The sequence below is a fragment of the Bradyrhizobium sp. SZCCHNR1015 genome (assembly GCF_032489875.1).
Taxonomy (GTDB): Bacteria; Pseudomonadota; Alphaproteobacteria; order Rhizobiales; family Xanthobacteraceae; genus Bradyrhizobium.
In genome coordinates this window covers 56819-105136 of sequence record NZ_JAUEYW010000023.1, presented here as the reverse complement: position 1 = coordinate 105136, position 48318 = coordinate 56819, and the positions used below count along the sequence as shown (strand labels likewise).

The following is a 48318-nucleotide window of genomic DNA, read 5'->3' as shown; positions in this document are numbered from 1 at the left end:
GGCCACCCCAACTTGCCAAAAACCCACAACAGTTGAGCCTCGCAATATGCGGAAGCTGAACCGGACAGCCGTGGGCTCGTCCCGGCCATCCACGTCGTCCGGCGTGCTAAGAACGGCGTGGATGCCCGGGACAAGCCCGGGCATCACGATGTGGGGACAGGCGAATGACAAACTCGGCACTGACGGGTCTGTCTGGTCGCGCCGTCAAACGTCCAGCGTCACCGTGACCGGCACGTGATCGGACGGCCGCTCCCAGCTGCGGGCGTCGCGCAGGATCCTGAAGTCGCTGACCCGGTCCTTCAAGGCGCGTGACACCCAGATGTGGTCGAGCCTTCGGCCGCGATCACCCACGGTCCAGTCGGCGGCGCGGTAGCTCCACCACGTGTAGACCTTCTCCGACATCGGGATGCGTTCGCGGGCGACGTCGACCCATTCGCCATGGGTCTGCGCCGCCAGCAGCTTCTCGCATTCGATCGGCGTGTGCGACACCACCTTCAGGAGCTGCTTGTGCGACCAGACGTCGTGCTCATGCGGCGCGACGTTGAGGTCGCCGACCAGGATATGCCGGTCGTCGCCGCGCGGATGCAGCGGCTCGCACGCCTTCAGTTCGTCGAGGAATTGCAGCTTGTGCTCGAATTTGGGATTGAGCGCGGGATCGGGAATGTCGCCGCCGGCCGGCACATAGAAATTGTGCAGCACCAGCGGCTGGGTGAGCTGCGCCTTCTCGCCGAACGCCACCGTGATGTGGCGCGAATCCACCTTGTCGCAGAAGGTGCGGACGTTGGTCTCGTCGAACGGCCATTTCGAGATCACGGCGACGCCGTGATAGCCCTTCTGCCCGTTCAGTGCGACGTGCTCATAGCCGAGCCGCTTGAAGCGCTTCAGCGGGAAAGCGTCGTCGATGCACTTGGTCTCCTGCAGGCACAGGACATCGGGCCTGACCTGCTTGATGAGCTTGGCGACGAGGTCGATGCGCAGGCGCACCGAGTTGATGTTCCAGGTGGTCAGGACGAGACGCATGAGAATGGCGTCATAGCATGAATTGCGCCGATGTCAGCGATTCCGCCTTGCCTCTGACGCATCGGACTGATCGCGTTGGTTGGCCTGATCCCCAGCGAAGTGGGACGGCGCTTGATCAGCGCCGTTTGCTCTCGATGACGTCCCATACGCGGGCCGCGATGTCGGGTCCGCCGAGCCGCGAGATCGCCCGGATGCCGGTCGGCGAGGTCACGTTGATCTCGGTGAGGTTGCCGTCGATCACGTCGATGCCGACCAGCAATAGCCCGCGCGCGCGCAACTCCGGACCCAGCGTGTCGCAGATCTCGCGCTCGCGGGCGCTGAGATCGGTGGCCTGCGCGGCGCCGCCGCGCACCATGTTGGAGCGCAGATCGTCCGCCGCCGGCACGCGGTTGACGGCGCCGGCGAACTCGCCGTCGACCAGGATGATGCGCTTGTCGCCATGCTTCACCTCGGGGAGAAAGCGCTGGATCACCCAGGGCTCCTTGAACGTCACCGAGAACATGTCGAACAGCGAGCCGAAATTCATGTCCTGCGGCATGACGCGGAACACCGCCGCGCCGCCATGGCCATGCAGCGGCTTCATCACCACGGCGCCGTGCTGATCGCGGAAGGCGTTGATCTCGTCGAGGTCGCGCGAAATCAAAGTCGGCGGCATCAGTTGCGGGAAGTTCATCACGAACAGCTTTTCCGGCGCGTTGCGCACGCTCGCGGGATCATTGACCACCAGCGTCTTCGGATGGATGCGCTCGAGGAAATGCGTCGAGGTGATGTAGGCGAGATCGAACGGCGGATCCTGGCGCAGGAGCACGACGTCGAACGAGGTCAGCGCGGTCGGCTTCGGTTCGCCGAGCGTGAAGTGGTCGTCGACCTGGTCGCGCACCGTCAGCGCCTGCACCGGCGCATACAGCTCCTCGCCGCGCAGCGACAGCTTGTCCGGCGTGTAATAGCACAGGCCATGGCCGCGCCTCTGCGCTTCGAGGAGCATCGCGAAGGTGGAGTCGCCGCGGATGTTGATGCGCGCGATGGGGTCCATCTGGACGGCGACGTTCAGTTTCATGGGCAGGTCCCTGCTCTCTGCAATCAGTTCATGTCAGGTGCTGGCGTCGAACGCCGCTACCAGATGGCGCGGCAGGCTGCGCGGCGCAACCAGAATCGCGTCGAAGCGCAGCTCCAATTCGGCATGGTCGGGATGCGCCATCAGCCACGCCTGCGCGGCATTGATGATGCGCTGCTGCTGGCGCGGCGTCACCGCATAGGCGGCATCGTCGAGCGAGGCGCGCGCCTTGACCTCGACGAACGCCACGAGGCCGCGCTTGCGCGCGATGATGTCGATCTCGCCATGCGGCGTGCGGAAGCGCTTGGCGAGGATGCGATAGCCCTTGGCGATCAGCAGCGCTGCCGCGCGGGTCTCCGCCGATAGTCCGGTGCGAAAGGCGGCGACGCGCTCCGGCGCCGCCGTCTTGGCCGGCTTGTCGGCGGACGCGCGCTCAGTCTTCGCCATCGGCCGACCCTGACCGCGCGTCCTTCGCCAGCTCGAGCGCGCGCGCATAGACTTCGCGGCGCGGCCGGCCGGAGAGCTCGACCGCATGCATGACGGCATCCTTGACGCTCGATCGCTGCAGCAGATCCTTCAGTACGGCATCGAGCGCATCCGGCGTCAGCACCCCGGCGCCGCGCGGCGGCGGACCGATCACCAGCACGAATTCGCCGCGGGTTTCGAGATCGCCAGCCGCTGCAGCGAGATCGCCGATGGCGCCGCGCAGCACCTCCTCATGCAGCTTGGTCAGCTCGCGGCAGATCGCGGCCTGGCGTCCCGCCATGGCCTCGGCGAGATCGGCCAGCGTCTCCTGAACCCGGCTGCCGGCCTCGAACAGCACCAGCGTCGCGTCGATGCGCGCGAGCTCGGCCAGCCGCGCGCGTCGCGCCTGCTGCCTGGCCAGCAGGAATCCCTCGAAGAAGAAGCGGTCGGTCGGCAGCGCCGCGACGCTGAGCGCCGCGAGCACGGCGGACGGGCCCGGCAGCGCGGTGACGTCATGCCCGGCCGCGCACGCCTCGCGCACCAGCTTGTAGCCGGGGTCCGAGATCAGCGGCGTGCCGGCGTCGGACACCAGCGCGATGGCCGCGCCTTCGGCGAGGCTCTGCAGAATCCTGGGCCTGACGGCTTCGGCATTGTGCTCGTGATAGGCTGCGAGTTCCGCGGCCAGGCCATAACGCTCGGTCAGGCGTCGCGTGATTCGGGTGTCCTCGCACAAGATGAGATCGGCGCCGGCCAGGGTTTCCAGCGCGCGCAGCGTGATGTCGCCGAGATTGCCGATCGGCGTCGCCACCAGATGCAATCCAGGCCGGGCCTTGGGCGCCGCAACGATCTGCCCCGCCACCAGATAGGTCGACGTGGTGGAAGATTTGCCGTCGTCCGGCGACGTCTTGGGGATTGCCTTCGCGCCCATCGAGGTAATTTAAAGGGCCTGCCGCGGGATTGCCACAGGGGAACAGCCGCGCGGCGATTTGAAGTTCCGGGATCGGCATCGCCGCGTCGCCATTCATCGCCGATTCAAGTCCGAAACGGCACATCGATAGGGGTGTGGACGAGCAGGGGATAGGCCGTGCAAAACGTCGAATTGATCGGCGGTGTGGCGCTGACAGCCTTTTGTTTTGCTTAACTATTCGTCGACAATATGAGTGAATCGGCACGGCCTTGCGGACGTGCGTTTGGGGAACTTCTGGCCGGTCTCGGCCGAACGAAGAGATGCCATGGTGGGCCCGCGTCATCCCAACTCTCTCGGTCCGGGACCCCATGGGGTCGCCCGGCGAACGGCGCTGGGCCTGATCGTCGGCGCGCCGCTGCTGTCGGCGTGCTCCAACGTGCAGCAGGGCTTCAATCCGTTCGAGCAGCCGACGGCGCCGGCGGGACCGCCGCAGCAGCCGGCGGTGGCCGGTAACGGCCAGGTCAAGGTCGGGCTGATTCTGCCGCTGTCGGCGTCGGGCAATGCCGGCGTCGCCGCGCAATCGATGAAGAACGCGGCCGAGATGGCATTGGCCGAGTTTCAGAACCCCAACATCCAGCTCCTGATCAAGGATGACGCCGGCAGCCCGCAAGGCGCGCAGCAGGGCGCGCAACAGGCCTGCGACGAAGGCGCCGAGATCATCCTCGGGCCTCTGTTCGCGGGCTCGGTGCCGGCGACGGCCCAGGTGGCGCGCACGCGCAACATCTCGGTCATCGCCTTCTCGACGGATTCGAGCGTGGCGGGGCGCGGCGTCTATCTGCTCAGCTTCCTGCCGGAGTCCGATGCGAGCCGCATCGTCGAATATTCCGCCAGCGTCGGCAAACGCTCGTTCGCGGCGCTGCTGCCCGACAATGCCTATGGCACCGTCGTCGAGGGGGCGTTCAAGACTGCGGTCAGCCGCCGCGGCGGACGCATCGTGGCATTCGAGAAATATTCCGGCGACCGCACCGGGCCGGCGCGCACGGTGGCGCAGGCGCTCGGCGGCGCCGATGCGCTGCTGCTGGCCGACGACGGCGAATCGGTCGCGGCGACGGCCGATGCGCTGACCGCTGCCGGCGCCAATCTGCGCAACATCCAGCTGCTCGGCACCGGGCTGTGGGACAATCCGCGCGTCTATGCCAGCGCCAGCCTGCAGGGCGGCCTCTATGCCGCGCCGGATCCGTCCGGCTTCCGCGCTTTCGCCGGACGCTACCGGACGCGATTCGGCGGCGATCCCGTACGCACCGCGACCCTCGCCTATGATGCGGTGGCGCTCGTGGCCGCGCTGGCGCGCACCCAGGGCAACCAGCGTTTCGCGCCCGACGTCCTGACCAATGCGTCCGGCTTCGCGGGCATAGATGGCCTGTTCCGGTTCCGCAGCGACGGCACCAATGAGCGCGGGCTTGCGGTGATGCGCGTCGGTTCGGGGGGCGGACAGACCGTCGCCGGCGCGCCGAAAAGCTTCAGCGCGACGTGAGTCGCAGCACGTCTCAGGCGGCGAGGTCAGCGACGACCGCGTCGAGCACCGGAAAGCCGTCCTGGGTCACGCGCAGCCGCCCGTCCGGATCGACCGCGATGGCGCCCTCCTCGCGCAGCAGCGCGATGCGGCGCGGATCGAGCGTGCGGCCGGAGATCCTCGCGTAGCGCTGCGGGTCGATGCCCTCGGCCAGTCGCAGCCCCATCAGCAGGAATTCGTCGGCGCGCTCCTCGCGATTGAGCTCGTCGTCGGTCATCACACCGTGACCGTTGGACTCGACCCGCATCAGCCAGGCCTCGGGCCGCTTGTCGGTTGCGGTCGCGTGTCTGATGCCGCCGATGTCGAGCCGGCCATGGGCGCCGGGACCGATGCCGGCATATTCCTGGCCACGCCAATAGATCAGGTTGTGCCGGCACTCCGCGCCTGGGCGGGCATGGTTGGAGATCTCGTAGGCCGGCAGCCCGTGACGGCCGCAGACCTCCTGCGTGACGTCGTACAAGGTGCGCGCCAGGCCTTCATCCGGCGTCTTCAGCTTGCCCGCGGCATGCAGGCCGAAGAATGGCGTGCCTTCCTCGATGGTCAGTTGATACAGCGACAAATGCTCGGCTGCCTCGCTGATCGCGCGCGTCAGCTCCTCGGTCCACATCGCCGGCGTCTGGTCGGGCCGGGCATAGATCAGATCGAACGAATAGCGCTCGAAGGCATTGCGCGCGATCGCCACCGCCTTCATCGCCTCCTCGGCCGTGTGCAGTCGGCCCAGCATCTTGAGCGACGCATCGTCCATCGCCTGGACGCCGAGCGAGACGCGGTTGACGCCGGCAGCGCGGTAGCCGGCAAAGCGCGTCGCCTCGACGCTGGTCGGATTGGCTTCCAGCGACACCTCGACGTCAGCGGCGACATGCCAGTGCCGGCCGATCGCGTCGAGAATCGCGCCGACGGTCTGCGGCTGCATCAGCGACGGCGTGCCGCCGCCGAGAAAGATCGAGCTGACGGTGCGCGGCCCAATGCGGGCGGCGGTGGTCGCGATCTCCTGGGCGAAGGCGCGGGCGTAGCGCTCCTGGTCGATGGCCGCATGCCGGACATGGCTGTTGAAGTCGCAATACGGACATTTCGACAGGCAGAACGGCCAGTGCACATAGACGCCGAACGCTTCGCTGTCAGCGCTGGTCAAGGCAGATCTCCGCGAGCTTCACGAAGGCGCGCGCCCGGTGCGACAGGCCGAGGCCGAGCGGCGGCAGGCCGTGCTTCTCGATGCTGGTCATCTCGCCGAACGTGCGATCGTGCCCTTCTGGCAGGAACATCGGGTCGTAGCCGAAGCCGGCCGTGCCGCGCGGCGGCCAGACCAGCGTGCCGTCGACCCTCGCCTCGACCTCCTCGACATGGCCGTCCGGCCATGCCACGCACAGCGCCGAGACGAAATGAGCGCCGCGCTGGTCGGCACCCGCGGCGCCGCGCTCCTGCAGCAGGCGCTCGATCCGCGTCATCGCGCCGGTGAAATCCTTGTCCGGTCCGGCCCAGCGCGCCGAATAGATCCCCGGCGCACCGTCGAGGGCGTGAACCACGATGCCGGAATCGTCGGCAAAGGCCGGAAGCTGCGCGGCCTTGGCCGCGGCGACCGCCTTGATGCGGGCGTTGGCCTGGAAGGTCTCGCCGGTCTCGTCCGGCTCGCCCAGGCCGAGATCGCCGGCCGACACCGCCTCGACGCCATGGGGGGCGAGCAGCTCGCGCATCTCGGCAAGCTTGCCGGGATTGTGGGTCGCGATGACGATGCGACCGGTGAGCCTGCGGCGCGGACCGTTCACGCGACCGCCATCTTCTGCAGGTCGACCAGCCGCGCGACGCCCTTGCGGGCGAGCGCCATCAGCGCCAGGAACTCGGCCTCGGTGAACGGCGTCTTCTCCGCCGTGCCCTGCACCTCGATGATGCGGCCGTCGCCGGTCATGACGAAATTGGCATCGGTCTCCGCCTCGGAATCCTCAGCGTAGTCGAGATCGAGCACCGGCGTGCCGTTGTAGATACCGCAGGAGATCGCGGCGACGTTGGCGCGCAGCACCTCGGTCTTGATCATGTTGCGCGACTTCATCCACTTGATGCAGTCGGCCAGCGCGACCCAGGCGCCGGTGATCGACGCCGTGCGCGTGCCGCCATCGGCCTGCAGCACGTCGCAGTCCACCGTGATCTGGCGCTCGCCGAGCGCTTCCAGGTCGATCGCGGTGCGCAGCGAGCGGCCGATCAGGCGCTGGATCTCGACGGTGCGGCCGGTCTGCTTGCCGGCGGAGGCCTCGCGCCGGGTTCGCTCCAGCGTGGCGCGTGGCAGCATGCCGTATTCGGCGGTGATCCAGCCGCGTCCCTGGCCCTTGAGCCAGGGCGGCAGCCGGTCCTCGAGCGTGGCGGTGACCAGCACATGGGTGTCGCCGAACTTCACCAGGCAGGAGCCCTCGGCGTATTTGACGACGCCGCGTTCCAGGCTCACGGCCCGCAGTTCATCCGGTGCACGGCGGCTCGGCCGCATGATTCTCTCCGTGAAAGAGGCGAAAGAGGGTGTTTGACGGCCTTGTAGGAGCCGCGACCGGCAGCGGCAAGGGTTTATCAAGGGCCCGTCGCTCCCGGAGCCCCCTCCTCATGACCGGCTTGCCACCGAGCCGCCGCATGGACACATTATAGGCAGCTGGGAGGAGTGCATCTGGTGGCCCACCACGATCCGATCAACCTGATGACACCGCCGGCCGGTCTGGCGCAGCTGAACGAGCGCTCGCGCGAGATCTTCCGGCAGATCGTCGAAAGCTATCTGGCGACCGGCGAGCCGGTCGGCTCGCGCAACATTTCGCGGCTGATCGCGGTTCCGCTGTCGCCGGCCTCGGTGCGCAACGTCATGGCCGATCTCGAGCAGCTCGGCCTGATCTACGCGCCGCACACCTCGGCCGGCCGGCTGCCCACCGAAGCCGGCCTGCGCTTCTTCGTCGACGCCCTGATGCAGGTTGGCGACATGACGGAGGCCGAGCGGCAGTCGATCCAGAGCCAGCTCGCGGCCGTCGGCCGGGCGCAATCGGTCGAGGCGGCGCTGGATGAAGCGCTGACCCGGCTGTCGGGTCTGACCCGTGCCGCCGCCGTGGTTCTGACCGCCAAATCCAACACCCGGCTGAAGCACATCGAGTTCGTCAGGCTCGAGCCCGAGCGCGCGCTCGTCGTTCTGGTCGGCGAGGAAGGACAGGTCGAGAACCGGGTCCTGACCCTGCCGCCGGGCGTGCCGTCCTCGGCATTGACCGAGGCGTCCAATTTCCTCAACGCCCGGATCAGAGGGCGGACGCTGGCGGAAGCGCGGCTCGAGCTCGAGACCGCGCTGGCGCACGACCGTGCCGAGCTCGACCAGCTGACGCAGAAGGTGATCGCCGCCGGCGTCGCGAGCTGGTCCGGCGGCGACAGCGACGAGCGGCAGCTCATCGTGCGCGGCCACGCCAACCTGCTCGAGGACCTGCATGCGCTCGAAGATCTCGAGCGTGTCCGGCGGCTGTTCGACGATCTCGAAACCAAGCGCGGCGTCGTCGATCTGCTCGGGCGCGCGGAGAGCGCGGAAGGTGTCCGCATCTTCATCGGCTCGGAGAACAAGCTGTTCTCGCTGTCGGGCTCGTCGACGATCGTGTCGCCCTATTCCGACGCCACGGGTCGCATCGTCGGCGTGCTCGGCGTCATCGGTCCGACCCGGCTCAACTATGCCCGGGTGATTCCGACGGTCGATTATGCCGCGCGCCTGGTCAGCCGGCTGCTGGGTGGCTGATGCGTGAGATGGTTAATCCGCGGACGGCGTCTCCGGCGGGCCGGTCAGGCTGCGCTTGATTTTCGACGCTCAAAGCACGATATCCCGCCCCATATCCCCAAACCCGTCAGCCGAACTTGCGAGTCTGTCCATGACCGATCCCGACCTGCATAAGAATGATCCGGAAAACCCGGCGCAGGCCAGCGAACCCGTCGTCTCCAAGCCCTACATCATGCCCGATGATCCCGAGGCCGGCTCGGCAGAGGCCCTGGCCAAGGAGGCGGCCGACGCGCGCGACAAGATGCTGCGCACGCTGGCGGAGATGGAGAATCTGCGCAAGCGGACCGCCCGCGAGGTCGCCGATGCGCGCATGTACGGCATCACCGGCTTCGCCCGTGACGTGCTCGACATCGCCGACAATCTGCAGCGCGCGCTCGATGCCGTGCCGGCGGAGACGCGCGACAATGCCGATGCGGGCCTGAAGTCGCTGATCGAGGGCGTCGAGCTCACCGAGCGTTCGCTGCTCAACACGCTGGAGAAAAACGGCGTCAAGAAGTTCGATCCGACCGGGCAAAAGTTCGACCCCAATTTCCAGCAGGCGATGTACGAGGTGCCGGATCCGTCGGTGCCGTCCGGCACGGTGGTGCAGGTCGTGCAGGCCGGCTTTATGATCGGCGAGCGCGTGCTGCGCCCCGCCCTGGTCGGCGTGTCCAAGGGCGGCGCCAAGGCGGCGCCCGCGGCGAGCAACGATCAGTCGAACAGCGCCGCCTGACGGCGAGCACGGGCACGCATTCTGCGGCCGTCCTGTTGTCGAACGAAGAAGCCACGGGCAGCGATGCCCGTGGCTTCTTGTTTGTCGGCGCGACCTTGTAGTTCGTCTCGCGGCGAGCAGCCGGCGTGATCACGCCGTCCGATGCCGGGCTGGTCTCAGCCTCTTGGCTGGATGCCGTCGCGGACGGCACGGAACCGCGGGAAGGCCGCCGACCACTGGTCGCGCGGCGCACTGCCGATGATCCGCAACGTGTTTGGCCCGCCGAAGCGCAGCCACTGCACCACCGTCACCGGCGTATTGTCCTTGCCGCTGGTGGCGTCGATCCGGGTCTCATAGGCCGGCTGGCCGTCGATGCGGATCGGCTCGGACATCGTGATGCGCGCTTCGCGGACGCCCGGAATGGTGGTGGCCGCCTGTTGCGCCACGCGCGCGCGGTCGCCCGCCTCCGGGGCCACGCCGGCCACCAGCCCGATCACCACGAAGGGCGCGGCCTCGAATCCCTTGTCCTCCTCGCCGTCGGCGAGGATCAGGGCGCCCGGCCCGAGCGTGCGGATGGTCTTGAACCCGGAGAGGTCGGTGACCTTGAACGGCATCATCGCGAGCTGCTCGTCGACCGGAACGTCCTTGCGGACGACGGCGGAGGCGAACATCTGGCGCACGGCATCGTCGGTGTAGATCCGGCTCGCGGTCTCCGGGATCTGCACGGCCACGTAGCCGGAGAAGCCGTTGCCGGGCAGGATCATCGAGTAGCGCCGCACCGGCGTGTTGCCATCGCGGCCGTTCTCGACGGTATAGTAGGCGGTGCCGGCGGCGGTCTCGATGCTCTCCGGCTTGACGCTGCCGGTCCCGGCGGGATTGGCGGTAAACGCGTTCTTCACCTCGCCATAGGCGGCGGCGGGCAGTTCGGTCAGCAGCACCTTCACGCTCTGGTCCTCGGTTTCGAAGCCGGAGAACGTCTTGGCCTTGGCGAGCCCGACCAGCGGCGCGAGCCCGATGCGGACGCCGGGCGGAAATACGGCGTCAGTGGCCCATGCGGGGTGCAGCAGCGAGATCAGCAGGGTGGCCGCGGTGAAGAGTCGAACGATCATCATCAAACATTGCCTCGTTGACCGGGGCCGCGCGCCGAGGCGGTCGGGGGTCCTCGCCAGCGTGGTCTTCGGCGGGCACGCTTTTAGCGGCTTTGCGCCCCCCGCAACAGGCCGGGCGCGCGGTTTTGATCGCCTGCGGCGATCGGCGCGCTCCGGCGGGGCGCATTTCGCGGCTCATTTCGCCTCGAAAGGCGGATTCAGGATGGTCCAGCGCTAGCCGCGCTTCAGGATTTCGACGCCGTCGACGGTCTGTACCAGCACATAGGGCGCGAGCAGGGCCCTGAGCTCGGGGTCGGAACGCGCCCAATCGCCCCAGTCGCTGTTCTGATTGTCGATCAGGACGACGTCGGGCGGCTGCTTCCGGAAGTCGGCGATGATCCCGGCGCGTTCGCGTTCCACATAGGGCGCGAGCCGCTGCGCCGTCTGTGAATCGATGGTTCCGTCCTGTTGCGATCGGCGGACGATTTCCCGGACCCAGAACGCCTCCTGGCGCGAGATCCAGGTGCCACCGAGGGTCCGCACCATCGGGTGGCCGATGACCGCGGCCGCGCTCAGCACCAGCATGCTCGGTCGCGGCCCGAGTCGCGCCACCTGGGCTTCAATCTGCCGGACGTCGACGCTGCCATTGAACCAGAAGCAGGTCTGCACGAACAGCACGGCGCCGGCGAGAGCGGTGGCGACCTGCGGCCAGCGCCGCATGTCGCGGCGGGTGTCGATCGCCGACGCGGCGAGGCCGGCGGCGAGCAACGCCAGCGCGACCATGGGATAGGCGTGATAGCCCCAGCCCTTCTGCTGCGCGACGAACGACACCAGGAATCCGAGCGATCCGGCCAGCGTGGTGAAAGACGCCGCGTCGCGCGCGTGCTGCCGGCGTTGGAGGAGGAGAATGGTGATCGCTGCGGCAAGCCACAGGCCCATCGGCAGGGTCACGAGGATGGTCGGCACCGGCGCCTTCAGGAGCAGATAGACGTCGCGGACCAGCGGATAGATGAGCGTGAAATATTCGGGAAAGAACAGGTAGATACAGGCCGCGTTGAGCAGCACCAGCGCCGCGGCGATCCAGTTCTCCAGCGCGAACAGCACGCGCCAGTCGCGCGCCTGAGCGGCGGCGGCGAGAATGCAGAAGCCGGCGCTGAAGGCGAAATAGGGCTTGAAGCTCATCGTGAGGCCGGCGCTGAGCCCGGCGATGAGCACGGCGGCCGGGCCCACCCGCTCGCCCCTGGCGCGCAGGATGTACACCGCGATCGCCGGCAGGATCGTGATCAGGGCCAGGTGTTCCCGCTGGCCGAAATCATACATCGGCGCGATCAGGAGCAGGGCGGCCGTCCACGCCGCCAGCCAACCGTCGGCGAGGCGATGGCGCAGCGCCGATGTCCGCAGCACCAGCCACACCAGCGTCAGGGATGCCGCGGCCAGCGCGAAGATCAGGATGTTCGTCGCCAATTCGGGCCTGAGATGGATCGCACGCGCCAGCGCGACGGCCAGCAGATAGACCGATCCGGCCATCGGCGGATTGGTCTCGAGGATGTCGACGTAGAGCCGCTGGCCATCGAGCATGCGCTCGCTGACGAGGAGCCACCAGCTGACATCGACATTGAGGGGAAGGGTGTATCGCAGCCACGCCGCTGCAACCACGATGGCGCAGATCAGCAGTCCGGGGAACGTGGCCTGGCCGGCTTCGCGCGCACGCTGCGGAAAGCCCCAATCGGTGTCGATGACCATGCCTCATTCCCGTCCCAGGAGTGCGGCAGGCTAGGGCCCGTGGGTTAACAACGCATTTCGGTCATCGGGGCAGATCCGGAGTACCGGATTCGTTGCTCCCTGCCCGCGATCGCACCCTCCCGTTTAGGGCGCTGCCAAGGTCGATTGGCCCTTCTTGATGACTCCGCGAGGTCGTTCGGCGAGGGCCGTGATTTTCGTGGGGTCGAACCCCTGGTCCGGTCCTTGCGGGCCACTCCCCCCCTCCTATATGACGCTCATCGTCGCAATATCGCGAGCATTTGATCTGAGGGGGTTTTGGATGGGGGCGCCGTCAGGGCCCCACCCAACCTGCCGCAAAAAGAAGGATATGAGACCATGGGAAAGGTCATCGGGATCGATCTCGGCACCACGAATTCGTGCGTGGCCGTTATGGACGGCAAAACGTCGAAGGTCATCGAGAACGCCGAGGGCATGCGCACCACGCCGTCGATCGTCGCCTTCAGTGACGACGGCGAACGTCTGGTCGGCCAGCCGGCCAAGCGTCAGGCCGTGACCAACCCCGAGCGCACCTTCTTTGCGGTCAAGCGCCTCATCGGCCGCCGCTATGATGACCCGATGGTCGAGAAGGACAAGAAGCTCGTCCCCTACAAGATCGTCAAGGCCGGCAACGGCGACGCCTGGGTCGAGGCCGACGGCAAGACCTATTCGCCCTCGCAGGTCTCCGCCTTCATCCTGCAGAAGATGAAGGAGACCGCGGAAGCCCATCTCGGCCAGAAGGTCGACCAGGCCGTCATCACCGTCCCCGCTTATTTCAACGACGCCCAGCGTCAGGCCACCAAGGACGCCGGCAAGATCGCGGGCCTCGAGGTTCTGCGCATCATCAACGAGCCGACCGCGGCGGCGCTCGCCTACGGCCTCGACAAGACCAAGGCCGGCACGATCGCCGTGTACGACCTCGGCGGCGGCACCTTCGACGTCTCCATTCTTGAAATCGGCGACGGCGTGTTCGAGGTGAAGTCGACCAACGGCGACACCTTCCTCGGCGGTGAAGACTTCGACATGCGTCTGGTCAGCTACCTCGCCGACGAATTCCAGAAGGAGCAGGGCATCAACCTGCGCAACGACAAGCTCGCTCTGCAGCGCCTCAAGGAAGCGGCCGAGAAGGCCAAGATCGAGCTGTCGTCGACCACGCAGACCGAGATCAACCTGCCCTTCATCACCGCGGACCAGTCCGGTCCGAAGCATCTGACGATGAAGCTGACCCGCGCCAAGTTCGAGGCGCTGGTGGCCGACCTCGTCGAGAAGACCATCGAGCCGTGCCGCAAGGCGCTGAAGGATGCCGGCCTGACCGCCGGCGAGATCGGCGAAGTGGTGCTGGTCGGCGGCATGACCCGCATGCCGAAGATCCAGGAGATGGTGAAGCAGTTCTTCGGCAAGGAGCCGCACAAGGGCGTCAACCCCGACGAGGTGGTGGCGATCGGTGCCGCGATCCAGGCCGGCGTGCTGCAGGGCGACGTCAAGGACGTGCTGCTGCTCGACGTGACCCCGCTCTCGCTGGGCATCGAGACCCTGGGCGGCGTGTTCACCCGCATCATCGACCGCAACACCACGATCCCGACCAAGAAGAGCCAGGTGTTCTCGACCGCCGAGGACAATCAGAACGCGGTCACCATCCGGGTCTTCCAGGGTGAGCGCGAGATGGCGGCCGACAACAAGATGCTCGGCCAGTTCGACCTGATGGGCATTCCGCCGGCCCCGCGCGGCATGCCGCAGATCGAGGTGACGTTCGACATCGACGCCAACGGCATCGTCAACGTCTCGGCCAAGGACAAGGCCACCGGCAAGGAGCAGCAGATCCGCATCCAGGCCTCGGGTGGCCTGTCGGAAGCCGACATCGACAAGATGGTCAAGGACGCCGAGGCGAATGCCGCGGCGGACAAGAAGCGCCGCGAGGCGGTCGACGCCAAGAACCATGCCGACGCGCTGGTGCACTCCACCGAGAAGGCGCTGGCCGAGCATGGCTCGAAGGTCGCCGACACCGAGCGCCGCGCCATCGAGGATGCCGTCAGCGACCTCAAGGAAGCGCTGAAGGGCGACGATGCCGAGGCGATCAAGGCCAAGACCAACACGCTGGCCCAGGCGTCGATGAAGCTCGGCGAGGCGATGTACAAGCAGCAGGCCGAGAGCGATGCGGCCCGCGACGCCGCCAAGGATGACGTGGTCGACGCGGAGTTCACCGAGGTCGACGACGACAAGAAGAAATCTGCTTAACTGAGGCAGAGGTAGTGACCATGGCCCCCATGCCAAAGAGCGCTTTCAGCGGCTCGTTGGATGGGGGTCATTTTCATTGACCCGGAACGCGCGCGGCGATCGCGCCAGCCGTTCCTGTTGGGCGAAGTTCGGGCGGGTTTGATTGATGTCCACCAAGCGCTGCTACTACGAGACCCTGGAAGTCGAACGCGACGCCGACGAGGGCAAGCTCAAGGCCGCCTTCCGCAAGCTGGCCATGAAGTGGCATCCGGACAAGAATCCGGGCGATGCCTCCAGCGAAGTGAAATTCAAGGAAATCAACGAGGCCTATGAGGTGCTGCGCGACGCCGACAAGCGCGCCGCCTACGACCGCTATGGCCACGCCGCGTTCGAGCAGGGCGGCATGGGCGGAGCGCACGGCTTCGGCGCCGGCTTTGCTTCGTCGTTCTCCGACATCTTCGAAGACCTGTTCGGCATGGCCGGCCAGCGGCGCGGCGGGACCGGGCGCGAGCGCGGCGCCGACCTGCGCTACAACATGGAAATCACCCTGGAAGAGGCGTTCCAGGGCAAGACCGCACAGATCGAGATTCCGGTCTCGGTGACCTGCGAGTCCTGCTCCGGCACCGGTGCCAAGGCCGGCACCAAGCCGAAGACCTGCGCGATGTGCGGCGGCGCCGGCCGCGTCCGGCAGGCCCAAGGCTTCTTCACCCTGGAGCGCACCTGCCCCGGCTGTCATGGCCGCGGCCAGATGATCGAGGACCCCTGTCCGTCCTGCTCCGGCTCCGGCCGCGTCACCCGTGACCGCACGCTGTCCGTCAACATTCCCCAGGGCGTCGAGGACGGCACCCGCATCCGTCTCGCCGGCGAGGGCGAAGCCGGCCTGCGCGGCGGACCGCCCGGCGATCTCTACATCTTCCTGTCGCTGACGGCTCACGAGTTCTTCCAGCGCGACGGCGCCGACCTGCACTGCCGCGTGCCGATCTCGATGGTGACGGCGGCGCTCGGTGGCGAGTTCGAGGTGCCGACGATCGACAAGGGCAAGACCAAGGTCAAGATTCCCGCCGGAGCGCAGTCCGGCCGCCGCTTCCGGATCGCGTCCAAGGGCATGCCGGTGCTGCGCTCGCGCCAGACCGGCGACATGTATGTCCAGATCGTGGTCGAGACGCCGCAGAACCTGACCAAGAAGCAGCAGGAGCTGCTGGCCGAGTTCGATAAGTTGTCGTCCGGAGCGACCCAGCCCGAGGCGGCCGGCTTCTTCACCAAGGTCAAGGACTTCTTCGGCAAGGCGGCGAGCTGAGCCGTGAGTTCAAGCAAGCACGGCCTCGTGGTTTCGCCGAATGATTTCGGGATTCAGATTCAGAGGTCGAGCGAATTTGCTGCTCTGCACATGCAAAAAATTATCGAATGCAACTGTAAGAGCGCGGACCCGCCAGCCTTAATCGTACGTTACGGTTCGGCTTGACCGTCCCGCCTGCGCCCTATACGTCTTTGTGACTCTTTTCTGACATCGCCGTGAAAGCGGTCCCGTCTGGTACCGAGATGCCCCTGCAAACGTCCGTGCGTGCGTCGAAAAAGCCTCTCCGTCTGGACGACGAAGTGCGCTTCCTCCGCTCATGGATCGAAAAGCCGCTGCATATGGGCGCCGTCATGCCGTCGGGCCGGCTGCTGGCGCGGACCATGGCGCAGTACGTCGATCCGCACGGCACAGGCCCCGTCATCGAGCTTGGACCGGGCACCGGCGCGATCACCAATGCGCTGGTCGAGCGCGGCGTCGATCAGAAGCGGCTGGTGCTGGTCGAGTACAATCCGGGCTTCTGCGCGTTGCTGCGCGACCGCTACCCGCAGGCCAAGGTGGTCCAGGGCGACGCCTATCGCCTCCGCGACACACTCTGGAACGTGCTCAGCGCCCCTGCCGCCGCCGTCGTCTCCGGCCTGCCGCTCGTGACCAAGCCGATGCTGACGCGCATGAAGCTGATCCGCGATGCGTTCGCGGCGATGTCGCCGAATGCGCCGTTCGTGCAGTTCACCTATTCCGTCGTGCCGCCGATTCCGAAGTCGCTGCCCGGCGTCACCACGCAGGCCTCCGAGCGCATCTGGATGAACCTTCCGCCGGCGCGCGTCTGGGTGTATCGCAAGCCCTGACCGGCGGCCGCGATCCTTCGTGGCGGGTCGCTGACCGACCTCACGATGTCCGCGCTGAAGATCCTCATCATTCCCGGCTCGACCCGGGCCGGCTCGCACAACGCGAAGCTCGCCGCGGCCGCCGCCTATCAGTTCGTGCAGGCTGGCGCCGACATCACCCGCATCTCGCTCGCCGACTTCCCGCTGCCGATCTACGACGCCGATCTCGAGGCGCAATCGGGCATTCCGCATCACGCCGTGAATCTGACGCGCATGATCGGGGTGCATCATGCCGTGCTGCTGGTGACGCCGGAATACAACGCCTCGGTGCCGCCGCTGCTGACCAACGCCATCACCTGGATCTCGCGCGTCGACAAGCCGCCCGGCAGCCGCGGCGCGGTGTTACGCAGCCGGCCGTTCGCGATCGCCGCCGCCTCCGAGAACCGCTTCGGCGGCATCCGCGCGCTCGCCGCGTTGCGGCTGATGCTGACCGCCTGCGACGCCACCGTGATCCCGAGCCAGCTTGCGCTGGCCTTCGCCGACAAGGCGTACAACGACATGGACCGGCTCAAACTGCCCGCTGACGTCACCGCGCTCGACGCGCTGGTGCGGGAGCTGATCGCAACAGCGCAACATACGATGTGAGGTGACATGCCGACCGAGATTGCTCCGCGCGACCGCCTGATCGTGGCGCTCGACCTGCCCGGCGTGGCCGAGGCCGAGGCGATGATCGCCAGGCTGGGCGAAGCCGTGACGTTCTACAAGATCGGCATGGAGCTGACCTATGCCGGCGGCCTCGGCCTCGCCGAGCGCCTCGCGGCCGAGGGTAAGCACGTCTTCATGGACCTCAAGCTGCACGACATCCCGACCACGGTCGAGCGCGCCACGAGGCAGATCGCCCGGCTCGGCGCCCGTTTCCTTACCGTGCATGGCTTCTCGCAGAGCATGCGAGCGGCGCTCGCCGGCGCCGCCGGCTCCAGCCTCGAGCTGCTCGCCGTCACCGTGATGACGTCCTACGATGATGCCGACCTCGCCGCCGCCGGCTACGCCATGGGCGTCAAGGAGCTCGTCACCAGGCGCGCCGTGCAGGCCAAGGAGATCGGCATCCACGGCCTGATCCTGTCGCCCGAGGAAACGGCGCTGGTGCGTCCGCTGGTCGGGCCTGACATGCAGCTCGTGACCCCCGGGATCCGTCCGGCGGGATCCGACGTTGGCGACCAGAAGCGCATCATGACCCCGGCCCTGGCGATCGCCGGCGGCGCCGACCGCCTCGTCGTCGGGCGTCCCGTCACCGGCGCTGCCGATCCGGCTGCGGTCGCCGAAAGCATCGTCGCCGACATCGCCGGCGCCGTGGCGCTGGCCGGCAAGACCAATCGCACGTAAGCAACAGCGACCGAGAACAGGGAGACGACAGGGATGCCCAAGGCCTATTGGATCGCGCGGATCGACGTGCACAACATGGACGGCTACAAGGACTACGTCGCGCAGAACGGCGCGGTGTTCCACCAGTACGGCGCCAAGTTCCTGGTCCGCGGCGGCCAGTACGAGACCAGGGAGGGCACCTCGCGCTCGCGCAACGTCGTGATCGAGTTCAAGGACTACGCGACCGCGCTGGCGTGTTACAATTCTCCCGAGTACCAGCGCCTGGTCGCGATGCGCGCGCCGCATTCGCAGGGCGATCTGGTGATCATCGAGGGCTATGACGGCCCGCAGCCGTGATCGCCGCCCGTCCGACCACCCGCGATCTGGCCTCGCTCGGTTGCCGCCGCCATCGGCCCCGGCTATAGCCCTTGAAGGAGCGGAGGAGCTGAGATGTCCAAGATGCGCTTGATCGTTGCCGGAGCTGGCGGCCGCATGGGCCGCGCCCTGGTGCGTGCAATCGCCGAGACCGACGGCGCCGTGCTGGCGGGTGCGCTCGAAGCCCCCGGCTCGGAGCTGATCGGCAAGGACTCCGGCGCCCTCGCCGGCCTGCCTGCCAACGGCATCAAGCTGTCGGGCGACCTCTGGACCATGTCCGCCGAGGCCGACGGCATCCTCGATTTCACCGTCCCGGCCGCGACCATCGCCAACGTCGCCATCGCCGCCGAGCGCGGCATCGTCCACGTCGTCGGCACCACCGGCCTGTCGTCGTCGGACGACGCCGTCATCAAGAGCGTCACCAAGCGCGCCATCGTCGTGCAGTCCGGCAATATGAGCCTCGGCGTCAACCTGCTGGCGGCGCTGGTCAGGCAGGTGGCGAAGTCGCTCGACGCCGGCTTCGACATCGAGATCCTCGAGATGCATCACAAGCACAAGGTCGACGCGCCCTCCGGCACCGCGCTGATGCTGGGACGTGCCGCTGCCGACGGCCGCGGCATCCCGCTCGACCAGCACTCCGCGCGCGGCCGCGACGGCATCACCGGCGAGCGCCGCGCTGGCGACATCGGCTTCGCCTCGCTGCGCGGCGGCACCGCCGCCGGCGATCACAGCGTCATCTTCGCCGGTCCCTCGGAGCGGCTGGTGCTGTCGCACCAGGCCGAGGACCGCATGATCTTCGCCCATGGCGCGCTGAAGGCGGCGCTGTGGGCGCATGGCAAGCCGCCGGGCTACTACACGATGGACGACGTGCTCGGCCTCAAGGATCTGTTCTAGTTCAACGTCGATGGAAGCGAACTGATGAGCGAACGTCTCCTGGTGCTGGTGCGCCACGGCCAGAGCGAGTGGAACCTGAAGAACCTGTTCACCGGCTGGAAGGATCCGGACCTGACCGAGCAGGGCGTGGCCGAGGCCAGGGAGGCCGGGCGCAAGCTGAAGGCGCAGGGGCTCGTCTTCGACGTCGCCTTCACCTCGGTGCTGACGCGTGCCCAGCACACGCTCGACCTGATCCTGACCGAACTCGGCCAGACCGGCCTGCCGACACAGAAGAACCTCGCGCTCAACGAGCGCGACTATGGCGACCTCTCGGGCCTCAACAAGGACGACGCCCGCGCCAGATGGGGCGAGGACCAGGTCCACATCTGGCGCCGCTCCTACGACGTCCCGCCGCCCGGCGGCGAAAGCCTCAAGGACACGCTCGCCCGCGCGCTGCCCTACTACGTCCAGGAGATCCTCCCCGGCGTCCTCCGCGGCCAGCGCACCCTCGTCGCCGCCCACGGCAACTCGCTCCGCGCCCTGATCATGGTGCTGGAGAAGCTCTCGCCCGAAGGCATTTTGAAACGCGAGCTGGCGACGGGCGTGCCGATCATCTACCGGCTGAACGCGGACTCGACGGTGGAGTCCAAGCTGGATCTGGCGGGCTGACTGATCGCTGCAAGCGTTCCGTCCCCGCGCCTCGTGGCGCTTCTTATGAGTTGAGGCCCCACTACCGGCCGCAGCGACGCTGCGCCCCCTCGCCCCGTTCTTACGGGGAGAGGGCTGGGGTGAGGGGCAGCCACACGGGCAGTGCCTGATCTGCGACCTAACCACAAGCCTTCTACTAATGAGTTGCTCGTCATGCCCGGGCTCGTCCCGGGCATCCACGTCCATCATCGTATGCCGGACGACGTGGATGGCCGGGACAAGCCCGGCCATGACGACGCGGAGGCGGCGGACCAGATAGCGGCATGCGATGATGGATGTGGATGCCCTGTGAACGCGAAGCTCGCGCCGTTCGGCAGCAAACGCGCCGCCCTCCTGTCCCGATTCACATCTCAAACAGCCTTGGACACAGCTCCGCGATCTCGCGGCGTCATCGCCCGAGTCCTGCATCGAACCGTGTCCCTCCGAAAATCGAGAGGGCGCAGGGAATGCCGGGTGAAGGCCTCACCCATGGCCCGCCTGCGTAAAAAAATGCAGGCGGCAGGTACCACAGGTGCTGCCGATCATCCGGCATTCCCTGCGCGACGGTCTTAACGCTTATACGCAGTCTCCCTGGTGCGCCGGGCTTGTTGGCCACCATTGTCCACGCAGCGCCTCAAGCGCCGTCGCGAACGTGACACCAGCGTCGGGGTGTCAGGACCCTGCGACTTCACGTCCACGATCCAGCCGTTCGTCGGCGCGCCCGAAGACACGCTGCGGCAGACCGCGGCCATCGCCTCCCCACCTCGCGTGTCGTGACGATCGCGCGCAACGCCCCTCTCGTTGAGGCGGGATGGGGGATAGAAACATGATTTCCGAAAATACGCAAGTAAATTATATTTTTTAGAAGTTGCTCCACCACATAGCAAATGCGATTTTCGGTAGCAAGCCGGCTCCCAAATCCGCCGCCCCACACCTACATCAGTGGAATGTCAGACACCGCCAAACTCCCTTCTGCACCGCCCGCCGTCGCCCGGACCAACACGCCGCCGCCCGGCTGGGCTAACGATGATCTCACGAAATTCCTGCAGGAGACCCATCAGCAACAGAATGCGACCTTCCACAACAAGAAGGCCGCGACCGCTCGGCTCGTGGCAATCGACGAACTGTTCGTCAGGATTTCGAAGCACTGGGTAAACCCACCAAGCGAGGTTGAGGCGATGCTTCTGCTCCGCTGCCATGCCGCCATGCGTGCTGCCGCAGGGGAAGCGATGGCCGGGCAGGCCGTTGAGTGTTACCGCCAGTGCCGGGGTATGCTTGAAAACGCGGCCTATGCCGTTCACATTCGTCGCGACCCGTCACTGGCGACTGTTTGGCTTAACCGGCATCAGGACGAGGCGGGCATGAAGGCGTCGAAGAAGGCGTTCCAGCATGTTGCCGTCGCAGCGTCCGTGACCGCAGCGAATCGGCACGCCGGGCAGCGCTTCGAGGACCTGTACCAACGCTGCATCGACTGGGGCGGCCATCCGAATGAGCGCTCCGTCACTGGCAACATGAAGATCATCGATGAGCCCGACCGCCGGTTGATGCTCGCGATCATGCTGCACGGCGACGGCATTGAACTGGACACGGCATTGCGGACTACCGCCCAGTGCGGAATGGTGTCACTGGAGCTGTTGCAGGTCCTCTACAACGCGAAGTTCGAGTTGCTCGGTATCAACGCCGCAATGCTCGAACTGCGGAAGGGTCTTTAATATCGAACGGACCGCGTCACCGGGCGAAAAAATACTGCGCCAATCGATCGAGTGTGTCCGCTTGAAGCTTCCCCCAACCTTCTAGGGTTGGGTCCGCATGGGTACCGAACTCGACCACGAGTCGACATGGCTTCATACAGGTCGGCGACTGTGACGCTACGCCGAAAAGGGGCCACGCCGAGCTAATCGGAAGGCCCGTCCAATGCAGCCTTACGCTGATCCAGATGGGGCATCATAAATCGTTCTACCCCATCTCCACCTGCCCGGCTTCCCACCCGATCATCGCCTGCTTGCGCGTGAGCCCCCAGTGATAGCCCGTCAACGCGCCGGTCTTGCCGAGCGCGCGATGGCACGGCACGACGAACGAGATCGGGTTCTTCCCCACCGCCGCGCCCACCGCGCGCGAGGCCTTCGGCGACTCCAGCCGTGTCGCGATATCGGAGTAGCAGACCGCCCGCCCCATGGGGATCTTGAGCAGGGTCTCCCAGACGCGGACCTCGAAGTCGGTGCCGATCAGGACGACGCGCAGCGGCTGGTCGGGGCGCCACAGGGTCTTGTCGAAGATGCGTTGGGCGAGGCCGGCGGTGCCGGGGACGTCCTCGACGTATTCGGCGCGGGGCCAGCGGCTCTTCATGTCGGCAAGCGCGGACGCCTCCTCGCCGGGGTCGGCGAAGGCGAGGCCGGCGAGGCCGCGCGGGGTGGCCATGACGAGCGCCATGCCGAACGGGCAGGGGTGGAAGCCGTAGCGCAAGGTGGTGCCGGCGCCGCCGGTCTTCCATTCGCCGGGCGACATCGCCTCGTGGGTGACGAACAGGTCGTGCAGGCGGCCGGGGCCTGATAGCCCCGAGTCGAGCGCGGCGTCGAGCACGCTCGCCGAGCCCTTCAACAGGCCCTTGGCATGGTCGAGCGTCAGCGCCTGCATGAACGCCTTCGGCGTCAGCCCGGCCCAGCGCCGGAACAGATGGTGCAGCTCGTCCGGCGTCAGGCTGGCGGCGTCGGCCATGTCCTCGATGGTCGGCTGCCGGCGCCAGTGCTCGGAGATGAACGCGATCGCGCGGCGCACCGCGTCGTAGTCGCGTAGCGCGGCCGATTGTTGCGGGCCCGGCTTGGCCAGGGCGGAATCGTGAATGGCGAGGGTCATCATGATCCGGATGTAGGGCGGCCGGGGCGGGGACTCCACCCGATTTCTGATTGGAGGGCTAGGGGCGGATTGAGTGGCCTGCGCCTCGACGCGTGCCCTTATTTGGTTTGCGCCGTCATTCCGGGGCATTCGCGCGCAAGCGCGAATGAGCCCGGAATCCATATCCACGGGACGACGTGTGAGGCGAGATGCCCATGACCGGCGTGCCCCACACGACGTCCTGGGGGTATGGGTTCCGGGCTCGCGCTGCGCGCGCCCCGGAACGACAGCGGAGACGCTGGCACCTCTGCCGCCCAAGGCGGCGGTTTACCTCTTCCCGCGCGCGAGAAGAGATCGGATTGCTTCGGCAGATGCGATCCGGGGAAGGGGCTGTCCGCACGGTCGGTGGGTGGGGCTGCTCCTCACCCCAACCCTCGCTCCGTAAGAACGGGGGGAGGGAGCGCGCTGCCGTTCGCGGGCAGCTCGGCTGCGCTGGGGTCTTCGATGACTACAGCGGATTATACACCGGCCCGCGTTTCGCGGCCTGCAGCCCGGCCGTCAGGGCTTTCGCAAAGCTCGCCTTTTCCTCCGGCCCGAGAAAGCTCGCGATAGCCACGCGCTGGCCGCGTGCCACCAGATACAGGCGCTCGATGCCGAACTCCTCGTGGGTCTCCTGGTCGAGCCGCACCCACAGCGGGTTGAAGCGCCATTCCATGACATGGCCCTTGTGGCTGACGCGGCGCAGGCGCAGCTCGGTCAGGGTGATCGTCACGTCCTCATAGGCGTTGGCGCGGCGGAAATTGACCTTGAAGGCCCAGTAGATCGCCAGCGCATCAAGGCCGAAGAAGCCGAGCACCGGCCACGCGCCCATCAGCAGCGAGGCAAGGCCGCCGATGAAGCTGATGGCGCAGACCACGACCATCAGCACCAGGAAGCCGGTGCGGTTGAGCGAGCGATGCGGCGTCAGCCGGGCCGAGAAGAGCTCGGGATCAGCGGCGTCGGTGCCGGTCTCCTGATACGCAAAAGCATTGCCTGGCGTCATGGGGCCTCAGTATACCCGGATCATGGCCAAAATCACCCGCCCCCAACGCGCCAAGCCGGCGCCGGTTCGCAAGCTCGCCAACAAGCCGGCCAAAAAGGCCGCTAAAGCCGCGCCCAAGACGGCTTCCAGGCCAGCACCGAAAAAGGCCGCCAAGGCGAGCCCGGCGGGCAAGCCGAAGGCCGGCCCGGGCAAGTCAGTCAAGACGACGCTGAAGGCGACCAAGCCGTGGACTCCGGCGGAGATCCGCGAGGCCTTCAGCCGGTTTGCGGCCTCCAACCCGGAGCCGAAGGGCGAGCTCGAGCACCTCAACCCCTACACCCTGCTGGTCGCCGTGGTGCTGTCGGCGCAGGCGACGGATGCCGGGGTCAACAAGGCGACGCGACCACTGTTTCAGGTCGCCGACACGCCGCAGAAGATGATCGCGCTCGGCGAGGAGACCTTGCGCGACACCATCAAGACCGTCGGCCTCTATCGCACCAAGGCCAAGAACGTGATCGCGCTGTCGCACAAGCTGATCAACGAGTTCGGCGGCGAGGTGCCGCGCACGCGCGCGGAATTGGAGTCGCTGCCCGGCGCCGGCCGCAAGACCGCGAACGTCGTGCTCAACATGGCGTTCGGCGAGCATACGATGGCAGTCGACACCCATGTGTTTCGCGTCGGCAACCGCACCGGCCTGGCCCCCGGCAAGACCCCGCTCGAGGTCGAGCTCGGGTTGGAGAAGGTCATTCCCGCCGAGTTCATGCTGCATGCCCATCACTGGCTGATCCTGCACGGCCGCTACACCTGCTTGGCGCGCAAGCCGCGCTGCGAGCTGTGCCTGATCAAGGACCTCTGCCGCTGGCCGGAGAAGACCGCCTGATACGTTGTCCGTGACGAACGGTTTCGCCGGAGAACGCATTTGACAGTCACTATTGTGTCACGCGGCGACGCCGTCTCACCATGGCCGGGCCACATCGGCGCCCGCATTGGACATAAGATGACACCCGTAATCCGGGGCGATGTGAGTGGCGCGTGTTAGTTCCCGCGTTCTCGGACCCTTCTGCGCCGGGACGTTGAAGGATCAGCCGCATGGACAACACTGCCGCACTCGTGTCGCTCGCGACCTCGGTGCCACCGCATCAGTTTCGCCAGAACGAGGTGATGGAGGCGGCGCGCGTGGTGCTGTCGCCGCGCTTTCCGCAGTTCGACACGATGGCGAGCCTGTTCGCCAACACCGGCATCCGCCAGCGCTACGGCGTCAAGCCGATCGAATGGTACATGGAGCGGCGCGGCTGGCCGGAGCGCACGCAAGCCTATCTCGAAGGCGCCGAGGCACTGTTCGTCGACGCGACGAACAAGGCGCTGGCGCAGGCCGATCTCACGGCTGCCGAGATCGACACCATCGTCAGCGTGAGCTCGACCGGCATCGCGACGCCGACCTTGGAGGCGCGCGTCGCCGGCCGCATGGGCTTCCGCTCCGACGTCTCGCGCGTGCCGGTGTTCGGCCTCGGCTGCGCCGGCGGCGTTTCCGGCCTGTCGATCGCCGCGCGGCTGGCGCAGGCGCGGCCCGGCACCAATGTGCTGTTCGTGACCTTCGAATTGTGCACGCTCGCGGTGCGCCACGACGAGCTGAGCAAGGCCAACATCGTCGCGCTCAGCCTGTTCGGCGACGGCGCGGCGGCCGCGATCCTGCGCGCCGGCGACGGCGGGCAGACGCGCGTCGAGGCGACCGGCGAGAAGCTGTGGCCGGATACGCTTGATATCATGGGCTGGAGCGTCGATCCCGAAGGCTTTGGCGTGATCTTCCAGCGCACCATTCCGGACTTCGTCACCGAGAACATGGGCCCCGCGGTCAACGAGATCCTCGGCAACATGAAGCTCCTGCCCGGCGACGTCGATCGCTTCGTCTGCCATCCCGGCGGCGCCAAGGTGATCACGGCGCTGGAGCGCGCGCTGTCGATCGGCCAGGGCACGCTCGACCATGAGCGCGAGATCATCGCCGACTACGGCAACATGTCGGCGCCGACGGTGCTGTTCGTGCTGGAGCGCGCGCGCGCCCGCGGACTGCCGCCGCGCTCGGTGCTGACGGCGCTCGGACCCGGTTTCACCGCAAGCTGCGTTTCATTGAGGCACGCCGCATGACCTTCGCCGCCTTCGTCCTCGCCCTCGTCACCATGCAACGGCTCGGCGAGCTCGTGCTCGCCCGCCACAACACCCGTCGCCTGCGCGCCATGGGCGCGGTCGAGGTCGGCGCGGACCATTATCCGCTGATGATCTCGATGCACGCGGCCTGGCTGGTGTCGCTGTGGCTGCTCGGCGCCGACCAGGAGGTCGATCCGTGGCTGCTGTCGGGCTTCGTGCTGCTGCAGGGGCTGCGCTGGTGGGTGCTCGCGACGCTCGGTCCGCGCTGGACGACGCGCATCATCATCCTGCCCGGTGCGCCGCTGGTGACCGATGGTCCCTATCGCTACATCTCGCATCCGAACTATCTGGTGGTCGCCGCCGAGATCGCGCTGCTGCCGCTGGCGCTGCATCTGCCGCTGATCGCGCTGATCTTCTCAGGCCTGAATGCGGCGGTGCTGTTCATCCGCATCCGCGCCGAATCGGAAGCACTCACCGGCATCGGCGGCGGCCAGACGGCATGAGCGGGTCGGCCGCGCCGCAGGATCGTCCGAGCCTCACCACCTGGCTCGGCTTCATCCTGATGTGCGTCGGCATGTTCATGGCGATCCTGGACATCCAGGTGGTGGCGACGTCGCTGCCGACCATCCAGGAGGCGCTCGGCATCACGCCCGAGGCGATGAGCTGGATCCAGACGGCGTATCTGATCGCCGAGATCATCGCCATTCCGCTCACCGGCCTGCTCACGCGCGTGTTCACCTTGCGCTGGCTGTTCACAGGCGCCGTCGGCATCTTCACCGCCGCCTCGCTCGGCTGCGCGTTCAGCGGCGATTTTCACACGCTGCTGGCGTTCCGCGTGCTGCAGGGCTTCTTCGGCGGTCTGTTGATCCCCGTGGTGTTCTCCGCCGTCTTCCTGCTGTTTCCGCCGCGCCTGCACGCGGTCGCGACCACCATCGGCGGCGTCGTCGCGGTGCTCGCGCCGACCATCGGGCCCGTGGTCGGCGGCTTCATCACCAACACCTGGTCGTGGCCTTGGCTGTTCCTCATCAACATCGTGCCGGGTGTCATTGCCGCGCTGGTGACGCCTGGCCTGCTGCCGAAGCAGCGCATGGATCTCGCGGAGCTCGACAAGCTCGACCTGTTTGCGCTGCTACTGCTCGCGGTGTCCCTGGCCAGCCTCGAGCTCGGGCTGAAGGAGGCGCCGAAGGGCGGCTGGCTGTCGTCGAACTGCATCGCGTTCCTGGTGCTGAGCGCGTCATGCTTCACCTTGCTCGTTCAGCGCCTGCTGGCCTCGCCGCATCCGATCCTGCGGCTCGGCAGCTTTCAGCGGCGGTCGTTCACGCTCGGCTGCCTGTCGAGCTTCTGTCTGGGCATCGGGCTGTTCGGCTCGGTGTATCTGATGCCGGTGTTCCTCGCCTTCGTGCGTGGCCACGATGCGTTCGAGATCGGCAAGATCATGCTGGTCACGGGCGTGGCGCAATTGATCGCAGCCCCGCTGGTGACGGCGCTGGACGGCAAGGTCGATGCGCGTCTGCTGACGGCGTTCGGCTTCGTGGTGTTCGGCACGGGGCTTGCGGCCAGCGCGTTCCAGCCGCCGACGGCGGACTATCAGGAGATGTTCTGGCCGCAGGTGGTGCGCGGCGTCGGCATCATGTTCTGCCTGCTGCCGCCGACGCGGATCGCGCTCGGCGACCTGCCGCAGGCGGAAGTCGCCGATGCCAGCGGGCTGTTCAACCTGATGCGCAATCTCGGCGGCGCCATCGGCATCGCGCTGATCGACACCATCATCTACGGGCGCGTCACCTTGCATGCGCAGGCGTTCCGCGACCGCCTGATGGCCGGCGACACCGCCGCCGCCAAGGCGATCGGGCTGGCGCCGGAGCTGCTGCGCAACCGGCCGCGCGGCGTCTCGGAGGAGCAGGCGATCGCCTATGTCCGGCCGCTGGTGGAGAAGGCCTCGCTGGCGCTGTGCGTCAACGAGGCCTGGTCGCTGCTCGCAGGCATAGCCCTGCTCGGCTTCCTGCTGATCCCGTTTGCGCGCAACAAGGCCGTGAGCCTGTCGCCGCGGATGATGGCGCTAGAGGCTGCGCAGCCGGCGCTCCGGCGACGGCTCGATCAGCTCGGGCCGCGGTCCGGATAGGCGCTTGTGCAGGTGGACCATGAAGGCCATGCCGAACAGCGGCGTCGCCAGGTTCACGATCGGGATGGTGACGAAGGCCGCGATGATCAGGCCCGCGGTGAACACAGTCACCGCATTGTCGCGCCGCATCGCCTTCGCTTCCGCCGGCGGCCGGAAGCGCATCGCGGCGAGCTCGAAATATTCGCGGCCGAGCAGCCAGGCGGTGGCGAGGAAGAAGATCACGAAGCCGGCGCCGGCCAGGAATACGAAGGGCAGGGCGATCAGATAGACCAGGATGGTGAGGCCGGCGGCCTTGAGGCCTTCCGCGATCGCGACGCCGAAAGGCAGGGCGACGCCGGGGCGTTCGGCCGGATAGTGCTCGCGCTCGACGAGGTCGGCGACGTCGTCGACGAACAGGCTCGCGATCAGCGACGTGATCGCCGGCATCAGCATGATGCCGCCGAACACCACGCCGAAGCCGGCGGCGATCGAGATGATCCAGGTCAGCACCTCGAGCGTGCCGTGCGAGTTCGGCCCGAGCATGGCTTCCGCCCAGCCCTCGCCGGCGGTCGCGAGCCAGGTCAAGAGCCGCTGCAGCCCAATCGCGAGCACCGTGACCAGCACCAGCGCCAGCCCGATCGAGCGCCACAGGATCGAGCGCATCGGCGGCGACAGAATTTGCGAAATCGCCTTGATGGCGGCGTCGATCATGGCGGGGTCCCTCGCTGCAAAGCCCGCGGCAGAGGTAGACATGCCGGCGGGCTTCGGCAAGTCCGCCGGCATCGTCTCAAAGATCGGTCGCCCGCAGCCGCAGCGCGTTGCCGACCACGCTGACCGACGACAGCGACATCGCGGCAGCGGCGATGATCGGCGACAGCAGGATGCCGAACACGGGGTAGAGGATGCCGGCGGCGATCGGGATGCCCGCGGCGTTGTAGATGAACGCGAAGAACAGGTTCTGGCGGATGTTGCGCATCGTCGCCGCCGACAGTTTTCGCGCCCGCGCGATGCCGCCGAGATCGCCCTGCAGCAGCGTGACGCCGGCGCTCTCCATCGCCACGTCGGTGCCGGTGCCCATGGCGATGCCGACGTCGGCCGCGGCGAGCGCCGGCGCATCGTTGACGCCGTCGCCGGCCATCGCGACGATCTTGCCGCTGGCGCGCAGCCGCGCGACCACGGCGCTCTTCTGGTCCGGCAGCACCTCGGCCTCGACCTCGGTGATGCCGATTTTTCGCGCGACCGCGGTGGCCGTGGTGCGGTTGTCGCCGGTCAGCATGATCACCTTGATGCCGTCGGCCGCGAGTGCCTTCAGCGCCTCCGGCGTCGAGGCCTTGACCGGATCGGCAATCGCGAACAACGCGGCCGGTTTGCCGTCAACGGCCATCGTGATCACGGTCGCGCCCTCTTCGCGCAGCCGCTTGCTCTCGACCCCCAGCGTATCGGTGATGATACCGAGCGAGGCGAGATAGGTGGCATTGCCGAGCACGACCGACTTGCCGTCGATCTCGCCGCGCGCGCCCTTGCCGGTCGGTGCGTCGAAGTTCTTGACGTCGGCGAGCTTGAGGTTGCGCTCGCTGGCGTGCCGGACGATGGCCTCGGCGAGCGGATGCTCGCTGGCGCGCTCGACGCTGGCGGCCAGCCGCAGCGCCTCGGCCTCGTCGAAGCCCTGAGCGGTGACGATGCTGGTCACCTTCGGCTTGCCCTCGGTCAGTGTGCCGGTCTTGTCGACGACCAGCGTGTCGACCTTCTCCATCCGCTCCAGCGCCTCGGCGCTCTTGATCAGCACGCCGGCCTGGGCGCCGCGACCGACCCCGACCATGATCGACATCGGCGTTGCCAGGCCGAGCGCGCAGGGACAGGCGATGATCAGCACGCTCACGGCGGCGACGAGGCCGAAGGCGAAGCGCGGCTCGGGGCCGAAGACGTACCACGCGACGAAGGCGGCAATGGCAGCCGCGATCACCGTCGGCACGAACCAGCCCGCGACCTGGTCGGCGAGGCGCTGGATCGGCGCGCGCGAGCGCTGCGCATCGGCGACCATCTGCACGATCTGCGACAGCAGCGTCTCGCGACCGACCTTGTCGGCGCGCATCACGAAGCTGCCGGTCTGGTTCAACGTGCCGGCGATGACGCGCTCGCCCTCGTCCTTGGTGACAGGCATCGATTCGCCGGTGACCAGCGATTCGTCGAGCGACGAGCGGCCTTCGAGGATGACGCCGTCGACCGGCACCTTCTCACCGGGACGCACGCGCAGCCGGTCGCCGACCGCGAGCTCGACGATCTCCACCTCATGATCGGTGCCGTCGGCATCGAGCCGCCGCGCCGTCTTCGGCGCCAGCTGCAGCAGCGCCTTGATCGCGCCCGACGTCGCCTCGCGTGCGCGCAGCTCGAGCACCTGGCCGAGCAGGACGAGAATGGTGATGACCGAGGCCGCCTCGAAATACACCGCCACCGCGCCGCCATGGCCGCGGAACGCCGGCGGAAACGCCTGCGGCGCCAGGGTCGCGATCACGCTGTAGACATAGGCGACGCCCGTACCCATCGCGATCAAGGTGAACATGTTGAGATTGCGGGTCTGGACCGATTGCCAGCCGCGTACGAAGAACGGCCAGCCGGCCCACAGCACCACCGGCGTCGCCAGCGCGAACTGGATCCAGTTCGACAGCACGGGATCGATCAGGCCGTGGCCGCCGACGAGGTGCCCGCCCATCTCCAGCACGACCACGGGAGCTGCCAGCACCGCGCCGATCCAGAATCGTCTGGTCATGTCGGCGAGCTCGGGATTGGGCGCATCGTCGAGGCTGATGACGTCGGGCTCCAGCGCCATGCCGCAGATCGGGCAGGTGCCTGGGCCTTCCTGCCGGATCTCGGGATGCATCGGGCAGGTGTAGATCGTGCCCGCCGGCATCTCCGGCGGCGGCTCGCGCTCGCCGAGATATTTGTCGGGCTCGGCCGCGAATTTGGTGCGGCAGCCGGCCGAGCAGAAATGGAAAGCGTGACCCGCGTGCTCGAAGCGATGTTTCGAGGTCGCGGGATCGACGCTCATGCCGCAGACGGGATCGATCACCTTCGCATCGTCATGCTGATGCGCGTGATGGTCATGACCGCCACAGCACGACGCCGCGGCTGCAGGCGCGGCCGTCACGAGATACTTGGCGGGATCGGCGGCGAACTTGGTGCGGCAGCTCGCGGAGCAGAAATGGTACGTCTGCCCCTGATGTTCGAAGCGGTGCTTGGAGGTCGCGGGATCGACGGACATGCCGCAGACGGGATCCTTCACCTTCGCGATCGGCGGCGGCGCCTCGTCACGGCCGCCGCAGCAGCCGCCATGGTTGTGCGCTGGTGTCGCATCGGCACGATCACTGCAACATCCCTCTGCAGCCGCGGTCTCTTGTCCGGTTTCCACCGCGCTCGCCTGTGGTCCACAGCCGCATCCGCTGGCCTTGACCGCTGCGGCGCCATGTCCGTGTTCGGTTCCCGACATTGCCCAGCCTCGCCTCTTGAAACCTATACCCTGTAGGGGTATATAGGCCGCATGCGCGAGGACATCAAGACATCCTGTCAGAAACGTTTGAGCCGGATCGAAGGGCAGGTCAGGGGCCTGTCGAAAATGGTCGAGGACAACCGCTACTGCATCGACATCGTGACCCAGATCTCCGCTGTCAGGGCGGCGCTGCGACGAGTCGAGGAGGAGATTCTACGCGACCACGTCGCCCATTGCGTCGAGCACGCCATCGCATCGGGCGACAAGGCCGATCAACGGCAGAAGATCGCGGAGTTGATGGATGTGATCAGCCGGTCGGATCGCTGAGGCCAGCCCGGGTCAGACTGCCACTTTTTTGCGGCGTCGTGCGGTCGGACGTGGCGCGACGTTTCGTACCGGCTCGGCGACGAGAAAATGCTCGCTGACCACGAGCCGCTCGCCGAGCTTCGCAACTACTTCCTCAGCCGCAGCCTGCTGCGTCGCTTCTTCGTCAGCCGTCTCAGGAACGAGCGGCGGCGCTGTGATGGCTCCTGGAAACACGGCGAACTCGCCCGCTACCTCCGCGAGCGGCTTCTGCTTGTCGGCCCAATGCAGCGTCGTGTAGTCGAATCCATTGACGATGGTCGGCTTGACGATCTCGAAATAGGGCGAGATGTCGAAGTCGCGCGGCATGTAGAGCGACGAATCGCGGATGTGCAGGATCTCGCGCTTGGCGCGCCGCGATGGCGCCCGCGTGATCTTCGGCAGGATCGGATAGCGCACCGCGTCGAACGCCTGCGCGATCAGCGCCGAGCAGATCATCTTGGTCGGATCGCCCGAGCCCAGCGCGATCATGCGCCGCCGCCAGCGTTGCGGAATCGGCATCGGGATCAGATAGCGCATCAGGTCGATGATGTTCTTGGTGTCGTAGCCGAAGCCGATGCGATTGATGGCGTAGCGGCACACCGTGTGCCGGTCCTCATACGTTAGTCCGACCGGACGGCACACACGGGTGTGGTAGGCGAAATATTTCGACAGCGGCGCCGAGATCACGCCATCGCCGACATAGGCCTCGACCAGCACGTGCGGCTCCCCATCGGGCTCGACGGCGCCGTCGATCGGTCCGACATAGAGCGCGGCATGCGACCAGGTCGACTGCGTGAGGTATTTGATGATGCCGGAAATACGGCTGTTGCCCTCGACGAGCAGCACGTCGCCGGGCTGGACATCCTTGCGCAGATAGTCCGGATCGCTCGGCGTGAACGGCTCATAGCCCGGGATCTCCTTCTGGAGATAGGCGGCAATCAGCTTGCCGATGTGATCGAGCACGATACCCATAACGCTCCCCGGGCGACCTTGGCCGGTCGCCGGCTTTTTCCCTTCTTCCATGATGGTCGATTGCGGTTGCAATTTGGTTCATAGTCGATGCGTTCTGCACGGCATCACGTTTACCATCCCGGTTGCCGCAGCGCGGCAGATGCGGCAAATTCGGCGGGTATTCGTTTGATTCAAAAGCTTTCGGAAACCATGTCATGAATGTCACGCGCCGCGGCTTCCTCTCCGCTTCCGCGGCGCTGGCCGCGCTGCCTATTGCCGGCCGCGCCGCGCAGTCGGCTGTTCCACGCGAGGCTGACATTGTCGTGATCGGGGCGGGAGCGGCGGGAATCGCCGCGGCCCGTCGGATCGTCGCGGCCAACCGCAAGGTCGTGGTGCTGGAGGCCGCGCCGCAGCCCGGCGGCCGTTGCAGCACGGATACTGCCACCTTCGGCGTGCCGTTCGATCGCGGCGCCCGCTGGCTGCTCAATGCCGACGGCAATCCCATCAGCAGGCTCGCGCGGGGTCTCGGGCTCGATCTCGTCGCGGCCCCCGTCGGGCAGAAGATCCGGGTCGGTCGGCGCAATGCGCGGCCCGGTGAGACCGAGCAGTTCCTGGCGGGGCTGGTGCGCGCCAATCGCGCCATCGACGAGGCGGCGCGCGGCAAGCTCGACACCTCCTGCGCCGCGGCGCTGCCGAAAGATCTGGGCGACTGGACCAGCACCACCGCGTTCGTGCTCGGCGCCAGCGCGACCGGGAAGGATCTCGCCGATCTCTCCGCGATGGACAAGGCGCGTGCGCAGGATCGCAGCGCGCCGCTGGCCTGCCGCCAGGGGCTGGGCACCTTCATCGCCAGGCTCGGCGAAGCGTTGCCGTTGTCGCTGTCGACGCCGGCAACGCGCGTCGTGTGGGCCAACCGCGACGTCGCGGTGGAAACGCCGGCGGGGCGAATCGCGACGCGCGCCGTCATCCTCACGGTGTCGACCAACGTGCTGACATCAGGCGCCATCAAGTTTGCGCCCGAGCTGCCCAAGCGGCAGCTCGACGCCGCCGCCAAGCTCAGCCTCGGCAGCTACGATCACATTGCGCTGATGCTGGCGGGCAATCCGCTCGGCCTGTCGCGGGACGAGGTCATCATCGAGCAGAGCAATTCCAACCGCACGGGTCTGTTGCTGGCCAATATCGGCGGATCGTCGCTCTGCGCCGTCGATGTTGCCGGCGCCTTCGGCCGCGAACTCTCAGCGCAGGGCGAGGCGGCGATGGTCGACTTCGCCAGGGAGTGGATCGGCAAGCTGTTTGGAAGTGAGGCCGCCGCAGCGGTGAAGTCGTCCGCAGCCACGCGCTGGAACCAGGCGCCGGGCGTGCTCGGCGCGATGTCGGCGGCCACGCCCGGCAGCCAGGGGGCGCGCAAGATCCTCGGCGAACCCCTCGGTCCGCTGTTCCTGGCGGGCGAGGCGACGCACGAAACGCTGTGGGGCACGGTCGACGGCGCCTGGGACTCCGGCGAACGTGCCGCCGAAGCCGCGCTGCGGCGGATCGGCGCGCTGAAGGATCCCGAGCCGGAGCCGAGCAGTGAGCGGCAACGGCCGCGCCGCCGCGGCAAGGTACGCTCGGCCTCGCCGGAGGATTGAAGTAGGACCGTAGGGTGGGCAAAGGCGCAGCCGTGCTATCACCACATTCGAAAATCGTCGTGGCGCCGTGCCCGCCATTTTGCTGATGAGTTCGCGGGTGGATGGTGGGCACGCTGCCGCCTTGCGGCGGCCGCTTTGCCCACCCTACGCGGGCTACACCGGCAGCTTCAGCTCCATCAAATCCTTCGCCACGATGATCCGGCCCGTGTAGTTCTTCTTCACGTCGCGCGTCCAGTCGTCGTCGGTGACCTCCGGATCATCACCGGGCACGAAGTGGCTGAGCGCCAGCACCTTCACGCCTGCCGCCGCAGCGATACGCCCGACGTCCTCGGTCGTCGTGTGGCTGTCGAGCAGGTGCTTCTTCAGCGTCGAGCCGTTCTTCGTTTTCGCGACCAAGCGATCGACCGCCGGCACATACAGGCATTCGTGCACCAGCACGTCGGCGCCCCTGGCGAACTCGGCGAGCTTCGGATTGTAGGCGGTGTCGCTCGAGAACACGATCATGCCGTCCGGGGTCTCGAACTTGTAGGCGAAATTGTCGGTGATCGGCGGATGCGGCGTGCGGAACGCGGTCACCGTCACATCCGCCGTCTTCAGCACGACGCCGTCCGCGTCGATGTCCTTCGCGACCAGGAGCGGCCGAGGATCGGGCCTGCCTTCATCTGCGATGCGTGTGTCGACGTCGAACTTGTTGGTTTCCCAGAAACTCCTGGTCATCGCCTCCAGGCCCTTCGGTCCGAACGACTGGATTGGCGTCGACAATCCTGCGGCCCAGGCGTTGTAGAACAGGTTGCCGTATTCGAGATTGTGATCGGAATGGTGATGGCTGATCAGGATGTACTTGACCGACGGGATCGGAACGCCCGCATTGACGAGCTGACGGCTGACGCCCATGCCGCAATCGATCACGAACGGCGTGCCGTTGACGACGACGAGATTGGCCGGATTCGAAGCGCCCACGCCGACGCGTGGGCCGCCCTTGGTGCCGAGGAAGACGATCCGCGTGCCGGTCTTGGCGCCTTGCGCGAACACCGAGCGCGCTGCGACAGCTCCGGCTGTGCCCAGCGCGAGCGACAACATCGTGCGGCGATTGATCATGGTGTCCTCCCGGTCGGTCTCGTTGCGGGGAGGCTAGCCTCGCCCGAGCACGCCGTCGAGGGCCGGCAGGCCGGCGATGACGGCAATTGCGATCAGCACATAGCAGATGGCGCGGAACACCTGCTCGCTGGCGCGGCCGAACAGCGAAGCGCCGAACGCAACGCCAAGCGCGTAGACCGGCCCGATCAGCAGCGAGAGCTTCAGCGAATCCCAGGAGATCAGCCCGCTCATTGCGTAGCTCACCATCGCGAAGAAGTCCGATGCGCCGAAGAACAGCACGATGTTCGCTCGCGCGATCTTCGGCGGGATCGGGCGTCCCAGCCAGTAGCCGACGATCGGCGGGCCCCCGGTCTGCGCCAGTCCGCTGCAAAATCCGGAGATACAGCCGACAGCGACCGACAGTGCGGTGTACTCCCTGCCGCGATAGCGCCAGCCGGACAGCAGCAGCGCAAGCAGCGCGAGCACGAAACCGGTGATGATCCAGCGGACGGTGACCGGGTCCAGCCGGCTGAGGAAATAGGTGCCCACGGGCACGCCGACCAACGCGCCCGCAACGATCACCGCGGTGGCCCTGCGGTCGGCCTCGCGCCAGGCTGGCGCCACCATCGGGGCCATCGAGACGAAATCGATCACCAGCAGCAGCGGCGCGACCAGACGGGGCGTCGCAAAGCTGCTCGCGAGCGGCATGAAGATCAGCGCCGAGCCGAAGCCGGAGAACCCGCGCGCGGTCGCAGCAATAAAAGCCGTGATCGCCAGTGCGACCGTCGCGAACAGGCTGAGGTCGGCAGGGATGAGCCCGGACAGGCTCATCCGCGCAACGTGCCGCCGGTCTTCTTGGCGACGTCAGCGGTGATCTTCGCCGCGACGGCGTCGATCTCCTCGTCGGTCATGGTCTTGTCGCGTGGCTGCAGGGTCACGGCGATCGCGACCGACTTCTTGCCGTCCTCGATGCCCTTGCCCTCGTAGACGTCGAACACGGTAACATCGGTGATCAGCTTCTTGTCGACGCCCTGCGCGGCGCGCACGATGTCGCCGGCCTTGACCTTGCGATCGACGATGAAGGCGAAGTCGCGCGACACCGGCTGGAATGCCGAGAGCTCGAGCACCGGCTTGGCGCGGGTCGGCTTCGCCTTGGCGGCCGGAATGCGATCGAGGATGACCTCGAAAGCGACGAGCGGGCCGTCGACCTTCAGGGCCTCCAGCGTGCGCGGATGCAGCTCGCCGAAATGTCCGAGCACGTTCTGCGGTCCCATCTGGATGGTGCCGGAGCGACCCGGATGCATCCAGGCCGGACCGCCGGCAACGATCTGCAGCGACGCCATCGGCGCGCCGGCCGCCGCCAGCACGGCCAGCGCATCGGCCTTGGCGTCGTAGGCACTGGCCGGCTGCGATCCCGTCCAATGCCGGCCGAGTCCCTTCGCCGAGGCGATGCCACGGCGGATGCCGCTCGCGGCCACGAACTGATCCGTGGGGCCGTCGCCCTTGAAGACCTGCCCGACCTCGAAGATCGCCGCATCGCCGAAGCCGCGATCGGCGTTGGCCTGCACAGTCGCGATCAGGCCCGGCAACAGGCTCGGGCGCATGTCCGATAGATCGGCTGCGATCGGATTGGCGAGTGCGAGTTCGGCCTTGCCGCCGCCGAACAATTCGGCGGCCGGCTTCGAGATGAATGACCACGTCACGGCTTCGACCATGCCGCGTGCCGCCAACGCGCGCTTGGCGCGCCGCGTGCGCAATTGCAGCGGCGTCAGAACCGGCTTGCGCGGCGCATCGCCGCGCTCGAACGGCGTCATCGGCACCTTGTCGACGCCGACGATGCGCACGATTTCCTCGACGATGTCAGCCTTGCCGTGGACGTCGCTGCGCCAGGAGGGCACCGCGACCTTCACGACCGGGCCATTGCCTGCGACCACGAAGCCGAGATGCGTCAGGATCCGCCGCATCTCGGTCAGTGGCACCTCGATGCCCGCCAGCCGCTTCACCTCGGTGAGCGGGAAGTCGACGATGCGGTCATCGCCGAAGGGATTGCCGACGACGAGGATTTCCGATGGCGTGCCGCCGCACAGGTCGAGCACCAGCCTGGTCGCCATCTCCAGGCCCGGCACCATGAAGGCCGGATCGACGCCACGCTCGAAGCGGTAGCGCGCATCGGAGTTGATGCCGAGCTTGCGGCCGGTCTGGGCGATGTTGATCTCGTTCCACAGCGCCGATTCGATCAGCACGTCGGTGGTGTCTTCATCGCAGCCCGACGCCTCGCCGCCCATGATGCCGGCGAGCGATTCGACAGCGGCGTCATCGGCGATGACGCACATCGAATCGTCGAGCGTGTAGGTGCGGCCGTCCAGCGCCAGCAGCGTCTCACCGTCGCGCGCGCGGCGGACGACCAGGTTGCCCTTGACCTTCTTGGCATCGAACACGTGCAGCGGACGCGCGCGGTCGAATGTCATGTAGTTGGTGATGTCGACGAGCGCGTTGATCGGGCGCAGGCCGATCGAGGTCAGGCGCTGCTGCAGCCATGTCGGCGACGGGCCGTTCTTGACGCTGCGCACCAGCCGCAGCGCGAAGCCGGGACACAGCTTCTCGTCTTCGAGCACGACTTTCACGGGACAGGGGAATCCGCCCTTCATCGGCTTGATGCCGGGGTCTTTCAGCTTACCCATGTCGGCGGCAGCGAGGTCGCGTGCGATGCCGTGCACGCCGGTGCAGTCCTGGCGGTTCGGCGTCAGATTGATCTCGAACTGGGGATCGCCGAGCCCGGCCCATTCGGCATAGGGGGTGCCGATCGGCGCATCCGCCGGCAGCTCCATGATGCCGTCGTGATCGTCGGAGATCTCAAGCTCGGCCGCCGAGCACAGCATGCCGCGGCTCTCGACACCTCTGATCGTGCCGACCGAGAGCGTGATGTTCTTGCCGGGGATGTAGGTGCCGGGCGGCGAGAACACCGACACCAGCCCCGCGCGCGCATTCGGCGCGCCGCAGACCACCTGCACCGGCGCGCCACCGTCACCGGTGTCGACCATGCAGACGCGCAGCCGGTCGGCGTTCGGGTGCTGCTCGGCGGAGACGACGCGCGCAATCCTATACGGCGCGAGCAGCTTCGCCTTGTCCTCGAGATGCTCGACCTCGAGGCCGATCATCGTGAGCTTGTCGGCGATTGTCTCGACCGACTCATCGGTGTCGAGATGGTCCTTCAGCCAGGACAGCGTGAATTTCATGGCTGCATGCCTCGGATCTTGCTGGTGTTTGTATCGTGAGTGTGGTCGTGTTCGCTGTCTTGGTCGCTTGCGACGCTCTCTCCGCTCCCTCCCCCCTTGTGGGGGAGGGGTGGGGAGGGGGGTAAGCCGCGGGCGCGGTCGGCAATGGCTTGGCGGATTGCCGCAACAACACCTTCCAGATTCGAGGTCACCTGCTCATTAGTGAAGCGGAGGACCTCGAAGCCTTCGGCTGCGAAGAAGGCGTCACGCTCGGCGTCTCTTGCCTGCCGTTCGGTGAAATCGTGCGACTCGCCATCGAGCTCGATCACGAGCTTGGCCGAGAAGCAGGCGAAGTCTGCGATGTAGTTGCGAAATGGCACCTGGCGGCGAAAGCTGGCGCCGTCAATTCGGTCGGCCTTGATGTAGCACCACAGCAGCGTCTCGGCGCGCGTCATCGCCTGGCGAAGTTGCTTCGCTCGGTTGCGCTGGCGGTTGCTGACAACGGCGTGCGGCATCCTGGGCTACCCCCCTCCCTGACCCTCCCCCACAAGGGGGGAGGGAACGGAGAGACCGATGGTTGTCGAAGTAAGAGCGCGCAGATCCCAGCCCTCCCCCGCAAGCGGGAGAGGGAGTCCTAGCGTTTGCTGGGAAACATTGGGGCCGACAATCGTCACGTGCTCAATCCCCCGGCCAGCGTCGGCACCTCCAGCGGCTTGAAGCCGTAATGCGACAGCCAGCGGACGTCGCCTTCGAACAGCTGGCGCAAATCGCTCATGCCGTATTTCAGCATCGCGATGCGGTCGATGCCCATGCCCCAGGCGAAACCCTGGTACTCGTCGGGATCGATGCCGCAGGCGTGCAGCACGTTCGGATGCACCATGCCGCAGCCGAGAATCTCCAGCCAGTCCTCGCCCTCGCCGAAGCGGATCTCGCCCTTGTCGCGGCGGCACTGGATGTCGACCTCGAGCGACGGCTCGGTGAACGGGAAGAACGACGGCCGGAACTTCATGTTGATGTGGTCGACCTCGAAGAACGCCTTGCAGAATTCGTGCAGGATCCATTTGAGGTGGCCGAGATGCGAGCCCTTGTCGATGACGAGGCCCTCGACCTGGTGGAATTGCGGCGTGTGCGTCGCGTCCGAATCGATGCGGTAGGTGCGGCCCGGACAGATCACGCGGATCGGCGGTTTCTGGCTCAGCATCGTGCGCACCTGCACCGGCGAGGTGTGGGTCCGCAGCAGCATGCGCGAGCCGTCAGGCTTAGGGTTGAAGAAGAAGGTGTCGTGCATCTCCCGCGCCGGATGGCCTTCCGGGAAATTCAGCTTGGTGAAGTTGTAGTCGTCGGTCTCGACGTCGGGACCTTCGGCGATCGAGAAGCCCATGTCGGCGAAGATCGTGGTCAGCTCGTCCATCACCTGGCTGAGCGGATGGATGCGACCGGTGTCGGCCGGCGTGTCCTGCAAGGGCAGGGTGACGTCGATGGTCTCGGCGGCGAGGCGGGCGTCGAGCGCGGCGGCCTTGAGCACGTCGCGGCGCGCGGTCAGCGCCTGCGTGACCTTGTCCTTGGCGAGGTTGATCGCCGCGCCTTGCGTCTTGCGCTCGTCCGGCGACATCTTGCCGAGCGTGGCCAGCAGCGCCGAGATCGAGCCCTTCTTGCCGAGGGCGGCGACGCGCACCGCTTCCAGCGCGGCTTCGTCGCCCGCAGCGGCGATCTGGTCGAGGATCGAGGTTTCGAGCGAGGCGAGGTCGGACACGGGCAAAATCTCCGCGGGACAAAAGGCGGCTGGGTTGTCGCCGCGCCGGCGACAGGGGTCAAGCGAAAGCAGGCAAGCAAACCGGCATGTCGCCGGATAGCAAAAAGCGGCCGAGAGCATCGGCCGCTTTTGAAACCCTCACGATGCGCTGGGCGATCAGGCGGCGAGCGCCGCCTTGGCCTTCTCAACGATCGCCTGGAACGCGGCGGGCTCGTTGATCGCGAGATCGGACAGCACCTTGCGGTCGACGGTGATGCCGGACTTCGAGAGGCCGTCGATAAATCGGCTGTAGGTCAGCTCGAACGGGCGCACGGCGGCATTCAGGCGCTGGATCCAGAGCGCGCGGAAGGTGCGCTTCTTGCGCTTGCGATCACGGAACGCATACTGGCCGGCCTTCTCGACGGCCTGCTTGGCGGTGCGGATCGTGTTCTTGCGGCGGCCGTAATAGCCCTTGGCGGCCTTGAAGACTTTCTTGTGCTTGGCGTGGGCGGTCACACCGCGTTTGACGCGAGACATGCCGGAAATCCTTGGATTCAGAGATGACGATCAGCCGCGGCTTTGAGGCGGCCAGGGGTTCGGAAGCGAGAGGCCGGTCAGGCGTTCGGCAAGAAGTACTTCTTGACGTTGTCGCCGTCGGTCTTGAACAGCACGCGGGTGCCGCGCAGCTGCCGGATCTGCTTCTTCGTCCGCTTGATCATGCCGTGGCGCTTGCCGCGCTGGGCGTGCATCACTTTGCCGGTGGCAGTCACCTTGAAGCGCTTTTTGGCGCCGGATTTGGTCTTCAGCTTGGGCATTTGGCTCTCCTTGATGCCAACGGCAAGCCGCCCGCAAAAGCGGCGCCATCCGGCGAAAATGCTCGTTAGAGCGTTGGTTGTGCTCAGGTTTCGGGTCCAAACGAGGATCCACCCGCACAGAAACATCGCCACGGCAGCCCTTGATCAGCCGGGCGACGAAGGCCGCGCTTATGCCAGAGACAAAGCCAGTTGGCAACGTCGAACCACGGAATCGGCTATTCCGACCCATGATCAGCCGACCATGACAGTCGAGGATCGACCATGACCCCCCTCATTCGCCGCGCCATCTCCGCCGCCTTCACGACCGCGCTGCTGACGGGCCTCGCAGGCCTGCCGGCGAGGCCTGCGCACGCTGCCGGCTTCGATGGCGCCTGGACCGTGCTGATCATCACCGAGACCGGCAGTTGCGACCAGGGCTACAGCTTCCCGATCCGGATCAGCGGCGGCCGGGTCCTCTCGAACAGCACCGCCAACATCACCGGCTCGGTAGGCCGCGGCGGCGCCGTCACCGTGCGGGTATCCCAGGGTGGCGCCTCGGCCAGTGGCACCGGCCGGCTCGGCGCCACGTCAGGTTTCGGTCGCTGGAGCGGCAAAGGCTCGTCCGGGACCTGCCGCGGGCGGTGGCAGGCGACGCGGTCCTGACCCAGGCCCGAAAGACCCAGGCCCGCAAGAGCGGTCCTGGCGGGCGCTCTCAAGAGAAAAGCCCGCCAAACGCGTGGCGGGCCCGGCTTCGGGTGTCGGTGTGCTGGACCTAGCGCGGCGCCAGAACCATGACCACCTGACGGCCCTCGAACCTGGCGTCCTGCTCGACCTTGGCGAACGCTGCGACGTCGGATTTCACCTTGTCGAGCAGCTTGGTGCCGATCTCCTGGTGCGCCATTTCGCGGCCGCGATAGCGCAGCGTGATCTTGACCTTGTCGCCCTCTTCGAAGAACCGCTGCATCGCGCGCATCTTCACGTCGTAGTCGTGGTCGTCGATCATCGGGCGGAGCTTGATCTCCTTGATCTCAACGACCTTCTGCTTCTTGCGGGCCTCGGCGGCCTTCTTCTGCGCCGAATATTTGTACTTCCCGTAGTCCATGATCTTACAGACGGGAGGCGTGTTGTTCGGCGAAATCTCGACCAGATCCATGCCGGCGTCAGCGGCCATCTTGATCGCGACAACGGTCTCGACGACACCACGGTTGGTGCCTTCGGCATCGATCAGCTGGATCTGCGCATTGCGAATCTCATCATTGGTGCGCGGCCCGTCTTTGACGGCAGCGGGCGGGGCTCGATTGGGGCGGCGAATGGGTAGTTCTCCAAGGTTGTGGAAGAAGGCGGCTAGTTTGAAGGAAGATGCTTTCGCGGGCAAGGTCGCAACTGTCCGGTGCGTCGAAATTCCGCCCGGCCGTCGCGGCTCCTGCGACGCATGCGCGAGACTCGTGCGTCGATGCATTCCCCCAAGGAAGCCACACGGCCGAGAATTGCGATCAAACTCGCGCTTTTTCGGGCCCTCGTGGTTCCGCCGGGGGACATAGAGTGCGCCGCGCGCTTTCGCAAGCGGCAGCGTCAAGCTTGGCCGATTGACGGAAACGGCCGGTTCGCCCACACAACACCCGACAGCGAGTAACGATCCATGAACCCTGCTGCAGAGAATGCCGATCCGCCTGTCTTCATCACCGTCGGCGCGGGCGAATCGTCGCGCCGGATCGCGGTGCGGGCGCGGCCAGGCCATCCGCCCGGGCTGTTCTGGCTCGGTGGCTTCAATTCCGACATGAAAGGCACCAAGGCACTGGCCCTCGACGCCTGGGCCGCCGGGCGCGGGCGCGCCTGCGTCCGCTTCGACTATTCCGGGCACGGCGAATCCGGCGGACGCTTCGTCGACGGCACGATCAGCCGCTGGCTCGAGGAGAGCGTTGCCGTGTTCCGGCAATTCTGCCGCGGACCGCAGGTCGTGGTCGGCTCCTCGATGGGCGGCTGGATGGCGCTGCTGCTGGCGCGCGCGCTGCTCGATGAGCCGGCCGAAGCGACGCTGGCGGGCCTGGTCCTGATCGCTCCGGCGCCCGATTTCACCGAGGAGCTGATGTGGAAGGGCTTCTCGCCGGCGGTCCGGACCGAGATCGAGACCAACGGCGTCTGGATGCGCCCGTCGGAGTACGGCGAGCCCTATCCCATCACCAGGGCGCTGATCGAGGACGGGCGTCATCATCTCCTGCTCGGCGGTGCCATCAAGATCGGCTGCCCGGTGCGCATCCTGCAGGGCGCGCAGGACCCGGACGTCCCCTGGCAGCATGCGTTCGCGCTGACCCACCGCCTGCCCGCCGAAGACGTGGTGCTGACCATGATCCAGGACGGCGACCACCGGCTGTCGCGTCCGCAGGACATCGCGCGCATGCTGGCCGCCGTTGGCGAGATGGGCTGAGGCGGCCTGCTTCAGCATCGGACTTGCCATTCCGCGCGGACGCTCTCGGCGGCCTCGGTCGCCAGCGCAATCGTCGCACGTTGGGCAAAAGCCCCCGGGTCGAGCAGTTGCGCCAAGGCCCAGGCGGCGGCACCGCGCACCAGCGGACTCGGATCGGAGGCCAGCCGCTCGGCGGACGGCGTCAGCGCCACATCGCCGGAGTTGCCGATCGCGATCAGCACGTTGCGCAGGAAGCGGTCGCGGCCGATGCGCTTGATCGGCGATTTCGCGAACAGCGCGCGGAACGCGGCATCGTCGAGCGCGGCCAGCTCCGCCAGTGAAGGCGCGCGCAACGCGTCGCGCGCCGCCAGCTTCGCCTCGCGTCCAGCCTGCGCGAACTTGTTCCACGGACAGGCGGCGAGGCAGTCATCGCAGCCGTAGATGCGATTGCCCATGGCCTTGCGGAACTCGCGCGGGATCGGCCCCTTGTTCTCGATCGTCAGATAGGAGATGCAGCGCCGTGCATCGAGGCTGTAGGGGGCCGGGAAGGCCGCGGTCGGGCAACTGTCGAGGCAGGCCCGGCAGGAGCCGCAATGATCGAGCTCCGGCGCATCCGGCGGCAGGTCCAGCGTGGTGTAGATGGCGCCGAGGAACAGCCAGGAGCCGAAGCCTGATGACACCAGGTTGGTGTGCTTGCCCTGCCAGCCGAGCCCGGCCGCTTCGGCCAGCGGCTTCTCCATGACGGCCGCGGTGTCGACGAACACCTTCACGTCACAGCCGGCCTGCGCGACCAGCCAGCGCGCGAGCGTCTTGAGGTTCTTCTTGATGATGTCGTGATAGTCGTCGCCGCGGGCATAGACCGAGATCGCAGCATTGCTGCGCTGGGACAGCACCGCGCGCGGGTCCTCGTCGGGGCCGTAATTGACGCCCAGCATGATGATGCTGCGGACCTCGCTCCACAGCGTTGTGGGATCGGTGCGGCGGGACGGCTCGCGCGCCAGCCAGTCCATGTCGCCGTGCTGGCCGGCGGCGAGGAAGCGTTCGAACGCGGCGGCCCGCTCGGCGCTCACGACCGGGGCGGTGAGACCGATGACATCGAAGCCCAGCCGCTGCGCCTCGGCGGCCAGCGCCGCCTTCAACGTCTCCGGCGTGGGCCTATCGGCGCTCAGAAGTCCAGATCCACATAGGTGCGCGACGCCGGCACGCCGGCCAGCCAGTCGCTCAGCAGCGGCCGGAACGACGGCCGCGACTTGACCCGCGCGTACCACGCCTTCGCGGCGTCGTCCTCGATCCATGGCACGTCGCCCAGATAGTCGATCGCCGACAGATGCGCGGCGGCGGCCAGATCAGCATAGGTCAGGCGGTCGCCGGCCAGGAAATTGCGCCGCTGCGCGAGCCAGCCGATATAGGCGAGATGATAGCGCACATTGGTCTTGGCGGCGCGAATCACGTCGGTCGACGGCGGCCCGCCGCCATCCTCCTCGCTCATGAAGCGCTTGTAGATGCGCTCGGTGACCAAGAGGTTCGAGGCCTCCTCGAAGAACTTGGTGTTGAACCAGTCCATCAGCCGGCGCACCTCGATGCGCTCGGCCGCCGTGCCCGGCATCAGCCGGCGATCGCCCATCTCAAGCCCGCAGGTCTCATCGATGAATTCGGCGATCACGCCGACACCGGGCACCGGCGGCAGGCCTTCGACCGACAGCACCGGCGTGGTGGCCGCGGGATTGAGCACGAGAAACGCCTCGCGGCGCTCCCAGGCGCGTTCCTCCACCAGGCGCAGATCGAGCCCGTATTCGCCGAGCACCAGCCGGACGAAGCGTGAATGCGGGCAGAAGGGATGGTGGAAGAGCGTGTACATGGAGCCTTTCGACGATTCCGCGGCTGCGGCGCTTAACGAACAATCAACCATCGGTTCGCACCGATGCCTCGTCCCGATACCGGCGCGCGGTTGCGCTCGCGAATCGGACCATTAGCGCATGGTCGGCGAAAGTGTAAGCAGTAGGGCGACGGGTCAGCATGCGGGAAACGACGTTCGGGGAACACGCGTCGGTGAGCTGGATCGGCCCTCCGGACCCGTCGCGTTCTGATTCGGAAGCTGCGCTCACGCGCCGGTTCATTCATCCGATAGGACCGCCCATGCCGCTTTTTGCAATTGCGGGCGGGGGCCGAATAGGCGAGAAGGGCGGCGTTTTGCCGGCAATCCAGGATCCGATCCATGATGTCAGATACGCTGCGGGCGGTGCTTCTCGGCATCGTCGAGGGCGTCACCGAGTTTCTTCCCGTATCCTCGACCGGCCATCTGCTGCTGGCGGAGCGCTTTTTCGGGCTCGGCGACGAGGGGTTCTGGAAGAGCTTTGCGATCCTGATCCAGCTCGGCGCCATCCTCGCCATCGTCGCGCTGTACTTCTTCAAGCTCACCCGCGTCGCGATCGGCGCGCTGACGAACCCTGACGATCGTCGCTTCATCATCGGCGTGCTGATCGCGTTCCTGCCCGCGGTCGTCGTCGGCCTCATCGCCGGCAAGTACATCAAGGCGCTCCTGTTCGATCCCTGGGTCGTGTGCTTCTCGCTGATCGTCGGCGGCGCCATGCTGCTGTGGGTCGATCAGATCGATCTCAAGCCGCGGGAGCACGACGCCACGCGCTATCCGCTCATGATGTATCTGTGGATCGGCGTCGCGCAGTGCGTCGCCATGATCCCCGGCGTGTCGCGCTCCGGCGCCACCATCGTGGCGGCGATGCTGCTCGGCGGCGACAAGCGCTCGGCCGCGGAGTTCTCCTTCTTCCTGGCGATCCCGACCATGGTCGGCGCCTTCGTCTACGACTTCTACAAGAGCCGCGCCGAGATGACGTCCGATCACCTCGGCCTGATCGCGATCGGCTTCGTCGTGTCCTTCATCACCGCGATGATCGTGGTGAAGGCGTTCCTCGGCTACGTCACCCGCCATGGCTTCGTGCTGTTCGCCTGGTGGCGCGTCGTCGTCGGCACCCTCGGCCTGATCGCGCTGGCGCTGGGGAAGTAAGTCGGCCCGTCTCTCTCCGCTCGTCATTGCGAGCGCAAGCGCAGCAATCCAGTGTGGTGGGCGGGACTCTGGATTGCTTCGTCGCTTCGCTCCTCGCAATGACGGCGTTTAGCAGGGGGGCCCTTCTTACGCGTTCTTGCGCTGGAACTGCCCGGCGGGACGGAAGCGCCAGAGATATTGCGGGGCGACCGCCTCGAGTGAATCCGGCGTGATGCCCAGGCCCTGAAAAGTCAGGCCGGCCGCCTTCGCCGCCTCCGACACGACGTTGTCGTGGCGCAGCAGCTCGACCTGGTCGGGCGTCAGCTTCAGCGGCCCCGGCGCGAACTGCAGGAAGGTTGCCTTCATCTTCGCCAGTCCGAACGGCACCGGCAGCAGCGCGCGGTCGCGGTCGGTGATCTCGAGGATGATCTTCAGGATCTCCCGGAAGCTCAGCACCTCCGGCCCGCCGAGCTCGTAGATGGCGCCCGGCTGCGCCTTGCCGTCGACCGCATCGGCGACCGCTGACGCGACGTCGCCGACATAGACCGGCTGCATCTTGGTCTCGCCGCCGCCGATCAGCGGCAGGAACGGCGAGATCCGCGCCAGCCCCGCAAAGCGGTTGGTGAACTGGTCCTCGGGGCCGAACACGACCGAGGGGCGCATGATCACGGCCTCGGGGACCGCCGCCAGCACGGCCGCCTCGCCGGCCGCCTTGGCGCGGGCGTAAGCAGACGCCGACTCCGCATCGGCGCCGATGGCCGAGACATGCACCATGCGGGCGCCGGCAGCGGCGGCCGCCTTGGCGACGGTGGCGGCACCCTCGGCCTGCACGGCCTCGAAGGTCTGCGCGCCGCTCTCGGTCAGGATGCCGACGAGGTTGATCGCGACATGGCTGTCGCGCAGCGCTGATGCCACCGAGTCGGGATAGCGCAGATTGGCCTGGACGGCGTGGATCTGGCCGACCCGGCCGAGCGGCTGCAGGTGGCCGGCGAGCTCCGGCCGCCGCACCGCGACGCGGATGCGGTAGTCGCGCTTGGCCAGCGCCCGGACCACGTTGCGCCCGACGAAGCCGGAGCCGCCGAAGACGGTAACCAATGTGTCCAGATTCGATGCCATGGAATGCTTCCTGGGATTGCATCGGGCGGTTGGGCCGCCTCGACGAGAGGGCTCTGAGCGGCGATTCGCACCCCGCGGGCCGCCATCCTGGCCCGCTGTATAGCCCATCGTCCGCACCGCGGAAAAGTGGCCGTGTTTTTGCGCATGGCGTGAGAAAAATTGTCATCTTGGGCCTTCGGCGGTTTGACAAGCCGCCGTTCGATCCGTACACACCGCCTCCACATGCCCAGGTGGCGGAATTGGTAGACGCGCTGGCTTCAGGTGCCAGTGGCTTAACGGCCGTGAAGGTTCGAGTCCTTTCCTGGGCACCACGCTACGCCTTTCAGGCTACGCGTGGCGCCGCCGAGCCAAGGCTCGGTTTCGATTTTTCCCCGATATCGCCGTAGCTCCGAAGTCGCCGGACCACGCATCCCGTCGGTCGCAGACACGCTTCGCCGCGCATCGGCGGCTTTCGCCGTGAGCTCCGTTTCGGCCATGCCAACACCTCGTGTCATTCTCGATCTCGCCGCAGCGAC

At 67.0% G+C, this 48318-nt stretch carries 46 protein-coding genes and 1 tRNA gene; 22 read left to right on the top strand and 25 right to left on the bottom strand.

The window, feature by feature from the left end; genetic code table 11:
* Positions 1–204: 204 nt before the first annotated feature.
* The 4 genes from QX128_RS30825 to rsmI all read right to left on the bottom strand — a co-directional run bounded on the left by QX128_RS30825 (position 205) and on the right by rsmI (position 3467).
* Entirely contained in the window at positions 205–1020 is an 816-nt protein-coding gene (locus tag QX128_RS30825) for an exodeoxyribonuclease III (protein ID WP_316239402.1), read from the bottom strand.
* 115 nt (positions 1021–1135) lie between these two features.
* Complete coding sequence (gene gshB, locus QX128_RS30820; protein ID WP_316239401.1) at positions 1136–2077, bottom strand: glutathione synthase; 942 nt, start codon at positions 2075–2077, stop codon at positions 1136–1138.
* Positions 2078–2110: 33 nt separating this feature from the next.
* Positions 2111–2521 carry a YraN family protein gene (locus tag QX128_RS30815; RefSeq protein ID WP_316215417.1) on the bottom strand — a complete coding sequence of 137 codons (411 nt, stop codon included), beginning with the start codon at positions 2519–2521 and terminating at the stop codon, positions 2111–2113.
* Entirely contained in the window at positions 2508–3467 is a 960-nt protein-coding gene (rsmI, locus tag QX128_RS30810; RefSeq protein WP_316239400.1) for a 16S rRNA (cytidine(1402)-2'-O)-methyltransferase, read from the bottom strand. The genes QX128_RS30815 and rsmI overlap by 14 nt, the downstream gene beginning before the upstream one ends.
* Positions 3468–3771: 304 nt before the next feature.
* Here rsmI and QX128_RS30805 point away from each other — a divergent pair, with 304 nt between their 5' ends.
* The gene (locus QX128_RS30805) at positions 3772–4980 is read left to right on the top strand and encodes a penicillin-binding protein activator (protein WP_316239399.1); all 1209 of its coding nucleotides are present in this window, start codon (positions 3772–3774) and stop codon (positions 4978–4980) included.
* 13 nt (positions 4981–4993) lie between these two features.
* Here QX128_RS30805 and hemW read toward each other — a convergent pair whose 3' ends face one another.
* Genes hemW through rph form a run of 3 tightly spaced genes read right to left on the bottom strand, consistent with a single transcriptional unit; the run spans position 4994 to position 7492 of the window.
* Entirely contained in the window at positions 4994–6151 is a 1158-nt protein-coding gene (hemW, locus tag QX128_RS30800; RefSeq protein WP_316239398.1) for a radical SAM family heme chaperone HemW, read from the bottom strand.
* Positions 6138–6782 carry an RdgB/HAM1 family non-canonical purine NTP pyrophosphatase gene (gene rdgB / locus QX128_RS30795; RefSeq protein WP_316239397.1) on the bottom strand — a complete coding sequence of 215 codons (645 nt, stop codon included), beginning with the start codon at positions 6780–6782 and terminating at the stop codon, positions 6138–6140. Before rdgB ends, hemW begins: the two co-directional genes overlap by 14 nt.
* Positions 6779–7492, bottom strand: a complete 714-nt coding sequence (gene rph, locus QX128_RS30790; protein WP_315716822.1) for a ribonuclease PH — start codon at positions 7490–7492, stop codon at positions 6779–6781. Before rph ends, rdgB begins: the two co-directional genes overlap by 4 nt.
* 174 nt (positions 7493–7666) lie before the next feature.
* Here rph and hrcA point away from each other — a divergent pair, with 174 nt between their 5' ends.
* Together hrcA and grpE are read left to right on the top strand one after the other, a co-directional pair.
* Positions 7667–8755 (top strand): heat-inducible transcriptional repressor HrcA, encoded by a 1089-nt coding sequence (gene hrcA, locus QX128_RS30785; RefSeq protein WP_315805607.1) that lies wholly within the window; start codon positions 7667–7669, stop codon positions 8753–8755.
* A 130-nt stretch (positions 8756–8885) separates the two neighbouring features.
* Complete coding sequence (grpE, locus tag QX128_RS30780; RefSeq protein WP_315805608.1) at positions 8886–9506, top strand: nucleotide exchange factor GrpE; 621 nt, start codon at positions 8886–8888, stop codon at positions 9504–9506.
* A gap of 155 nt (positions 9507–9661) precedes the next feature.
* Here grpE and QX128_RS30775 read toward each other — a convergent pair whose 3' ends face one another.
* Both QX128_RS30775 and QX128_RS30770 read right to left on the bottom strand, forming a co-directional pair.
* Positions 9662–10597, bottom strand: a complete 936-nt coding sequence (locus QX128_RS30775; RefSeq protein WP_315805609.1) for a hypothetical protein — start codon at positions 10595–10597, stop codon at positions 9662–9664.
* Positions 10598–10807: 210 nt separating this feature from the next.
* Complete coding sequence (locus QX128_RS30770) at positions 10808–12316, bottom strand: hypothetical protein (protein ID WP_315805610.1); 1509 nt, start codon at positions 12314–12316, stop codon at positions 10808–10810.
* Positions 12317–12670: 354 nt separating this feature from the next.
* Here QX128_RS30770 and dnaK point away from each other — a divergent pair, with 354 nt between their 5' ends.
* The 9 genes from dnaK to QX128_RS30725 all read left to right on the top strand — a co-directional run bounded on the left by dnaK (position 12671) and on the right by QX128_RS30725 (position 21675).
* A complete protein-coding gene (gene dnaK / locus QX128_RS30765; protein ID WP_315805611.1) occupies positions 12671–14566 on the top strand; it encodes a molecular chaperone DnaK in 1896 nt (631 codons plus the stop codon).
* Positions 14567–14711: 145 nt separating this feature from the next.
* The gene (dnaJ, locus tag QX128_RS30760; protein ID WP_316239396.1) at positions 14712–15842 is read left to right on the top strand and encodes a molecular chaperone DnaJ; all 1131 of its coding nucleotides are present in this window, start codon (positions 14712–14714) and stop codon (positions 15840–15842) included.
* A gap of 242 nt (positions 15843–16084) precedes the next feature.
* On the top strand, positions 16085–16687 hold the full coding sequence (locus QX128_RS30755) for a class I SAM-dependent methyltransferase (protein WP_315805613.1): 603 nt from the start codon (positions 16085–16087) through the stop codon (positions 16685–16687).
* A 45-nt stretch (positions 16688–16732) separates the two neighbouring features.
* Positions 16733–17311 carry an NAD(P)H-dependent oxidoreductase gene (locus QX128_RS30750; protein WP_316239395.1) on the top strand — a complete coding sequence of 193 codons (579 nt, stop codon included), beginning with the start codon at positions 16733–16735 and terminating at the stop codon, positions 17309–17311.
* A 6-nt stretch (positions 17312–17317) separates the two neighbouring features.
* On the top strand, positions 17318–18049 hold the full coding sequence (pyrF, locus tag QX128_RS30745) for an orotidine-5'-phosphate decarboxylase (RefSeq protein WP_316239394.1): 732 nt from the start codon (positions 17318–17320) through the stop codon (positions 18047–18049).
* 33 nt (positions 18050–18082) lie between these two features.
* Entirely contained in the window at positions 18083–18385 is a 303-nt protein-coding gene (locus QX128_RS30740; RefSeq protein WP_316166393.1) for a DUF1330 domain-containing protein, read from the top strand.
* Between the two features lie 93 nt (positions 18386–18478).
* Positions 18479–19297: a 4-hydroxy-tetrahydrodipicolinate reductase gene (dapB, locus tag QX128_RS30735; protein WP_315805616.1), complete on the top strand. Its 819-nt coding sequence runs from the start codon at positions 18479–18481 to the stop codon at positions 19295–19297.
* 24 nt (positions 19298–19321) lie between these two features.
* Entirely contained in the window at positions 19322–19945 is a 624-nt protein-coding gene (locus QX128_RS30730) for a 2,3-bisphosphoglycerate-dependent phosphoglycerate mutase (protein WP_316239393.1), read from the top strand.
* A 965-nt stretch (positions 19946–20910) separates the two neighbouring features.
* Positions 20911–21675, top strand: a complete 765-nt coding sequence (locus tag QX128_RS30725; protein ID WP_315805618.1) for a hypothetical protein — start codon at positions 20911–20913, stop codon at positions 21673–21675.
* Positions 21676–21919: 244 nt separating this feature from the next.
* Here QX128_RS30725 and QX128_RS30720 read toward each other — a convergent pair whose 3' ends face one another.
* Positions 21920–22819, bottom strand: a complete 900-nt coding sequence (locus QX128_RS30720; RefSeq protein WP_315805663.1) for a bifunctional helix-turn-helix domain-containing protein/methylated-DNA--[protein]-cysteine S-methyltransferase — start codon at positions 22817–22819, stop codon at positions 21920–21922.
* Positions 22820–23303: 484 nt separating this feature from the next.
* Positions 23304–23837 carry a DUF2244 domain-containing protein gene (locus QX128_RS30715; RefSeq protein WP_316239392.1) on the bottom strand — a complete coding sequence of 178 codons (534 nt, stop codon included), beginning with the start codon at positions 23835–23837 and terminating at the stop codon, positions 23304–23306.
* Between the two features lie 22 nt (positions 23838–23859).
* Between QX128_RS30715 and nth the strand changes: the two genes are divergently transcribed.
* The 4 genes from nth to QX128_RS30695 all read left to right on the top strand — a co-directional run bounded on the left by nth (position 23860) and on the right by QX128_RS30695 (position 28077).
* A complete protein-coding gene (nth, locus tag QX128_RS30710) occupies positions 23860–24696 on the top strand; it encodes an endonuclease III (RefSeq protein ID WP_316239391.1) in 837 nt (278 codons plus the stop codon).
* A 209-nt stretch (positions 24697–24905) separates the two neighbouring features.
* Entirely contained in the window at positions 24906–25958 is a 1053-nt protein-coding gene (locus QX128_RS30705) for a type III polyketide synthase (RefSeq protein WP_316239390.1), read from the top strand.
* Positions 25955–26461, top strand: coding sequence for an isoprenylcysteine carboxyl methyltransferase family protein (locus QX128_RS30700; protein ID WP_316239389.1), 507 nt, complete (start codon positions 25955–25957; stop codon positions 26459–26461). Before QX128_RS30705 ends, QX128_RS30700 begins: the two co-directional genes overlap by 4 nt.
* Positions 26458–28077: a DHA2 family efflux MFS transporter permease subunit gene (locus QX128_RS30695; protein ID WP_316239388.1), complete on the top strand. Its 1620-nt coding sequence runs from the start codon at positions 26458–26460 to the stop codon at positions 28075–28077. Before QX128_RS30700 ends, QX128_RS30695 begins: the two co-directional genes overlap by 4 nt.
* Here the strand turns inward: QX128_RS30695 and QX128_RS30690 are convergent.
* Together QX128_RS30690 and QX128_RS30685 are read right to left on the bottom strand one after the other, a co-directional pair.
* Entirely contained in the window at positions 28015–28767 is a 753-nt protein-coding gene (locus tag QX128_RS30690) for a sulfate transporter family protein (protein ID WP_316183009.1), read from the bottom strand. The genes QX128_RS30695 and QX128_RS30690 overlap by 63 nt on opposite strands.
* 76 nt (positions 28768–28843) lie before the next feature.
* Positions 28844–31315, bottom strand: coding sequence for a heavy metal translocating P-type ATPase (locus tag QX128_RS30685; protein WP_410053197.1), 2472 nt, complete (start codon positions 31313–31315; stop codon positions 28844–28846).
* Between the two features lie 276 nt (positions 31316–31591).
* Between QX128_RS30685 and QX128_RS30680 the strand changes: the two genes are divergently transcribed.
* Positions 31592–31867: a metal-sensitive transcriptional regulator gene (locus QX128_RS30680; protein WP_315805626.1), complete on the top strand. Its 276-nt coding sequence runs from the start codon at positions 31592–31594 to the stop codon at positions 31865–31867.
* 12 nt (positions 31868–31879) lie between these two features.
* Here QX128_RS30680 and QX128_RS30675 read toward each other — a convergent pair whose 3' ends face one another.
* Positions 31880–32857 (bottom strand): YiiX/YebB-like N1pC/P60 family cysteine hydrolase, encoded by a 978-nt coding sequence (locus QX128_RS30675; protein ID WP_316183007.1) that lies wholly within the window; start codon positions 32855–32857, stop codon positions 31880–31882.
* A 194-nt stretch (positions 32858–33051) separates the two neighbouring features.
* Between QX128_RS30675 and QX128_RS30670 the strand changes: the two genes are divergently transcribed.
* Positions 33052–34464: a flavin monoamine oxidase family protein gene (locus QX128_RS30670; RefSeq protein WP_316239386.1), complete on the top strand. Its 1413-nt coding sequence runs from the start codon at positions 33052–33054 to the stop codon at positions 34462–34464.
* A 153-nt stretch (positions 34465–34617) separates the two neighbouring features.
* Here the strand turns inward: QX128_RS30670 and QX128_RS30665 are convergent, their stop codons facing one another.
* From QX128_RS30665 to rpmI, 7 genes are all read right to left on the bottom strand, one after another.
* Complete coding sequence (locus QX128_RS30665) at positions 34618–35562, bottom strand: MBL fold metallo-hydrolase (RefSeq protein ID WP_316239385.1); 945 nt, start codon at positions 35560–35562, stop codon at positions 34618–34620.
* Positions 35563–35595: 33 nt separating this feature from the next.
* Complete coding sequence (locus tag QX128_RS30660) at positions 35596–36372, bottom strand: sulfite exporter TauE/SafE family protein (protein WP_315805630.1); 777 nt, start codon at positions 36370–36372, stop codon at positions 35596–35598.
* Positions 36369–38777, bottom strand: coding sequence for a phenylalanine--tRNA ligase subunit beta (gene pheT / locus QX128_RS30655; RefSeq protein ID WP_316239384.1), 2409 nt, complete (start codon positions 38775–38777; stop codon positions 36369–36371). Before pheT ends, QX128_RS30660 begins: the two co-directional genes overlap by 4 nt.
* Positions 38774–39271, bottom strand: a complete 498-nt coding sequence (locus QX128_RS30650; RefSeq protein WP_316239383.1) for an endonuclease domain-containing protein — start codon at positions 39269–39271, stop codon at positions 38774–38776. The genes pheT and QX128_RS30650 overlap by 4 nt, the downstream gene beginning before the upstream one ends.
* Positions 39272–39426: 155 nt before the next feature.
* On the bottom strand, positions 39427–40509 hold the full coding sequence (gene pheS / locus QX128_RS30645) for a phenylalanine--tRNA ligase subunit alpha (protein ID WP_316239382.1): 1083 nt from the start codon (positions 40507–40509) through the stop codon (positions 39427–39429).
* Between the two features lie 156 nt (positions 40510–40665).
* Positions 40666–41025, bottom strand: a complete 360-nt coding sequence (gene rplT / locus QX128_RS30640) for a 50S ribosomal protein L20 (RefSeq protein WP_012040570.1) — start codon at positions 41023–41025, stop codon at positions 40666–40668.
* 77 nt (positions 41026–41102) lie between these two features.
* Positions 41103–41303 (bottom strand): 50S ribosomal protein L35, encoded by a 201-nt coding sequence (rpmI, locus tag QX128_RS30635; RefSeq protein WP_008539890.1) that lies wholly within the window; start codon positions 41301–41303, stop codon positions 41103–41105.
* A 261-nt stretch (positions 41304–41564) separates the two neighbouring features.
* On the opposite strand from rpmI, the gene QX128_RS30630 reads away from it, so the two are divergent.
* The gene (locus QX128_RS30630; protein WP_316239381.1) at positions 41565–41945 is read left to right on the top strand and encodes a hypothetical protein; all 381 of its coding nucleotides are present in this window, start codon (positions 41565–41567) and stop codon (positions 41943–41945) included.
* A gap of 109 nt (positions 41946–42054) precedes the next feature.
* On the opposite strand, the gene infC is transcribed toward QX128_RS30630, so the two are convergent.
* A complete protein-coding gene (gene infC, locus QX128_RS30625; RefSeq protein WP_315805664.1) occupies positions 42055–42594 on the bottom strand; it encodes a translation initiation factor IF-3 in 540 nt (179 codons plus the stop codon).
* A gap of 327 nt (positions 42595–42921) precedes the next feature.
* Here infC and QX128_RS30620 point away from each other — a divergent pair, with 327 nt between their 5' ends.
* Complete coding sequence (locus tag QX128_RS30620; protein ID WP_316239380.1) at positions 42922–43707, top strand: alpha/beta hydrolase; 786 nt, start codon at positions 42922–42924, stop codon at positions 43705–43707.
* Between the two features lie 11 nt (positions 43708–43718).
* On the opposite strand, the gene queG is transcribed toward QX128_RS30620, so the two are convergent.
* The gene (gene queG, locus QX128_RS30615) at positions 43719–44903 is read right to left on the bottom strand and encodes a tRNA epoxyqueuosine(34) reductase QueG (protein WP_316239405.1); all 1185 of its coding nucleotides are present in this window, start codon (positions 44901–44903) and stop codon (positions 43719–43721) included.
* On the bottom strand, positions 44852–45544 hold the full coding sequence (locus QX128_RS30610) for a glutathione S-transferase family protein (protein ID WP_316182999.1): 693 nt from the start codon (positions 45542–45544) through the stop codon (positions 44852–44854). Before QX128_RS30610 ends, queG begins: the two co-directional genes overlap by 52 nt.
* A 357-nt stretch (positions 45545–45901) precedes the next feature.
* Between QX128_RS30610 and QX128_RS30605 the strand changes: the two genes are divergently transcribed.
* The gene (locus tag QX128_RS30605) at positions 45902–46708 is read left to right on the top strand and encodes an undecaprenyl-diphosphate phosphatase (protein ID WP_316239379.1); all 807 of its coding nucleotides are present in this window, start codon (positions 45902–45904) and stop codon (positions 46706–46708) included.
* Positions 46709–46834: 126 nt separating this feature from the next.
* Here QX128_RS30605 and QX128_RS30600 read toward each other — a convergent pair whose 3' ends face one another.
* The gene (locus QX128_RS30600; RefSeq protein ID WP_316239378.1) at positions 46835–47803 is read right to left on the bottom strand and encodes a complex I NDUFA9 subunit family protein; all 969 of its coding nucleotides are present in this window, start codon (positions 47801–47803) and stop codon (positions 46835–46837) included.
* Positions 47804–48027: 224 nt separating this feature from the next.
* On the opposite strand from QX128_RS30600, the gene QX128_RS30595 reads away from it, so the two are divergent.
* Positions 48028–48114: transfer RNA gene (locus tag QX128_RS30595), tRNA-Leu, on the top strand.
* The last annotated feature ends 204 nt before the right edge of the window (positions 48115–48318 follow it).

Excerpts from the sequence above, each read along its gene's own strand:
- QX128_RS30730 (WP_316239393.1), top strand. The coding sequence starts at position 19,322 with ATGAGCGAACGTCTCCTGGTGCTGGTGCGCCACGGCCAGAGCGAGTGG.
- pheT (WP_316239384.1), bottom strand. The coding sequence starts at position 38,777 with ATGAAATTCACGCTGTCCTGGCTGAAGGACCATCTCGACACCGATGAG.
- QX128_RS30750 (WP_316239395.1), top strand. The coding sequence starts at position 16,733 with ATGTCCGCGCTGAAGATCCTCATCATTCCCGGCTCGACCCGGGCCGGC.
- rpmI (WP_008539890.1), bottom strand. The coding sequence starts at position 41,303 with ATGCCCAAGCTGAAGACCAAATCCGGCGCCAAAAAGCGCTTCAAGGTG.
- QX128_RS30685 (WP_410053197.1), bottom strand. The coding sequence starts at position 31,315 with ATGTCCGTCGATCCCGCGACCTCCAAGCACCGCTTCGAACATCAGGGG.
- QX128_RS30720 (WP_315805663.1), bottom strand. The coding sequence starts at position 22,819 with ATGATGACCCTCGCCATTCACGATTCCGCCCTGGCCAAGCCGGGCCCG.
- QX128_RS30700 (WP_316239389.1), top strand. The coding sequence starts at position 25,955 with ATGACCTTCGCCGCCTTCGTCCTCGCCCTCGTCACCATGCAACGGCTC.
- QX128_RS30610 (WP_316182999.1), bottom strand. The coding sequence starts at position 45,544 with ATGTACACGCTCTTCCACCATCCCTTCTGCCCGCATTCACGCTTCGTC.
- QX128_RS30660 (WP_315805630.1), bottom strand. The coding sequence starts at position 36,372 with ATGAGCCTGTCCGGGCTCATCCCTGCCGACCTCAGCCTGTTCGCGACG.
- rsmI (WP_316239400.1), bottom strand. The coding sequence starts at position 3,467 with ATGGGCGCGAAGGCAATCCCCAAGACGTCGCCGGACGACGGCAAATCT.
- QX128_RS30815 (WP_316215417.1), bottom strand. The coding sequence starts at position 2,521 with ATGGCGAAGACTGAGCGCGCGTCCGCCGACAAGCCGGCCAAGACGGCG.
- QX128_RS30690 (WP_316183009.1), bottom strand. The coding sequence starts at position 28,767 with ATGATCGACGCCGCCATCAAGGCGATTTCGCAAATTCTGTCGCCGCCG.
- QX128_RS30620 (WP_316239380.1), top strand. The coding sequence starts at position 42,922 with ATGAACCCTGCTGCAGAGAATGCCGATCCGCCTGTCTTCATCACCGTC.
- QX128_RS30650 (WP_316239383.1), bottom strand. The coding sequence starts at position 39,271 with ATGCCGCACGCCGTTGTCAGCAACCGCCAGCGCAACCGAGCGAAGCAA.
- grpE (WP_315805608.1), top strand. The coding sequence starts at position 8,886 with ATGACCGATCCCGACCTGCATAAGAATGATCCGGAAAACCCGGCGCAG.
- QX128_RS30680 (WP_315805626.1), top strand. The coding sequence starts at position 31,592 with ATGCGCGAGGACATCAAGACATCCTGTCAGAAACGTTTGAGCCGGATC.
- rph (WP_315716822.1), bottom strand. The coding sequence starts at position 7,492 with ATGCGGCCGAGCCGCCGTGCACCGGATGAACTGCGGGCCGTGAGCCTG.
- QX128_RS30825 (WP_316239402.1), bottom strand. The coding sequence starts at position 1,020 with ATGCGTCTCGTCCTGACCACCTGGAACATCAACTCGGTGCGCCTGCGC.
- dnaK (WP_315805611.1), top strand. The coding sequence starts at position 12,671 with ATGGGAAAGGTCATCGGGATCGATCTCGGCACCACGAATTCGTGCGTG.
- QX128_RS30775 (WP_315805609.1), bottom strand. The coding sequence starts at position 10,597 with ATGATGATCGTTCGACTCTTCACCGCGGCCACCCTGCTGATCTCGCTG.
- QX128_RS30665 (WP_316239385.1), bottom strand. The coding sequence starts at position 35,562 with ATGATCAATCGCCGCACGATGTTGTCGCTCGCGCTGGGCACAGCCGGA.
- rplT (WP_012040570.1), bottom strand. The coding sequence starts at position 41,025 with ATGTCTCGCGTCAAACGCGGTGTGACCGCCCACGCCAAGCACAAGAAA.
- QX128_RS30600 (WP_316239378.1), bottom strand. The coding sequence starts at position 47,803 with ATGGCATCGAATCTGGACACATTGGTTACCGTCTTCGGCGGCTCCGGC.
- gshB (WP_316239401.1), bottom strand. The coding sequence starts at position 2,077 with ATGAAACTGAACGTCGCCGTCCAGATGGACCCCATCGCGCGCATCAAC.
- dapB (WP_315805616.1), top strand. The coding sequence starts at position 18,479 with ATGTCCAAGATGCGCTTGATCGTTGCCGGAGCTGGCGGCCGCATGGGC.
- dnaJ (WP_316239396.1), top strand. The coding sequence starts at position 14,712 with ATGTCCACCAAGCGCTGCTACTACGAGACCCTGGAAGTCGAACGCGAC.
- nth (WP_316239391.1), top strand. The coding sequence starts at position 23,860 with ATGGCCAAAATCACCCGCCCCCAACGCGCCAAGCCGGCGCCGGTTCGC.
- QX128_RS30675 (WP_316183007.1), bottom strand. The coding sequence starts at position 32,857 with ATGGGTATCGTGCTCGATCACATCGGCAAGCTGATTGCCGCCTATCTC.
- QX128_RS30725 (WP_315805618.1), top strand. The coding sequence starts at position 20,911 with ATGTCAGACACCGCCAAACTCCCTTCTGCACCGCCCGCCGTCGCCCGG.
- QX128_RS30630 (WP_316239381.1), top strand. The coding sequence starts at position 41,565 with ATGACCCCCCTCATTCGCCGCGCCATCTCCGCCGCCTTCACGACCGCG.
- QX128_RS30670 (WP_316239386.1), top strand. The coding sequence starts at position 33,052 with ATGAATGTCACGCGCCGCGGCTTCCTCTCCGCTTCCGCGGCGCTGGCC.
- QX128_RS30755 (WP_315805613.1), top strand. The coding sequence starts at position 16,085 with ATGCCCCTGCAAACGTCCGTGCGTGCGTCGAAAAAGCCTCTCCGTCTG.
- QX128_RS30605 (WP_316239379.1), top strand. The coding sequence starts at position 45,902 with ATGATGTCAGATACGCTGCGGGCGGTGCTTCTCGGCATCGTCGAGGGC.
- QX128_RS30715 (WP_316239392.1), bottom strand. The coding sequence starts at position 23,837 with ATGACGCCAGGCAATGCTTTTGCGTATCAGGAGACCGGCACCGACGCC.
- QX128_RS30740 (WP_316166393.1), top strand. The coding sequence starts at position 18,083 with ATGCCCAAGGCCTATTGGATCGCGCGGATCGACGTGCACAACATGGAC.
- QX128_RS30770 (WP_315805610.1), bottom strand. The coding sequence starts at position 12,316 with ATGGTCATCGACACCGATTGGGGCTTTCCGCAGCGTGCGCGCGAAGCC.
- pyrF (WP_316239394.1), top strand. The coding sequence starts at position 17,318 with ATGCCGACCGAGATTGCTCCGCGCGACCGCCTGATCGTGGCGCTCGAC.
- QX128_RS30705 (WP_316239390.1), top strand. The coding sequence starts at position 24,906 with ATGGACAACACTGCCGCACTCGTGTCGCTCGCGACCTCGGTGCCACCG.
- QX128_RS30695 (WP_316239388.1), top strand. The coding sequence starts at position 26,458 with ATGAGCGGGTCGGCCGCGCCGCAGGATCGTCCGAGCCTCACCACCTGG.
- QX128_RS30805 (WP_316239399.1), top strand. The coding sequence starts at position 3,772 with ATGGTGGGCCCGCGTCATCCCAACTCTCTCGGTCCGGGACCCCATGGG.